Genomic DNA, 47,119 nt, shown 5'->3' with positions numbered 1-47,119 from the left:
TTTATGGATCTGCATTCAATCGTCGAGACAACCAAGAAGCACGGCAACTCGCCCTACAACGCAATCCTCGCCCTTTTCTAAACGGCGACTACATCGGCGCGTCCGCTGAATAGTTACTATTAATCCGGACGTAGCCGGTCAAAAAACAAAGCAAGCGTCGCGACATTGCCGCAATGTCGCGACGCTTGCTTTGTCATGTGCGTAATATTTTTAAAATAAATATGGTGTCTTTATATAAAAATAGGTGGTAAAAGTGGTGATTATGCACTGAATTTGTAGTAAAACGGGAGTTTTTTGCCCTTATAGGTGAAATATTTATTAAGAAAAGTGTTAAAAAATTTGGCCGTATATATATATATATATTTGCATCCAGATATAAAATTAAAATAATTTTAACAAACTAAATTAAAATCTAAAAGTTGCTTATGAGAAAAGTTTACTCAGCCCTTGCCGCAGCTATGTTAGCATTTATATCGATGGATGCCTCAGCGTTTACAGTTGCTCAGATAGCCGGAGAGTATGAAGCCAAGGACATGGATTTCTCTATGAATTATTCATGTTTCATGAGTTTCGGTGTGGCCGAAGATCTGGAAGCAGTTTCGTGGACAATGCAGATTTCAGTCATAGAGGGTAATAATGTGAAACTCACACAGTTTATGAAAGAAGGCATCAATTATGGCCTTCCTAACAATAAGTTTGATATGGAGGGTGTTTTTGATCCCGCAACCAACACCATAACCATTGCAGCGAAAGATTTCAACTATCCAAATCCGGGCTTTTCATTCCTGCCTGCGTTTGAAAGGACCATTGCCAAATATGACGGCGTGACGGACGTAGCCGAGAACAGTTCGATAGAGACGTTTGAAAGCTTTACCGCCACATTTGACAGCAATATGAATCTTACGGTTTCACCCTGGGCCATATACACCACAACCAGCAAGCAGGTAAACTGTATACCCGACTATAATAACGGAACGGCCAAGGGTACTTACTTCACACGCAATGGCTCGATTGATATCGAAGGACCGACCGGCATCGAATCGGTAGGATATGACAGCAATGCACCCGTTGAATACTTCAACCTCCAGGGTGTCAAGGTCGAGAATCCCGAGAGCGGTCTTTACATACGTCGTCAGGGCAATAAGGTCGAGAAGATCATTATTCGCTGAGTCGTATAATCATCGAAAAAAATCATACACGTTTAAGTACAGGAAAAGCCGAATGTCTACAAATATTCGGCCTTTTCTGCTTAAATAAGATTGATGCTGAGGCTGATACCATTTCGTTCCGCGATATGTCAAGTCGTGTAATTATGGAATAAAGAATTAATCTAAAACCAATCATATCGAAATGAAAAAGAATGAAATAAAAATCATTCTGACGTTAGGCGTGTCGTTGTTGACGGCATCTGCATTGCCGCAAACAACATTTGCGCAGCAGACCAAAGCCGCAGCCACGGCTAACGAGGGTGTGCGTGTGGCAGGTAGTGTGCACGATTCAGACGGGGAGCCGTTGCCGGGCGCGACGGTCAGGGTAAAGGGAACAAAACTTATGGCCATGACGGATGTCAACGGCCGGTTTTCATTGCTGATGAAGAGTGACAAACGGGTTACACTTGTGGTAAGTTTTATCGGTATGCTTACCGCAGAGAAGCAGTGGAACGGAAAAAACGTGAATATTGTCCTTGAATCGTCACCCACGACTCTTGCCGAAGTCGCTGTGGTCGGCTATCAGGAACTTGACCGACGAAAAACTACCGCAGCGGTGACTACCGTAAAGATGGACGACATCCTGATGCCTGACATGACTACGGTCGACCAGGCACTTGAAGGCCGTATTCCTGACCTTATGTTCTCGCAAAACTCCGGCTCGGTAGGAGCGACGGCGCGTCTGCGTGTGCGCGGTACCTCGACTCTTGTCGGCAACCGCGAGCCGTTGTGGGTGCTCGACGGCTTTATTATCGAGGATCCTGTCAATGTGAGCAACGAACAGCTCAATGACCCGGATTATGTCAATTATATAGGTAACGCTATCGCCGGCATCAATCCTCAGGACATCGACCGCATCGACGTGCTGAAGGATGCTGCCGCCACTGCGCTCTATGGCACCCGAGCCGCCAACGGCGTTATAGTCGTGACAACCAAAAAGGGTCAGGAGGGACCGCCGACCATCAGGTATTCGACCCAGCTCAAATATACGCAGCGTCCGCGATATTCCGACGAGAACATCAATCTGATGAACTCGCAGGAGCGTATGCAGTTTGGCAAGGACCTCTGTGACCTTCATTATGTGTTTCCACAATATATGCCGATGGTAGGATATGAGGGCGCGTATAACAGGTTTCAGACAGGGCAGACTTCCTATGACCAGTTTCTTGACGAGGTGAAGTGGTATGAGACCACCAACACCGATTGGTTTGACATCCTGTGTCGTGACGCATTCACCCAGTCGCATACAATCAGCATTTCGGGCGGTAATGAAAAGACCCGCTATTATTCGTCGCTTGGCTACACGGACGACAGCGGCACGGTGAAAAGCGAATATGTGAAACGCTACACTGCGGCAATGAACTTGTCGACAAGTTTTACCAGCAAGCTGAAATTCAATATGAGCCTGAATGCCAATGTTCAGAAAAAGAATCACTTGCCATCGGAAGTAAATCTGCTCAATTATGCGTATGAGACCACGCGCGCATTGCCGGCATATAATCCCGACGGGTCGCTTTTCTATTATAAGAAGAAGGGCTATGGTGTCGGCACCGGCAAATCGACAAATCAATATAATTACAACATATTTAATGAGATAGAGAATACTGCCAGCGATTATTCGGGCAACACCATTCAAGCAAGCATGCAGTTGAGCTATAAGATTTTGCCGAGCCTTGACCTCATAGCCGCCGCAAATTACAGCCGCAGCTCGACATTGCAGTCGACATGGTTTGGTGAACGCTCCAATTATGCCGCCATATTGAAAAACGGAGAGGCTGACGATATACCTCAGACCGGTCAGAACGGATTGTGTGAACTCCCGTATGGCGGAGTCTACAATACGACCAATACCATTACGGAGAATGCGACCGGCCGTGTGCAGCTTAACTTTCGCCACAATATGGGTGGCGGTAGTCTTATAACGGCATTGGCAGGTTTTGAGGCAAGCACTTACACATCGGACGGCATCAGTGACCAGACCCGCGGCTATTACAAAGACCGAGGCATGCAATATTCGTCACTCACCGGTACCGACCTTGACCTGTATCCGTTATACAAGGAGTGGATTGCTCAGAATCACAGGACGATGACTGCGGCAAAAACCAATAAACTGTCGGGCTATCTCACCCTGACTTATGACTACAAACGATATTTCACGCTGAGTCTCAACGGACGCTTTGACGCTTCCAATAAGTTTGGCAGCCGAAGCAATGAAAAGTTTCTTCCGGTCTATTCGGTGTCGGGACGCTTTGATGTCAAACAGACATTGCTCAAAGAGATCACACAGGTCGAGATGTGGAACATCCGTTCATCGTTTGGCGTGACAGGCAATATGCTTGACAACGAGACACCCAATCTCATCATACGTCAGGGCGTGATGGATTCCTATTATGGCGAGAATGTCTCGACCGTAGCCGCGTTTCCTAACCCTAATCTCAGATGGGAGCAGACACGTCAGTTTAACCTCGACTCCGATGCCACACTTTTCAGCGGACGTCTTATGCTTGAGGGCGGCATCTGGTATAAGCACACCACTGATGCGTTTTCTACGGTCAATGTGTCGACGGTCAACGGCCGCCGTTCATATAATATGAATAACGGCACCATTGACAACCGTGGTTATTCGATATATATAAAGGGTTATCCCATTTATACCCAAGACTGGAAGCTGTATCTGTCGGCCGGTTATTCTTATGCGAGCAATACCGTACAGTCGGGAGCCAATGAGAATTATACGATTAACGACTATCTCAACGGCACCGCCATTGTCGACGGAAAGGCTATCGGCACATTCTATTCCTACAGGTATCTCGGGCTTAATCCCAATACGGGTATACCGATGTTTGACGACTACAATGACCGCCGTCATCTGCTTGCCAACAAGACTCTCGCCGAGGTTGTGCCCCTCGTGATGATGGAGAGCGGCAACCGAGACCCTAAACTGACTGGCTCGATCTATGCCACTCTGACATGGAAGCAGTTGTCGATGAACATGAATTTCAACTATCGTATCGGCTCAAAGATGCGACTGTTCAACCTGTATACTCCCGTTATGTATGGCATCTCATCGGAGAAGAATGTCAGAAAAGAATTTCTTGACCGATGGATGCGTCCGGGCGATGAGAAACACACTGACATACCTGTAATCCTCAGTCCGAGCGACCCCAATTATGAGTCTACGATGAGCCATTGGACCAATACAGAGTCGGCCAAGGTAGTCGACAAAATACCGGCTTTTGGCGGCAACACCTGGAATATGTATGATTATTCCGATCTGCGTGTGGTGCCGGGCGATTATCTGCGACTCAGTAATCTGATGCTTTCCTATCAGTTCCGTCCCGCACAGCTTGTGCCTGTCCGTCTCAAGGATCTGCGCCTGAGTCTGTCGGTGACCAATGTGTTTACCCTGAAATCGGGCAAATTGCAGGGTCAGGATCCTCTGCAGGCCAACTCGACTGCCATCACGATGTCAGTGCGTCCGGCCTACACATTTTCAATGAATGTATCATTTTAACGAATCACACTAATGACAAGATATATCAAACTGATTGCCGTAATGATGTCGGTGGCATTGACTACAACATCGTGTGGCGATTTCCTTAATGAATATTCGCAGGATATGGTTGTGGCGAAGACGGTTTACCATCTTGATGAGGTGCTGCTCGGCAACGGCTATATCAAAAGTACCATAGTCGAAAGCGGCCCGACGATAGGCAATGTGGCAGGATTTTTCAATGTCCTGGACGATGATGTCAACACCGGCAGTGTCGGGTCGGAGACGAGCAAGACCTGGGGTAACTGTCTGTCGAACATCTTCGGATGTTATGCCTGGCAGCTTAGAGTCGGCAGCAACTATAATGCGTCAAATTTCAGCAGTGACAGCTATACGTGGGATAACTTGTATTCACGTATCAATGTGGCCAATATCATACTTGACGAGATAGTCGACATGCCTCATTCGACAGAGGCAGATGAGGCGACATACTACAGAGTGCTTGGAGAAACTCATTTTTTGCGCGGATATTTCTTTTTCACACTTGCCAATCTGTATGGCGATGCCTATTCTCCGGCTACTGCATCTGAAAAACTGTGTGTCCCGCTGAAGCTGACTCCGTATATCGAGCATGACAAGAATAAGGATACACAGTTTAAGCGTGCTACTGTCAAAGAGATATATGATCAGGTGGTGTCGGATCTTACAAAGGCTGAAGAGTATCTGACAAGAAGTCCACAGAATGTGTCGCATAAGCTGCATCGTGCTTCGTATGAATCGGTGGAGCTGTTGCTGAGCCGCGTGTATCTTTATATGCAGGAGTGGGCTCTTGCCGAGGAGAAAGCCGACAATGTAATCAAGTATCCTCGTGTGGCACTGGCAGGCCTGAGCTCGTTTTCCAACGGAGCTTTTCTGACGCGTGACAACGTAGAGATATTGTTTTCACAGGGTGCCAATTATCTTTCACGCGAGGACCTTTTCACCGCGCGCCCAGGAGATTTCTGCGTGAGTCGTGAACTGCGCGAGCTGTATGATGAAAAGGATTTGCGCGCCCGGTGTTTCTTTGGAGTGCATAGTCTGAGCGACAGTGTCACGCTGACCAATAAATACGAGCGAGGGGCCATAGTGTCGCATATCTCGGATGTGTTTACCTTGCGCACGGCAGAGGCTTATCTCAATAAAGCCGAGGCGTGTGCCATGCAGCCCGGCAAGGAGCAGGAGGCGTGTGTATATCTGAACCGTCTGCGGGCCAATCGAATAGAGAGCTATGAAGACTGCACCTATACAGGTGAGGAATTGGTCAAACAGATACGTGACGAACGCCGCAAGGAGCTTTGTTTCGAGGGGCATCGTTGGTTTGACCTGCGCCGCTATGCTGTCAATGAGCGGTATCCTTATTCAAAGCAGATAATCCATTCATATCATGCGTGCGGTGATGCCGGCATATCATATTCGCAGATGTTTATGCTTGAGGAGAATGATGCCGCCTATACGTTTGCTCTGCCTGAATCGGTGATACAGTTTGACAACGTGCCTATGCCTGACAATGTGCGTAAGGAAAGGCTTCCGATGGAGGTTGAGACTGTGGAACCGGAGGTGCCGACAGACCCGTTTCAGCCGCAGTCATAAGATGTGTCGATTGACCCGTGAATAAAATATTTTATAAGACAAGATATATGAAAGGATATATATACACGATGTTAGGGATGCTGCTTTTGCTGGCGGTCTCCTGTGACAATACGGAGGATGTGCTTGAAAACAAGATTGACTTTTCGTCGCCCTACGTCATAAATGATGATGCCGATGACCCGATACAGCATCACCGTTATCTTATATACGAGAAGTATGGGGTGCCTGTGTTTTTTAACGATACGGTGTCGGAGACATTCATAGGAATGGGCTATGACGGAAAGCCTATCTATCGTTATGAGACGCTCGACTTTAACTGGAGCTTTTCGTCACACAACAAGTCAAGTGTCACATATTTGTATGATTATATGACCGATGCCGAATTGCAGGAGAAAGCATTGCAGTTTGTCGACGAGTTTTTAAAAGAGGCATCCAGACCGATGCGCCCGTTCTCGATATTTCTACCGGAGTCGTTTACAATCAAAAACTCCAACGGAGTCACGACTGCTCCGCAGTTCTGGAACGGTTTCCGCACACTGGTGATACCGACAGTGCACAATGTCGAAGAGGCGCAGATACCGTCGTTTACCCACATGGTGCTTCAGTCGATGGTCAAAGACCGGGTTATGAACAGCGAAACCGTGTCGGCGGCTTTCGGAGAGGTATCGGGTACTAATAATTATGACAAGCTGTGGGTTGATGACCTGAAGTGTCAGTGGGGTGTAGAGCATAAGGGTATGCTTTGGGACCCGGCCGACTTGTTTGCCAGAGGTGTGGAACTCAGTTATATTACACAATCATGGGTGACTAATGTGAGCACAAGGGCCGAGTTTTATGCCGAGCGAGATCTGATATTCCGTGAAATCGGTAATCTGGGCTTCATCTGCGGCAATATAGCAGAGACCAAGGGACATCTTTACAGCCCGAAAAATGTCAGCGAGGATATGGAATTTTATCTGGACAATATGCTCGGACTGGGGCGTGAGGCTTTTGAGGCGCGATATTGCTCAAGTTCGCTTGTAATTGAAAAGTATACCATTCTGGCTGATTACATCAATGATGTGCTTGGTGTGCAATTTTAAAATGACAGACAGTTATGAAAAAAATTAACATATTTATGCTGATGCCGGCATTGTGTTTTGTGATGTCGGCCTGTGAGGATGACGGCGGCAGTCAGGCAGACATGTCGAGAATCATGCCGGCAGAAGATTTTGTGGATTCGCGCGATGGCAAAACGTATAAGTGCATACGGATCGGCGACCAGATATGGATGGCCGAAAACCTTGCTTACTTCAATGAGGGCGGGACGCTGGCCGGATGTTTCACATGGAATCAGACAATAGCCAAGCCGTCAGACTTCATTTTGCAGGAGCAGGTGTTTTGTGACTTGTGGAATGCCACGGCCGATGATCCTGCTCACAACTGGTCGGTTGAGTCGTTTTATTCAGCCGAGCAATACAAAGGCTGGCTCGACTTGTACACAGGCGGCACGTATACTCAGAAGGAGTTTGTCGCTTCGTTCAGCGGGATATATTACAGGGCCTTCATGGATGCGTTTAATGAGCGTAAGCTTGATTATGTGGAAAATAATCTTGCTGAGTTTCGCGACGTGTCAGTCGGGCTGCTAAATGGGTTTGAAGCCGATAATGGCCATTATTCAGAGACTTACGGGTATCTGTATTCTCTTGATGGAGCTCTTGAGGCAATTCCCGACGGATGGCGATTGCCCGACGACGAGGATTGGATGAAGCTTGAGAGTGTGCTTGGTCTCTCGGCCGATGAATGTCGTCAGTTGAACGCATGGCGTGGATCATCGGCAGGCGATTTGCTCAAAAGAGGAGGTGGCTCTGGTTTTGAGGCTCTCATGGGTGGTGCCGACCATTATCGCGGCGGAGGTGCGCATTTGTATATCAATCGTGACGAGTCGGCTTATTTCTGGGTCAATGAACGGTCAAAGGTTGATGTTTCGGATGGTGAAGACAGTTCGTCATCATCGCAGACCACCACGGTCAATGAGGGTCTGGTACGTCAGGTGTCGCTCTATTCGGCAGGAATATGGAGAGGCACAATCAGACTTGATGTAAACGGTCGCAGCATCACATGTAGTGTGCGCTGTGTTAGAGATGCAAAATAAAGTAGAGTTATGAAATATTATTTATTATTGATTTCGTTTTTATTGCTTGCCGGTCATATTAAGGCCGATAATGAGGCAAGTGCTGCCAAGTCAAAGATGATATATGTGAGTTCATTTGACGAGGCCAAGGGTGTGTCAAGAAGAACCGGGAAGCCGATTTTCATAAATTTCTATGCCAAATGGGCCGCTCCATGCCAGGGTATGGATGAGTTTGTGTTCAGCGACGAAGAGTTTGCAAAATACATGGATAAGAATTTCGTGAATTATTTTGTGGACGTGAAGACTCCCGAGGGTCAGGAGTTGGCAAAGGCTTATGATGTGAGAAGTTATGCCTATTATGCAGTTGTTGACTGCAACGGTCAGATGATACAGCCGATAGGCAGTGGGGCGGCATTGCCTCAGTTTAAGGAGTTTGTGTCAATATCTCTGAGCCCTAAGACATCGTATGTGGCCAACAAGAAAAAGTATGAGAGCGGCAAATATTCTAAAAAGGATCTTAGAAATTACATCCGGTCTATCAGAGTGGCCGGTATCGGCAAGGATTTTCATCGGCTGATAAATGAATATATGGGCATGTTGGCTCCTAAAGAGTATCTTGATAAGGAAAATTGGGAGCTTCTCTATTATGAGCGAGACAGGAACAATAGCTTCTTTCGTTATCTTGTGGAGAATAAGCCACAGTTTGTCAAGAAGTTTGGAGCAGAAAGCGTCAATAGTTTTATCGGACGAGCCTTTGCCTCCGACGTATTGGGCTATGCCACAGGTGATGCCGACATGGAGGCCTTGAATGCGATAGGTGAAGAGTTGGAGAAGGTCGGTTTGCCTGACACGGCCAAAGTGAATGTCGTATATAACATAGCAAGGTTGCGTGCCACCCGCAGTTATGTCGATCTGTTCAAATATATGGACGAATATGGCCGATATCTTGAAGGTGAGACTATGTTGCGCCCAACCATCGAACGGTCTTTTAATTTCAAATCGTTGACAGGCGATGACGAGAAGGCGTTGGTGGACTATCTGCAACGTGCGATAAAAAGAGAAACGCCAAATAATGCAAAGCATTTGCAGAATCTGCTGACTTATATACAGGAGCCGGCAAAAGGTATTGTCTTTGAAGAAGGACGCCTTGCTGATATATTGGCCAAGGCTAAGAGTGAAAACAAACTTGTATTTGTCGACTGCTACACATCCTGGTGCGGTCCGTGCAGAAGTCTTGCGACAAATGTATTCACACGCGATGATGTGGGCAAATGCTACAATGACAGATGCGTGAATATAAAGATAGATATGGAGAAAGGGGAGGGTCCTTCATTGGCCGAGAAGTATGGTGTGTCGGCGTTCCCGACCATGCTGTTTCTTGACCATGAAGGAAATGTTCTTGACCGTATCATCGGATACAAGGATGCCGACGCACTGATTGAAGCGGCTGAAAAGATTGCGGTAAAGTGACCGAAGCCGTATATTGGTAAAATAAAATGTGGACATAAAGTTTATTTTGAAAACTTTATGTCCACATTTTTTATATGCTCTTCCTTGATATTATATAAATGCCAGGATGATGAGCTGGGCGATGATGACGCGGCAAAACATCGAGAGGGGATAGACGGTGGCGTAGCTGACTGTCGCGTAGTCGCCGGGCACGATGTCGTTGGCATAGTTGAGGGCCATGGGATTGGCCATGCTGCCGCATAGCATGCCGCAGGTGAGTCCGAAGTCAATGCGGCATATCTTGAGTGCCACAAAGCCCATTATGATTACGGGCACTATGGTTATGAGAAATCCGAGCAATATCCACAGGAGTCCTTCGGGGCGCATTATTGTGTCGATGAAGTGGCTGCCGGCTTCAAGGCCGAGACATGCGAGATAGAGTGACAGGCCTATGCCACGCAACATAAGATTGGCACTCCGGGTGGTGTAGGTCACGAGGCGGAACTGTGGCCCGAACCGGCCGATGAGGATGCCTATGATGATGGGGCCTCCTGCCAGACCGAGTTTTATCGGTGTGGATATGCCGGGTACCATGATGGGTATCGAGCCGAGCACCAGGCCGAGCACGATGCCTAAGAATATGGCTCCGAGATTGGGGTCTTTGAGTTTTATTTCGATATTGCCGAGGGTCTGCTCCACTTTCTCGATGTCGGCCGCGCTTCCTACGACGGTGAGAATATCGCCGAGCTGCAGTACCAGTTCGGGTGTGGCGAGCAGATAGAGGCCTGAACGGCTGATGCGGCTGATGTTGATGTGATATTGCTTGCGCAGGTGGAGCGAGCCGAGTTTTTTGCCGTTGATTGACGGTCGGCTCACGATGATACGGCGCGATACGAGCTGATTGTCGATGGAGTTCCAGTCGATGTCTTTTTTATTCCAGTCGCGCTCCTCCTGATGGCCGAAAAGGACCTTGAGACGTTCGTTGTTTTCGGGAGTGGTGATTACAAGCAGGTGGTCGTCTTTCTTAATCACAGTGTCTGACTCGGGCAGGCTCACGGTGTCGTCGCGCCACAGACGTGAGATGACAAATTTAGTACCGGCCAGGGCCGAAATCTGACGTACGGTCATGTCATAGATGGCCGGATTGCATACTCGAAACTCGGCAATGAAAGTCGTATCGGAGTCATCGTGAGGTGATGACAGCGGGGTGCCCGGGCGAATGAACATCTTGCGCATGAGGATTATGGCAAGGATGACACCCACGACACCGAGCGGATAGGTGACCGCACAGCTCAGTGCGGCACCGTTGGCCGACAATCCCACCTGTTCGAGTGCCTGCTGGGCGGCTCCGAGAGCCGGGGTGTTGGTGGTGGCTCCGCACAGCAGACCGGTGGCGTCGCCGATGGGCACGCCAAGCAGGAGTGTGCAGAGTATGGCCATGACTGTGCCGATAATCATCACGCCGAGGCCGAGCATGTTGAGCTCGAGGCCACCTTTACGGAAAGAGCTGAAGAAGCCGGGGCCGACTTTGAGACCAAGCTCGTAGACAAACAGTACCAGGCCGAGATTTTCGGTGTAGTGGAGTATGGTCGGGTCGATTGACAGGCCTATGTGTCCGGCAAGGATGCCGGCGAAAAACACAAAAGTCACCCCCAACGAGATGCCCCACACTCTGATTTTGCCCAAGGCAAGACCGATGGCTATAATTATCGAGATGATGATGACCGCCTGTAGAGCCGTGTGGCTGAAAAATAAATCAGTTAACCATTGCATGGTGCAAAGGTACGAAAAAATATCGTTTGCGAGAGTTGAATTATTTTATTAATTTTGTCGGTAATATCATTAGATTACGCATCAATGAATTTTTCACGGTTTACAATTGCTGCAATTCTCATGGGGGCGGCCTCGGTGTTTGCCCTGCATGCCGCTGTCAAGGACCTGCCTGTAAAGACGGTCAACGGACGTTTGTATCACTATTACGAAGTCCCTGCCAAAGAGACAGTATATTCGCTTTGCTATAAGCTCGATATATCCAAGGACGAGATGATACGTCACAATCCGTCGGTGGCCGACGGGTTGCGGGCGGGTATGACATTGTTTTTCCCGGTAGAGGAGAGTGCTGAAACGGCTGTACAGCCTTCTGCCGCCCCGGGACGTGTCGTCAGTCATCATGTGCAGAAGGGTGAGACGATATTTGGCATAGCGCATAAATATGGTGTCAACACCGAGGCGGTTATTGAACAGAACCCGGTGCTTAAAAACGGTCTTAAAGCCGGGCAGACGATTCAGATAACCGTGCCCGGCACTGTTGTCGAGCCTAAGGTGGCCGAGTCCGCGCCGGCTCAGCCTGCTCCGGTTCAGCCTGCCGGTGTGAAGGGATATATAGTCAAAAAGAAGGAGACGTTCTATTCGATAGCTGTGGCCAACGGTCTGTCGGTGGCCGCGCTTGAGGCTGCCAACCCCGGAGTGACGTCGCTCAAGGAGGGACAGGTGCTCAATATACCGGTGCGCGAGGTGCCGGCCCAGACTGTTGCCGATGCGTCGGCCGCGCCCACCGGTGACAAGAGTGTGGCCGAGGCTACTGCCGACAGTGTGACGGTTGCTGCCGCCGATAAGTCGGTGTCGCTGGCCGTGATGCTCCCGTTTATGCTCAATGAGGAGTCTCCGAGCAAGAATGCGTGTCGTTACACCGAGTTCTATAAGGGACTCCTGCTTGCCGTTGACAGTCTGCGTAACAACGGAACTCCGATACATGTTACCGCTTATGACACCGAAGGGTCGGTGCTCAAGGTGCGCGAGGCCCTGACCGACTCGACATTCCGCAGGCATAATGCTATTATCGCTCCCGACAATTCCGCCCAGATGGCCATACTTGCCGAATATGGTAAAAATAATAATGTCAAGGTGGTCAATACGTTCATAGTCCGTGACGATTCCTATCTTACCAATCCTGACATGGTGCAGGCTAATCTGCCGAGCCAACTGATGTATCGCAAGGCAATTGATGCGCTGATGGAGCGGTTTGAGAATGCTACTCCTGTGTTTCTTAACATAAAGGGAACGACAGGCGACAAGACCGATTTTGTGGGCGAGTTGCGCAAGAGCCTTGACGCCAAGGGCAAGACCTACATGGAAGTCGAGGCAGACGGACGTCTTACCGTGGCTGATCTGAAACCGCTTCCGGCCGACGGCAACTATGTGTTTGTCCCTGCTACCGGCCGTCAGGCTGATCTCAATAAACTTATGCCCGGCATCATAGAGTGGCGTGATCAGGCTGTGACTCCTACGGTGCAACTGTTTGGCTATCCCGAGTGGACCACATTCCGCGGCGAGACTCTCGAGAATATGCACAACCTTAACACCACAGTCTATTCGCGCTTCTATACCGATGAAGAGTCGGCCCGCACCAAGGATATCGATGCCAGATACAAGCAGTGGTATGGGGCGCGGATGGAGAATGCCGTGCCTCGTCTGGGACTGCTCGGATTTGATACCGGCATGTTTGTGATACCATATATGCTTAATGGCGGAGACAAGTATGACGGCGTGCAGAACGGATATTATCTGGTAAGGTCAGGTGAAAACGGCGGAGCCTATAACGACGCCCTCTATTTCGTGACGTTCCGTCCCGGTAACGTAACCGATAAAACACGTATCTGAAGATGAGGATGCGAGTGTTGTCAGTGTTGCGTCTTGCGGCCTTGGTCGGAGTGATGTTGCTGTTGCCGTCTGTGGCCATGGCGCAGCGGGAGTATTCTCCTAATTTTTCGGTCGGAGTGCGTGGCGGAGCCACACTTTCCAGCATGGCGTTTACGCCCGAGGTGCATCAGAGCATGATTCAAGGCTTGACCATGGGTGTCACCGCCCGCTACACCGAGGAGAAGTATTTCGGTCTTATCGGCGAGGTCAATATCACCCAGCGTGGATGGAAAGAGGATTTTGTCCGCGATGAGGCTCCCCAGTTTGAGTATTCGCGCACGCTTACCTATGTGCAGATACCTTTGCTGACGCACATCTATTTTGGCTCGCGCAAGGTCAAGGGCTTCTTCAATCTTGGTCCGGAGGTCGGATTTCTTATAAACGACAAGATTACGGCCAATTTTGACTATAATAAGTATGATGCCATCGAAGGGTTTCCTCAGGGCTATCGCACAAACGAGCAGTTGAGGATGGAGGTGCAGAATACATTTGACTATGGCATCGCCGGAGGTGCCGGCATAGAGTTTTTTATCAACCGTCGCAATTCCATACAACTCGAAGGCCGATATTATTTCGGGCTTGGCAACATTTTCAAGGCTACCAAGCGGGATTATTTTGCATCATCGCGCAGCACTTCCATCGAAGTAACTCTGTCTTACCTTTTCAGGGTGCTCTGACCGGGAGATGGATTCGCGTGAAGGCTTTGTGTTCTATCGTCCGAGTGAACCGTTGCGCCGCTATGTACGCTATTACTGGGTGTTGCGGAGTAACACGGCTTTTGATGAACTGACATTCCCGATAGGATGCCCGCAGCTTATATTTCATAAGAAGACACCGTTTTATATTCCGGAGTTGCATGTGTGTCAACCTGCATTTGCAGTGAGCGGGCAGGTCAACTTTCCGTCTCGGCTGCAGTCGTCCGGCGGGCTGGAGATGATAGTTGCTGTGTTTTATCCGCACGCACTCGGTGTGATATTGGGGATGCCGGCTTCAGAGATATATAATATAGAGGTGTCGGGCTATGACCTTCCCGACAGAAGTCCGGCCGAGCTGGCCGATCGGGTGTATGACACGACCGATGACGCAGAGTGTGTTAAACTTATAGAATCGTGGTTGTTGTCGGTTATTTACGGCCGAGGTCAGACTCTTGACAGCCGGCGTGTTGAGGCGGCCTTAAGTATGCTGTTGTCAGACACCGGGACGAGTGTCGGGGCTATGGCTGAATGTGCATGCCTCGGCACGCGTCAGTTCGGCCGGGTGTTTCGCTCGATGGTAGGTATGGGACCTAAGGAATATGCGAGGATTGCGAGGTTTCAGAAATCATTGTGGATGATGCAAGCCGGCGGACGGGATTTCGCATCCATAGCCTATGCCTGCGGATATGCCGACCAGTCGCATTTCATACGGGAATGCCGCATTTATAGCGGGCATACGCCATTGTCATTGCTTGAGGCGACGGGCGGAGTATATTCCGATTTGTACTCATCGCCGATGTGAGACACCCCCTAAATGTCCGAAATCTTCTATAATAGTTGTGGGCAGATGTGTAATTTTGTGGCAAAAAAGCCATGATGCAACAAATTGACCCTATGGAGACTACCAGGGCCTATGCCTGGGAAATGTGGATGAACGCGCCGATGCCGATGGTGACGTTTTTCAAGACGCTTGATGTGACACGTGTGCTCAGAGTGAGCCGCCGACACGGATTGAAATTCAATATGCTGATGTGCTGGTGCATAGGACGTGCCGCTTCTCAGATAAGAGAGTTTTTTACATTGCCTGTTGACGGTCGCCTTATGAAGTATGACTCTTTGGCAGTCAATACAATTGTTGCCAATGGGATGGGGGAGGTGTCGTCGTGTGACGTGCCTTTCAGTGATAATATAGTTGACTTTTCGGCCGACTATGACCGTTTCACACGGCAGGTGGCCGAGAGCTGTGAAAACCATGATTTGACTGAAAGCATGGTCATAGGCACTTCGGCTCTCGTGGATTATGATATAGACGGAGCGGTCGGTATGTATAGCGGAGTGTTCAACAATCCGTTCATGATATGGGGACGGTATAAGAGGGGACTGTTTAAAACTCGACTGAGTGTATCATTTCAGTTTCATCACACGCAGATGGACGGAGCGCATGCCGCCCGTTTTCTCGACCTGTTGCAGAAAGAAATTTCCGGATTGAAGATAAATTTTTAAACTCCATGCAATCTCTCGGTGCCATTATACGTTGTGGATACATATATATAATGACATTATGAGAGATTTTGTAGCTATAGATTTCGAGACAGCCAATGGCAGCAGGTCAAGTGTGTGCAGTGTCGGTATCGTGATAGTGCGAGGCGGAGAGATTGTCGATAAGTTCTACAGCCTGATACGTCCCTATCCCAATTATTATACCCACTGGACCACGGCGGTGCACGGACTGACCAGGGGCGACACTGATGACGCGCCGCCGTTTCCCGAGGTGTGGGCTCAGATAGGTCCTAAGATTGAAGGTCTGCCACTCGTGGCGCATAACCGTCCATTTGACGAAGGTTGCCTCAAGGCTGCGTTTCAGGCTTATGGGATGATTTATCCGTATTATGAATTTCATTGTACGCTGAGTGCCTCGCGCAGATGTCTTCGTCTGCCCAATCATCAGCTTCACACCGTAGCGGCTGAGTGTGGGTATGATCTGCACGACCATCATCACGCGCTTGCCGACGCTGAGGCCTGTGCGGCCATCGCAATGTGTATACTATAATATAATTAAGGTGGTGGGGTAGTTGACGGAGTGATTGTCCAATGGGATTTATTGGCTTGATATAGAGTAGAATCAGTCTGGTGTTTGCATAGAATAAAATAAATTTGTGATTTTGCGTAATCAATTACGCAAATATTTACATATATGGTATTCTTTGAAAAATCCGGAATATTGGCAATGGGTAGCCGTCTTCGTTGGCTTGCCGATATTTTAACACGTGACGCTGCTGAAATTTACAGCATGTATGATATTGATATCAAATCGAAATGGTTTCCTGTATTGTATATGTTGTTTTATGATTCGGACCCTTCATTATGTGTCTGATTCTATGTCATGACATTTGCCAATGTCGTGACAAATAGGTAATTTTGCGGTGCAAAAATAATACCATGAACAGACACATAATTACAGCATTGTTTATAGCCGGCGTGTTGTCGGCGAGTGCCGATGACGCAGTGCCTGCATTTCCCGGTGCGGAAGGTCACGGACGGTATGTAACCGGTGGCCGCGGTGGCCAAGTGATACATGTGGCCAATCTTAACGACTCCGGAGCCGGCTCATTGCGCGAGGCTCTTGACAAGTCGGGCAAACGTATCATTGTCTTTGATGTGTCGGGTGACATCCATCTCAAATCCAATCTGGCCATCAAACGTGGCGATGTCACCGTGCTCGGTCAGACTGCACCCGGAGGCGGCATCACCATATGTGACCAGACGGTCGAGATCAAGGCCGACAATGTGATATTGCGGTTTCTGCGTGTGCGGCGAGGCGAGCTCGTCTCGACCGATGACGGCGCGGATGCAGCGTGGGGCAGAAACCGAAAGAATATAATGCTCGACCACTTGTCGCTCTCCTGGAGTACCGATGAGGTGGCATCGTGGTATGACAACCGTAACTTCACCATGCAGTGGTGTGTGCTTGCCGAAGGTCTTGCTTCGGGGCATACAAAAGGCACTCACAGTTATGGAAGCATATGGGGTGGCAAAAACGCCTCGTTTCATCACAATATGATAGCCCATGTCAACAATCGTGTGCCACGTATCAACGGAGCCCGATATGCGTGGACCGGCTATGACACCTCAAAGTATCCCAACGTCGTGGAGGCGGAGCGTGTTGACCTGCGTAATAATGTGTATTACAACTGGGGCAACGGCAACGGTTGTTACGGCGGACCGGGTGGCGGATACTGCAACATAGTCAATAACTACTACAAGGCCGGTCCGGCAACCAAAAACAAGACACGAGTGCTTCAGGCAAGCGTGTGTAGCTCAGGCAACGGAGATAAAAAGCATCCCGAGCTATATGACTATGCAAGCAGATATTACATCGACGGCAATTATGTGACAGCGGCTTCCGTGCCCGACAGCTATGACTGGAAGGGTGTGATATATGACTCGGGCCACGTTACATTTAACGGCGAGAGATATGTAAAGGATGCCAACAATTATTATGTGGCCGATGAGGAGGATGTGTATAATTCTTCAGGCGTGCGTTATGTCAAGATGAAACTTAGCGGTCCTATAGATGCAGGGGAGGTGACAACTCACTCAGCCAAGGCAGCTTTTGAGAAGATGCTCACTTATGGCGGGGCTTCGCTCATGCGTGACGGTCATGACGTGCGCTATATGGAGGAGGCGCGCACCGGCACTGCGACATTCAAAGGATCGCTCAATGGATGGCAGGGTATTATCGACAAATGTATCGATGTGATTCCCGGATACGTAGGGACGCCTTATCCCTGGTCGACTCCCGAGTCGACATCCGCTCCTGTCGACTCTGACGGTGACGGTATGCCCGACGAGTGGGAGATACTCAACGGCCTTGATCCCAACAAGAATGATGCGTCGCTCTACACAGTCGATCCAAAAGGCTGGTATACTAATATAGAGGTGTATGCCAACTCTCTCGTAGAACATATAATGAAGGGCGGCAACAGTGATGCCGAGAGTGCGGTTGAGGAGTATTATCCTGAGCTTGTCCAATCAGGCATTGATGATATTGACTGTGGAACACGCAGTGAGGTTGTAAGAATTGAATATTACAATCTCAACGGGGTGCGTCTTGCCGAGCCGACGCAGGGCGTGAACATACGTCGTCTCTATTATGCCGACGGGCATGTGGAGACTGACAAGGTGGTAAAGTAAGTATGAAGTAAGTATAGAGTATAGAGGCGAAAATTATGAGAACATCGTTTTTCCTATCGTTGATAGTGGCCGGAATGTTGTTTGTTCCGAGCCGGATTGCGGCTAAAGCTCCCGAAGTGCCGCGTGACACATCGTTTACCGTGTGGTCTACCAATAAGAAGGTGATAAAAAAGCATCCCGAAGTAACAGTCATGCCGCCGGTTTTGCCCGAAGGAGTGAAGGCATATGAAAATGTGGTGTATACACATTTCAACAAGACACCTTTCGGCCCCAGAGATCTGCATGTCGACATATTCCGTCCTGACAATGACAGCATATATCCCGCCCTGTTGATGATACACGGGGGCGGATGGAACTCAGGCGACCGTTCGCTGCAGGTGCCGATGGCCCAGCAGATAGCCAAAGCGGGCTATGTGACCATACCGGTGGAATATCGTCTCATACCCGAGGCTCTTTATCCAGCCGGCCTTCATGACATCAAGACAGCAGTGAGATGGGTGCGCAAGAATTGCAAGAAATATGGCATAGACCCTGACAGGATAGCAGTGTCGGGATGCTCGGCCGGAGCTCAGCTCGCGACACTTGTAGGTGTCACCAATGGCTCGGCCCGTCACGAGGGCAAAGGCCAGTGGGGCAAGGTGTCAAGCCGTGTGCAGGCGATTGTGAGCATGGACGGCATCGCGACATTTGTATCGCCTGAGAATATAGCCGATTCGGAGGATTATTTCAACAAGCGCGGCAAACTGCATGTCAACGCCACATGGCTCGGGGGATTGTATAAAGATTCGCCCGACAACTGGAATGAGGCATCGGCCGTCAAGTGGGTTACTTCTGAATCAGCCCCGGTGTGCTTTATCAACAGCGGATTGCCGCGCTATCATGACGGACGCGACGAGTTGCGTGCGCTCTATGACGGTTATGGTATATATTCCGAATGTAACGAGATAGATGTAGATGTGCATCCGTTCTGGTTTTTCCATCCGTGGGTTGACGAGACGCTTAGCTATACGATAAAATTTCTTGACAAAACTTTGAAAGAGCAATAATCGGGTTATTAGCGGATTACGCATGGAGGCTTTGGCTGAGCCCAAAATCTTGTTTGCGTAACGACGGAATTATTGCTAACTTTGCAACATGATTGACCTTACGCCTCACATAGAATATCTGTTGATGAATCACGACTGTGTCGTGGTGCCCGGACTTGGTGCATTTCTTGTGCATGAGACCCCTTCGTTCTATGACTCAGAGGCCTGTCGGTTTATGCCGCCGTCGCGTTCTCTCGGATTCAATCAGGCTCTTACCATCAATGACGGTCTGCTTGTCGAGAGCGTGGCCCGCAAGCGCGGATTGACTCTTGACTCGGCGCGTGTCGAGGTGGAGAGTGTAGTGGCATCTTTCCGCCATCAGCTTATGGCTGTCGGTTCGCTCTCTCTTGGCAGTCTTGGTGTTATGACATGCAAGGATGACACTCTCATATTCGAGCCGTCGTCATCATCGGCCGTGACCATGCGTTATGCCGGTCTGATGCCACTGGCTGTAAGTCCTCTTGTCGAGGAGAGCAATGAGGCTGACGATAGGATTACTGTTGTTGGAAGACGTGAGGTGTCGGTGCCCGTTCCGCTCAAGATTGCAGCCTCCGTTATCATCATACTTGTGGCTTGCGGAGTGTTTTTTACAGCCGACAGTCTTATAGGAAACCGTCAGACAAATTATGCATCGCTTGATTCGGGCCTTAGGGCTCAGGTGGACTATCCTGTAATGTCGGCTGATGAGAGTGGACTTGCCGTTTCACGTGAGATAGAGCTTAACATTGCCGCTCCGCGTCAGGAATCCATAGCCGAGACTGCTCCTTCAGCTTCTGCACCTGTGATTGAAGCTCAAAAGCCCTCGGCTCCGGGACGTTATCTGCTTGTGGTAGGTTCGTTTCCCGCGATGAAACAGGCTCTTAAGCACATAGGCGGTGACAGCCGTCTGGCCGTCATGGAGATGGATGGCAAGTATCGCGTATATGCGGCTTCTGCCGCTACCAATGCCGAGGCTCATGCCAAGGCTGATGCTTTGCGTGAAGAGTTTCCTTCCGTCTGGATTTGCCGCAGGTGATTTGTCTTTCAGACAAAGGTTATAAGGTTATAAGGTTATAAGGTTATAAGGCGCGGCCGTTTTGGCCGATTTTTTACCTGAGTTTGTGCGATATTAATACAATATACCGATTATGGATTTTCATGAACTGATTATCAACCGTCGTTCGATACGTAAATATACCGACGAGCCGATTTCGCCCGAGGATGTGAAACTCATACTTGAGTCGGCCCTTTTGGCTCCCACCTCCAAAAGCGCGCGTGCATGGCAGCTTGTGGCAGTCGAGGATAAAGCCACACTCGAAGTGCTTGGTGGGTGCAAGCCTGCAGGTGCTGTCTCGGTGGCGCGATGCCCGTTGGCCATTGTCGTGGCAGTCGATTCGACTAAGTCGGAGGCCTGGATGGAGGACGCTTCGGTCGCTGCGTCATATATGCAGCTTCAGGCCGCATCGCTCGGACTCGGCTCTTGCTGGGTGCAGGTGTATGGCCGCTTTACGGCTGACGGCACTCCCGCCGACCAGTTCGTGCAGGAGACACTTGGCATACCGGAGACTTGTTCGGTGCTCTGCATAGTTACTTTCGGTCATGCTGATGAGATAAGAAAACCGCAGGATACCGAGAAACTGAAATGGGAGAACGTTCACATAGGACGCTGGTGAGAATCGTATTCATCGGGGCCGGAAATGTAGCCTCGCATCTTGCTCCGGCCATGGAGGCATGTGGAGTGGGCAGAGTGTGTCAGGTATATTCGCGCTCTGAAAGTTCGGCCGTTGCACTGTGCGACAGGTTGGCCAAGGCAACTGCGATTACCGATGCCTCACGCATAATCACCGATGCCGATATATATGTGGTGAGTCTCGTCGACCATGCTGTTGGCGAAGTGCTCGCGGCGGTCAAGGATGCGATGGAGCGATGTGGCATCAGGAATGATGCCTTGTGGCTTCACACGTCAGGCTCGTTGCCGATGGAAACTCTGGCAGGGATGTCGGAGCGGTATGGTGTGTTTTATCCTTTACAGACTTTTTCCAGACGTATTGCGGTCGACATGGCTCAGGTGCCGATATTTATCGAGGGGAGTTCTCCCGAGACGACCGCGAGCATAAAGGCTATGGCCGAGGCAATGTCGCGCTCGGTGCATTATGCCGACGGAGACTTGCGCAGACGCATGCATATCGCGGCTGTATTTGCATGTAATTTCACTAATTATATGTTTACGGTGGCAGACGATTTGCTCAAGGCCGACGGACTGTCGCTTGATGTGCTCTATCCGCTCATCCGCGAGACCATGCGCAAGGCGATGGAAGGCTCGCCGGCGGCAGGGCAGACCGGTCCCGCCGTGCGTGGCGACCGTCAGGTGGTGGAGCGTCATGCCTCAATGCTTCCCGACGGGCTGGCCGATATATACAGGCAGCTTTCGGAGGCAATATATAAAAGGAGTTTACAAGTTTAGAATTGGAGTTCAGGCATGAGCAGGATTGACTATGACCTTGCGTCGATAGACGGTGTGGTGTTTGATATGGACGGAGTGTTGTCAGCGTCGACAGTGGCCGTGCGAGAGGACGGCACATTGCAGCGTCACTCCAATGTCAAGGATGGCTATGCCATACAATATGCCATCAGATGTGGCATCAGGATTGCTGTCATATCGGGAGCACGTGACCTGTCGATGCTTCCGGCTTATCGTTCATTGGGCATCGAGGATGTCCATTTTCACGTCGTGCATAAAAAGACTATGCTCGAAGAGTGGATGGCGGCGCGAGGACTGACACCTGACAAAGTGGCTTATGTGGGCGATGATATACCCGACATTCTGGCAATGCGTATGGTCGGATTACCTTGCGCTCCGCGTGACGCGTCGGTCGAAGCCAAGGCCGAGGCACGTTATATATCGCCATGCTGCGGCGGTCAGGGAGTGGCGCGTGACATCCTGTCGCAGATACTTTCGGCCCGAGGGGAATGGATGGGAGAGAAGGCCTTTGAATGGTAATCTCCCGCTGTAGACGTCAAGGCTGAAGATAGAGGGGCAGGCAGCGTGTCATATATTCCTTGGCTTTTTCCCAGGGTGTGTAAAGGTCGCTGCGGCCCGGAATGAGCGGAACAGGCACTTCGTTGAGATCCACGCGTACATAGTATCGGCCGCTCTTTGATTTAAAGAGAAACATCTGGAGGTTTGAAGCCATCGGCACCACATGGAAGTCACGCCAGTGAAGTCCGACAGTGTCGAAATAGTTTGTCATATAGTAGCATCCCGGCAGGCGCATTAGCGCGAGCAGCGGCATCATGGTCTCGGCATGTCCGAAGCGCAGCATCACGGCATATTCGTTAGACCCTTTGACTGCCTGGTCCATAGTCTCCATCATGTCGGAGAGGAGAGCCGAGGCCATGTCCATCGGGGCCTGAGAGAGAGTCGAGGCTGAGTGGGTGAGGTAGTGATGCAGATTCTCGATGCTCCAGAGGGCGTTATATTCCTCGATAGTCATATATTTTGAGGCATCGGCCGGAATCGCCATCGCCGCACATCCGGCCACCACTTTATATACGACGAGCGAAACGTCCTGAGCCTCGCCCGGAGCGAAGGGGTATTTGTCGCCGAGAATTTTTTTTGCGACTGAAACAGGTGTGGTGGCATCTACAAAGCTGTCATATACTTCATGCCACTGCTTACTGTCGATATACTCCTTGTAATCCTTGTCGTGAGTCCAAGGGCGGACGAGCGGCGAGTTCTGACGGCCGGAGGCCGAGTAGATTTCCACACGGTTGTTGAGTCGCGTGAGCTGATGGGTAAATTCATCCATCGATGCTACACATCTCGGAACGTATGACGATATGGCATTGACTTTGGTGTCGATAAACAGTGACGGCACCAATATGTGCAGGCGCGAAGCTATGCCTCTCTGTTCGGCCATGCCGAGCGAATCGAGCGCGCCCCATCGGCCGGCAGTGTTGCGCACTATGGTGTTACAGAGCTTTTGCAGTTCGCGGCCGGCAGGAGTGATGGTGTGGAGGCTGTCGGCCCGGCCAAGATAGCGAGAGAGAGTTGACGTGTATTTGCTTGACGACAAAAACCTCGCTCCATGACGGCTCATGTGATTGACAAAGACCGGAGTCAGTGAGTCGGGAATGGCGCGCGGAGCCTGGTCGGGGACAGGGTAGGGCATGGCCGAGCCCTGACACTCGGTGTAGCTGTAATGGGTAGCTGTCGGGTCGGCGGCTGTGGCAGCGAGACCCAAAGCAATTGAGCAGAGTATAAATATTACCTTACGCATTGTATATTACGAGGTTTTTGTTTAGTTTTGTATTAAATATCAGCAAATATGCATAATCTTCAAGATATAGAGCGGCTTGTCTCTTCAGGCCGTCTGGATGAGGCTGTCGGCAGGCTTTCGCTTATGATGGCCGATGTTGACGCTACGTCTGATAGCAGGCTGCTTTCCGACCTTTACTTCCGCCGGGGCAAGCTCTACTGGCGTCTTGGCCGTCGTGCCGATGCGACATCCGACTATACAAAGGCTTCGGCTCTTGACCCTGGCGGCCCTGCTGTCATCGCGTTGGAACAAGCGCGTGACGTCGAGGCGTTTTTCAATCCGGATCTTTACAATCCCTGATGTCGGCAGTCGGGCTGTGAGACTGACGCTGTTATATCATTTATAACCTCTTATGCGCCTGTTTCGTTCATCAGACTTGTGATTTGCCGGCTGTCGCGATAAACAGACATTCGGTATTGAAGTATTTTTCGGCCATCTCGGCAAGACTCTCGGGAGAGAGGCTTCGGGCGGCCTGTTCCTGCATGGCAAAATATCCGGCGGGTGCGTTGGCGGTAATCCGGGTCTGAAGGAAATCCATTCGCGAGAACGGGGTGTCAAGCACTCCGGCCAGTTCGGATAGCACAAAACGGCTCAAACGTGTTACCTCGTCGGGTGTGTATGACGCCGGATTTTTCATGCGTTCGATTTCCTTGACAGTCTCCTCGATAAGCATGTCGACTGTCGACGGGTCGGTCTGGGAAGAAACGGATATGAAGCCGCTGTGTTTGTAGCCAAGCAATGAGGCTGTTATGCCGTAGGTAAGACCTTTTTCCTCACGAATGTTGAGCATGAGGCGGCTGCCGAAGTATCCGCCGAGTGCGATGACCGCCATGCGCAACGGCACATAGTCGGGATGGATGCGTCCGATGGCCGGGATGATGAGTCGCACGCCGCTTTGCAGCGAGTCGGGCATCTCGACATGCACACGGCCGCCCTCGGTGTGTGTGGGAAATTGCAGACGCGGGAGCGTAAACTCCTCACGTGCCGGAATGGTCGAGAACATTCGTTCGGTATCGCTGATCATGCTGTCGGATAGCCGTCCGCTAAGATATATATGTATACCTTTTGGATCGAGACGTTTTTCGTGAGCCTCTCGCAGCGCGGAAGGCGTGATGTCGAGCAACTGTTCGGGGCGCGGCACTGCCGAGAGCGGATGATTGTGGCCGTAGACAAGAGTGCGTATGGCGCAAGCGGCACGATAGGCCACTTTATGGTTTTCTACATCGAGACGAGCGGCCTCGGCACGGAGAGCGTTGGCCACCGGCTCGTCTTCAAAAGCAGGAGATGTCACCATCTCTCTGACGAGGGGGAGTAGTGTGTGATATGTGTCGTTAGTACAGTAGAGACTTAGCGACGAGTGGTGGGTGGAAGTGTCTACGCCGCTCCATGCGCCGTTATATTCGAGTATGTCGGCCAGTTCATCGGACGGGTGGGTGTGTGTGCCCTCGAGCAGCAGAGAGTTGGCCATCTGATAGAGTTGTGGAACGGGCGACTCGGCTATGCCTCCGGGCAGGAGTATCTTGATACGGCTCACCTCGGCGTCACCTCCGCTTAGCAGGTGAAGGCTGATGCCGTTTTGAAGGGTGACAATTTTGTCATCGGGAAGGGAGAGAGGTCCCATGTCATGGACAATAGGAGCCGTGGTGCGGTCGATGGTTTCGCTGATTATGTCGGGATTCATGTAATTCAGGGGTGTGAATATTGTAAGAAGTGATTCTGACGCAAAGTATGGTGTGTCGTCAGAGGTCTTTTTCTTTAATGGCTTTGAGCACGGCGGCACGGGCCTCTTCGGGTGTAGGCTCAGGCTGCGGGTCGGCTGACACTGTCGCGACCTTGACCGGTGTGGCGGTGGCAGTCGTCGATGTGGTTGTTGAGGATGTTGCCGTAGTGGTTGTTGAGGATGTTGCCGTAGTGGTTGTAGATGCTGCGGTAGTTGTAGTAGTTGTCGCGGTAGTCGTGGCCGGGACGCTTGTTTGTTGCGAGATAGTGTCGGCTTTGGCCGGAAGTTGCTCAACCGGCGTCAGTGTGTAGCCACTCCCGGCGAGCGATTCGGACTGAGAAATGTGTATCACAGGGCCCTCCTGCGACTGATGCGGTCTGTCTGGTTTCTGTGGTTTTATTCCTTTCCGCGGATTGCGTGATGGAGTGCCGAGCATGGCGTGATATTGGTCGACGATACCCGAGCCGGCATAGGTGCGGGAGTAGTATTGCGAATTGATGTCGCTGAGTATTACCCCCTTGGATGAGGATGCATGTATCATGAGGTTGTCGCCGATAAATATGCCCACGTGTGACACGCGTTTTTTGTCTTTGCCTGTGGCGAAGAATATAAGGTCGCCGGGTGTGAGGCTTCCCTTCGCGATGGCTGTGCAGTAGTCGTGCTGTTCACGCGAGTTGCGGGGTAGCTTGATGCCGAGTGCGTCTTTGTAGACCTGCAATACCAGTCCAGAGCAGTCGATACCCTTGCGGTCGTTGCCGCCATATCTATAGGGCACGCCGAGCCATTCGTGAGCCGCCGACAGCAGGGCCTGTGACTGCGGAGCCATGGCGGCGGTCTCTGATTGGGACGGCCAAGACAGCTCGGCCGGCTTGTAGCTGCCTGTCGAGCCTGTCGACCTTGATGAGCCGCATGCTGTCAAAATGACCGCTGCGACTGACACTATAAACAGATGTGTGACGGACTTCTTTAACATAATAATGCAAAGTTAAACATTTGTTTCGGGAATGAGATAATCTCGATTACACACTTCTCGTAAATATTCCTTAAAATGGGATATATCCTATTAAAATTGTTTAAACTCGCTGTCCGGCGTGTAACTTTGCACGCCTTTTGCCGTCATAAGAGTGTAAGGAGTCACAAAGTTCACCACATCTCCTCACCAAAATAACAAACGAGAAAAAATACGAATTTTACCAACCACTATCATTAATAGGACACCATTATGAAATTTCCAAGCAAGATTATCCTCCTCGCAGCAGGAACAGCAGTGCTCAGCTCGGCTGTCACAGCCGGCGTAATGAAGGAGGCCCTTACATCTCGTGGCGACGATTTCTCATCTGCGGCCACCGAAGCCGACTATAACGGCGGTGCGGGTGGAAGGCTATATACAGTGGGCATGTCGCCTGCGGCTGCGGCAACCGATTTCACACAGGCGGCCGAAAGCTCAATCAACGGTGTGGTCTCCATCAAGAGCTATGCCACCCCGCGCAACAGTTCCGGCGGCTATTCGGGCGGAGGAGGATTTTTCAACGACCCGTTCTTTGAATACTTCTTCGGCTCGCCCGGCGGCAACAACCGTCAGCAGCCCCGCCGTCAGCAGCAGGAAGAGCAGCAGATGGGACTCGGCTCGGGTGTCATACTCAGCTCGGACGGCTATATCGTGACCAACAACCACGTCATCGACGAGGCCGAGCGTCTGGAAGTGACTCTCAACGACAACCGCACGTTTGACGCGACTGTCATAGGCAAAGACCCTGTGACCGACCTCGCGCTCATCAAGATTGACGCCACCGACCTGCCCATAATACCGATGGGCGACAGCGAGCGGCTAAAAGTGGGCGAGTGGGTGCTCGCCGTGGGCAACCCGTTTGGCTTCACATCCACAGTGACCACCGGCATCGTGTCGGCCAAAGGACGCAGCATCCACAGTGGCGGCCCACAGCCCAAGATGGGCATCGAGTCATACATACAGACCGACGCGGCTGTCAATCCCGGCAACTCGGGCGGCGCGCTCGTGACTCTCAACGGCGAACTTATAGGCATCAACACCGCCATATACAGCCAGACAGGCAATTATGCCGGCTATTCGTTTGCTATCCCCACCTCGATAGTCAAGAAAATTGTCAGCGACCTGCGTCAGTATGGCACAGTGCAGCGAGCAGTGCTCGGCGTAGCCATCGGTGACCTTACGTCAGAGTTGGCCAAAGAGAAAGGCATTACAGCAGTGACCAAGGGTGTATATGTAAGCACAGTCAACGACCGCTCTTCGGCCAAGGAAGCGGGTATACTCGAAGGCGACGTGATAACCGCCATCAACGGCGTGAGCACCGGCAAAGTGGCAGAGCTTCAGGAACAGTTGGCCAAATATCGCCCCGGCGATGTGATAAAGGTGACATTTGTGCGCGACAACAAGACTCAGAATGTCGACCTTAAACTTCTCAACAATCAGGGCACGACCACGATGACAAAAGCGGCGGAATTTGCCGACCTCGGATGCGCGTTCAAAAAAGTGCCCGCAGCCACCCTCAAGCAGCTCGGACTCTCGGGCGGCGCGCAGGTGGTAGACCTCAAGGACGGATTCATGCGTGATGCCGGTGTAAGATCGGGATTCATCATCCGCTCCATCAACAACTACAGCATTGACGGTCCCGAGGATGTCGAGAAGGTATATGAATCACTGATGAAGAGACGCGAAGGCGATCGTGAGATGATAGTCCGCGGAGTATATCCCACAGGCAAGCGCGGCATCTATGCCATCGACCTCGCAGGCGAGTGACGCCTCACCACACTCACATCATTCTCCTCTCTCCCGTGGCTCATTCTCCTCTCTCCGCTCTCCTCGACAGAGTAATGACCACATGAGTACTTTAATGATTGATAATGTGATAAATTAAAGTAAAGGTTAAATAATAGATTACACAAACAAGAGCCGGGCCGGTCGTGATGACCTCCCCGGCTCTGACTATTGTTACAAGTGGCATTGTGAGTGCGCGAAAAAAGTTGTCATGCAAGGCTGTTATAATCAGCCATATAAGAAATAAGTGTTGCAAAATCCGCACAATTTGTCTAACTTTGTGTGCGTTTAAACGTTAATTCCATTGAGCGTGCAAACTCACGCAAACCTTTCGTTTCAATGAACCGGGAGATTTATAATAGAGGGAATATAGGTCTCATAGAAAAGCCAACTTTTGTGATGGGCCTGCGTAACTGCTTGACAAAGCGAATGATAGACGGTCGGGCAGGAGTCAGAAGTATATCCTGTCCGATAGATTGATGGAGCAGAATCAAGACAATGCATCCAAGCCGCGATGGTACGTGTTACGCGACATGCGTCGTGCCAACGCCCGTCAGACAGCTTACGAGCAGCTCCTCGAAGCCGGCTATGAGGTGTTCACTCCCATGCGCTGGGAAGTTGTCCATCATAATGACGGCTCCCGCACTCGACGTCGCATCCCCGTATTGTCCGATCTCCTGTTTATCAACACCACACGTGAGATTTTCGACCCTCATCTGAGACGCATCCCCTCGCTGCAATATCGCTACGTGCGCGGCTTGCAGGCCACCCCGATGGTGGTGAGGGAAGCCGACATGCGTATGTTTATCTCGGCCGTATCCTCCTCGGCCGATCCCCGATATTATATGCCCGAAGAGGTCTCGGCCGAAATGTGCGGACGCCGCATTCGCATCGTCGGAGGTCCGCTTGACGGCTATGAGGGCAACCTGCTCAAAGTGCGCGGCTCAAAGACCAAACGTCTGCTCGTCAATCTCACAGGCCTCATCACGGCCGCCGTAGAGATAGAGCCTGAGTACATCCAGCTCGTCTGACAATGAGCCGTAGCTCCAACCTTCCATTTCGTCCTCTCTCCCACACTTTCCAATATCTCTTGTTTTAAAAATCCCCACATCACTTTATGGAAAAATATAGTATAGCCGTAGCCGGCACCGGTTACGTAGGCTTGAGTATAGCCACACTTCTGGCTCAGCACAATCATGTGACAGCCGTCGACGTAATCCCCGAAAAGGTTGAGATGATTAACCGCCGTCAGTCGCCCATTCAGGACGAGTATATCGAAAAATATCTCGCCGAAAAACCGCTCGACCTCACAGCCACCCTCGACGGAGCGTCGGCCTATCGCGACGCCGACTTTGTAATCATAGCCGCCCCGACCAACTACGACCCCGTGCGCAACTATTTCGACACCTCGCATGTCGAGGAAGTCATCGACCTCGTGTTGCAGGTCAACCCCCACGCCGTCATGGTCATCAAGTCGACCATCCCCGTAGGCTATTGCCGCTCGCTCTACATGAAATACGCCTCACAGGGCGTCAAGGAATTCAAACTCCTCTTCTCGCCCGAATTTCTTCGCGAGAGCAAAGCCCTGTATGACAACCTCTACCCCTCGCGCATCATCGTAGGCTCGCCCAAACCCCTCGAAGGCCCCGAGTTTGCAGCCGAAAACCAGGTCATCGAGAGCATAGCCGACCTGCCCCGCCTGCGTCGTGCCGCCGAGACCTTCGCCTCGCTGCTCCGGCAGGGAGCCATCAAGCAAGACATCCCCACACTCTTCATGGGCATGAAAGAAGCCGAGGCCGTCAAACTCTTTGCCAACACCTATCTCGCCCTGCGCGTGAGCTACTTCAACGAGCTTGACACCTATGCCGAAGTCAAAGGCCTCGACTCAAAGGCCATAATCGAAGGCATCGGCCTCGACCCACGCATCGGCACACACTACAACAATCCCTCCTTTGGCTACGGCGGCTACTGTCTGCCTAAAGACACCAAGCAGCTCCTCGCCAACTATGCCCACGTGCCCCAGTGCATGATGTCGGCCATCGTAGAGAGCAACCGCACACGCAAGGACTTCATCGCCGACCGCGTGCTGCGTATGGCGGGATATTACGACTACACCTCGCAAAACGCCTACGGCTCAGCCCCCGAGCAGGAATGTACCATCGGAGTATATCGTCTCACGATGAAAAGCAACTCCGACAACTTCCGCCAGTCATCCATCCAGGGCGTCATGAAACGCATCAAAGCCAAAGGCGCGACAGTCATCATCTACGAACCGACTCTCGAAAACGGCACCACATTTTTCGGCTCACGCGTAGTCAACGACCTCGCCGAGTTCAAACGTCTCTCCCGCGCCATCCTCGCCAACCGCACCTCCCCCGACCTCGAAGATGTAAAAGACAAAGTCTACACCCGCGACCTATTTAGCAGGGATTGAAATTTGAATAGGATTTGATTCATAATATTCCGAAGATTCGCTATAATGATTAATTTCAGGATTGTAACAGAATGAAAGGATTCACTTTGAATAACGAGACGAAGCAACGTATCCATTCCGTTACCGGTATGGATGCTCACTGCATCTCGACAAGTGATGTTGGGGAAGTGGATTCGTTCATTGAAAGGCATAAAAAGAAATTATTCATTACGTCAATAAATATTGGAGACTTATTTATGCGAGGCTCGGTATATCTTGCTTTCAGGCGTTTCATTAATATAAAAGATATAGACAGTCAGATAGACCGAATAAAGTCTTGATTGAGTTGTAAAAAGCACTCTGAAATCATCAATGCGAATGGATATTCGTAAATTATTTAAAGGAAGCGAGCGAACTGCAAAAGTTAAGAAAAATGCAATCGGTTCAATCTTGATAAAAGGTTGGAGCATACTGATTTCGCTGATTCTTGTTCCGATGACGATGGATTATCTATCTCCGGAAATATATGGTATTTGGCTGACTGTATCATCTGTTATTGTATGGTTGAATTTTTTTGATGTCGGATTTACCCTTGGTTTAAAGAATAAATTGGCAGAAGCCCTTGCCGAAGGAGATTATGTAAGAGGTAAAAAGCTGGTTTCAACCACTTATGGCATGATGTTTGCAATATTTGTGCCTCTCACAATTATTTTGGAATTGTTGGTTCCGGTGGTTGACTGGAGCGGTTTTTTGAATGTTTCGTCCGAGTTTAATGGACAGTTGATTGCTGTAATGCGTATTCTTGTCTTTTGCTTTGCTTTGCAAATGATATTTAATACGATTACAGCCATTTTGGCAGCTTATCAGAGAACAGCGATATCAAGTCTTTTCCCCGTACTTGGAAATACCTTATCGGTAATTGTAATTTTTATTCTTACAAGGACTGTTCCGCCTTCGCTTATAAATCTTGCAGAAGCGATTTCATACATTCCTGCTATCGTATTGATAATATCCTCCTTGATATTGTTTCGCACTGACTTGAAGCAGGTGTCACCTGCCCCGGGTTATTTTGATAAAAGTTGTATCGGCCATCTTTTTAACTTGGGCGCAAAGTTTTTCATAATACAGATTCAGGTTGTGGTTGTATATCAGGCGACAAATATATTGATTTCCAATGTGTCATCTGCTGAACAAGTGACAGCATATAATATCGCATACAAGTATTTGAGTGTCGGGACTATGCTGTTGAGTATTCTTCTCGGACCGTTATGGCCCGCTTACACTGATGCATATGCAAAAGGAGATTACGATTGGATGAAGAGGACATATCGTAAAATGAGTAAAATGGTTTTATTGATGATGGCCGGTGTCGCATTAATGGTGGCCTTTTCTCCTGTTGCCTATAAAATCTGGATTAAGAACACATCTCTTGTTCCATGGTCAATGACTATTTCGGTTGGGATATATCTTATAATACATGCTTGGGACAGTCTTCAAGTTATTCTTATAAATGGAATTGGCACGGTAAAGGTCCAGACATATGTAACGCTATTGGGCATGATACTTCATATCCCGTTGTCACTGTTTATTGGACGATATATTGGAGGCATAGGTGTTGTATGGTCTATAATTCTTATAAATATTGGTTATGCCATAGTGTTTACTACACAGATAAGAATGTTGCTAAATGGTGTGAGAAATACTGTTTGGAACAAATAAATATCATTTAATCATGAGTCTAAAACGGTTTTTACGAAATCATTGTCCGTCGGTTTTAGCATGGATTTTGTTTTATAAAGATATAAAGCGAAAATATATAAATCCGTACGTGAAAATCAGGGCTAATAAAGATAGATGTCATGAGTCGGTCATATTTGAACTGCCTATTGATATTTCAGATTATTCATTAATAGATATTGGCCCGTATACAAAAATTCGTAAGAATTTTACTTTTTTGGGTGTTAAAGGTAAGTTTCATTTGAAGAAATATTCGACTATAGCGATGAATTGCACAGTCGTTACAGATGGGCATATACCGACTGTTGGATTACCGCAAATAATATCCGGAACAAATCATGTAAATGATAAATGTCGTGATATAACAGTCCACGAAGCGGTGTGGATAGGTGTTAATTGTACTTTGTTGCCTGGTGCTGAAATAGGACGTGGCGCGATAATCGGAGCCGGAAGCATTGTGAATAAAAAAATACCGCCATATGCGATAGCGGTGGGTTGTCCGGCTAAAGTTATAGCTTCTGCTTTTACCATTGAACAGATAATAGAGCATGAAAAAGCTCTTTATCCTGAACAGGAACGAATGTCTCGTGAACAGCTTGAGGAACTTTTTACTCAATACTACAGCGGGAAAAGAAGTATCGGTATAGCAGGCATGCCCGACAGCCACGCAACTGAATATAAAGATATGTTGGTCCGTATGCGTAAAGTTGCGGATTGCTGCTCAATAAAAGAATAATAGATGCGTGTACTCATTTTCGAGCCGTCCTTGTCGGGACATCATCTGGAATATCTGCAACACCTGTATAATGGTGCGGTGGGTAGGCTTGACTGCGAATTTGTCTTTGCTGTGCCTCATGAGGAATGGTCGAGGATGAAAGGCAAATGTTCATGGCCTGAAGCAGAGAATGTTAAATTTGTAATGCTTGATGATTCTGCATGTAAGGCAATCGAGACTGGGTCGATGTTGGCTCAATCATGGAAATTGTCTAAGATGATTCGGAGAATCGCTCTTGAATATAAGGTTAATGAAATATTTTTGATTACTTTAGCCGGTGCAATTCCATTCCTGCCGCTTATTTTATCGTCAAAAATTAAGATTTCCGGTATTATATATAATATATATCTTCGTGCGCCTAAGAATGGACTTCGAGGTCTGATTGATAAATTCAGATATTGGGTTATGTCCCATAATAGATCAATGTCTAAGGTGTTCATTCTAAACGATCCGAATAGCATGAATGCATTAAACGAGATATATCATACAAATAAATTTATTAATTTGCCTGATCCTGTATCACAAATAGACTTAGCCGATATTACTGATTTACGTTCAGATATGGGCATTAGTCCAGATAAAAAAGTATTTCTTCATTTTGGCGCAATGGAAAAACGAAAGGGTACGCTTGAAATACTAAAGGCATTATGCTTGATGACAAAAGGGGAACTTGCCGATAAGAAATTTATTTTTGCGGGTCGCGTTGGTCAAGAAATATATGATGATTTTTACCGACTTATAGATATAGCTCGTACGAATGGTGCTGATATATTTATTAGAGATGAGTTTTGTTCATTTGAGTATATTCATTCATTATGTCGTACGGCAGACTGCTTATTGATACCTTATACACATACAAGTCAATCAAGTGGCGTTTTGGGATATGCTGCTGTACACCGTAAGCCTGTTATTGGGCCTGGAGATGGGCTTATCGGAGAGCTAATAAAGGATAATAAGCTTGGGATTACAATAAGTAAAGTAAATCCTGAAAATATAGCAAAGGCAATAACAGAATTTAATAAATGTCTGATATCCTGCGACTATGCAAAAGAGAATAGCGTAGAACATTTCATTGATGTTATATTTGCTGATTAAAATATATAATTGGCATATTAAATGTTTTATTAGTATGATGTCAGATTTATTTAAGATTATTTATGAATGATATTATGAAATCCTGGATATATGGTTTATATCATCTTGTATTTTCAATAGTGATGTGGATGCCATTTGAGTGTATAAGATGGACTTTGTTAAAGATAGCATTAAAACATTTTGGCCGAGGAGCGTTTGTCATGCGAAACGTAGAGTTTATGTCTCCTCATAGAATTTCAATTGGTGAAAATAGTGTTATCAATAAAGGTACTCTTTTGGATGGACGTGGCGGTATATTTATATCTGATAATGTGGATATAGCCAGAGATGTTATAATATGGAGTTGTACACATGATATATCAGATGAGTCTCATTCAACATTCTGTAAGCCTGTAAATATAGAAAATCATGTATGGATTGGAGCAAGGGCAACTATCATGCCTGGAATTACAATAGGGCAGGGGGCTGTTATAGGTACGGGGGCTGTTGTTACAAAAAATGTTCCTCCTTATAGTGTCGTAGCTGGTTGTCCGGCTAAAGTAATTGGTACGCGAAATAATCAATTGAAATATAATTTGAATTTTCATCCGTGGTTTACATAGAATAAATCAATTATGATTCCCTATATAATATTCATAATTCTCATATTGGCATTTTATTATAAGAAGAGTCCAATTGGGATGCTAATAGTTATAATTGCGTTCTCTGTTCTGCGTTATGATACAGGATGGGACTATATGATGTATGTAGATACGGTCAACAATCCTAAATTTTGGAATAATCCGGAACATAGCAGATATTCATTCATTTGGCGAGAATTATTTCGATATGCCCATGCTTTGAACTTTCCTCATATTGCAATCGCTCTGCCTAATCTTATAACATACCTTGTGTTATATTTTAGTCTGGACGTATTAGGCCTGGATAAAACTCGCAAGGTACAGGTATTATTTGTATATGTTACTTGGCAAGGTTTTTATCTAGACTCATTTTCAATTATAAGACAGGCTATTGCAATGTCTTTTGGCATCTTGACATTTGCTTTGATTCAAAGACATAGATTATTTGCTTCAATAGTCACATTCCTAATTGCGGTACATTTACACTCTTCTGCGGTTGTGCTTATATTCTTGTATCTCGGCTATTTCTATCGAAAAAAACTGGATTTTAAACATATATGTATTGCTGCAGGTGTGGCTATAGTATGTATGATTTCTGCAGGAGCGGTTCTTGAGCAGTTATCGTTTTTTGATATGTCAAAATATGATGTATATTTAAAAATGAATGATTCATTTGGTGGTAAGATCATATTTGTCTATTTAATCCTTGCGATGTATCTATTGTTTGTATATCGGTCATACAAAAGATGGAATGATATTGAACGTCAGTGCTTCTTTTATTCGGTAGTTTCAATGGTTGGTTGCGTAGGAGTATTTTCAGTTGGAGTGTCAAGTGTTTTCACTCGAATTTTTTCTTACTATATTATATTTATGATATTTATTTTATTGCCGTCATTGAGAATATTCAGAGAACGAAAATTTTTAATCAATTTGGCGGTGTTAATATTAGTATCATACTTTTTTGTGTATCTAAGTATTTCGGAGGCTGGGACGAAGTTGTCGTCAAGCGGCTTGGTTCCTTACAAGTGTGTTTTGATTCAATAAAATTGATATTATGAGACTATTTCAAGATATTAGGTCAACCTGGACTTTGATAAAAAGTGATTGGAATGTTTGCCCATATAAGAAATTCGATAGTAATATAGGCTTGATTTTTAGTGCTCTGACAGGATTGACGCAATCATTTACATATTTGTTTTGGTTCAGATTGGCCTCAAATCCCAATATCTTTCGTATTGTTGCAAAAATCATGCATTATAGACTATCGAGGGCGTATGGTGTTTACATACCTACGACAACATCGATTGGCTAGGGGTTTATAATATGGCATCCTTGTAGGATTGTAATAAACCCTGATGCGAAAATTGGGAATTATTGTCAGATACATCAATTTTTATCAATTGGGAATACGCCTGACGGGACTGCTGAGATAGGCGATAATGTGTGGATTGGTCCGCACGTAAGTATAGTTGGCCCTGTAAAAATTGGTGATAATGCAAAAATAGGAGCGGGGACTGTTGTTATAAAAGATGTACCTAAAGATGCCACATCGGTAGGAAACCCAAATAGAGTAATAATTAAATAATATGAAGGCGTTGTTTGTGTCTCGGGATTATGAGGCAATGAGTAATGATGGTGGAGGCATTGTCACAAAAAGGAATGTCGAGTTTTTAAGACAAATATGTACATCCGTCGATGAGCTTATCAAGCCCAAAGCCGCATTAGTGACATTAGCCAAAAATATGATTTTAAGGCAAAGTTATGGAGCGACAAATAATCTGATAAGACGGTTCAAAACTCTGATCTCTGAGAACAAGTATGATTTTATTTGGTTTGATGGGTCTTGTGATTGCAGCTTTATCAAATTGGCAAACGAAAAAAATATTCCAAGTATATGTTTTTATCATAATGTGGAATTGTCGTTTTATAAAGCAAAAGCATTGGCTTCTGGTTCATTGTTAGATAAATTTTTTGTTCCATATATACATTACGCGGAGAAATATGTAACTCGGAATGCTACACATCGGGTCTTGTTGAATGAACGAGATTCAAATGAATTAGGAAAATTATATGGGACTGATGGCGATTTGATAATGCCTACATCTTTTAATAGTATAAATGCGGATTATTTGGAAAAACTTGCCAATGATAAAATTGAACCCTATTTAATGTTTGTTGGCTCAAATTTTTGGGCAAATAAAGAGGGCCTTGAATGGTTTTTTAAAAATGTGGCACCATACATACAAAATAAAATTAAAATTATAGGCGGTATTTGTAACGCGTTTAAAGATGTATACTTGCCTAAAAATGTAGAGCTCTTAGGCTATGTTGATAATTTAGACCCATATTATGCAAATGCATCTGCTATCATATCTCCGATATTATCAGGCTCTGGAACAAAAACCAAGACGATAGAGGCTCTTCGTTATGGTAAAACGATTATTGGTTCAAAAGAGGCATTAATGGGTGTTCCTCCAGAATACTATTCTAAGATTGGTTATTTATGTGATACACCCGATTGTTACATAGATGCAATTGGCCAATTGGATGACACAAAAATTAATTGTCATTCTTTGGCTGTTTTTGATAAGTTGTTTTCCTCAGAAACGGTTATACAAAACCTACAAAAATTTATTCAGAGTAAATTTAATGATTGATTTCAGCTAATTTTATTCCCGACTTCCAATAATTCAGCTATAGACGTTATACAGAATATAGTGTGTGGTATAGTGTGATATAGCTTTTTCTACAAATCTGACACTGTTATTTCTCACGACTAAAACATCAATTTATGAAAATATCTATCGTCACTGCTACTTACAATAGCGGTGAGTCTCTAAGGGATACTCTGGAGAGTGTCTTGTCTCAGACATATGATGATTATGAGCATATTATTGTTGACGGCGGTTCGACTGACAATACTTTGGACATACTTCGTGAGTATGAGCCTCGATATAACGGGCGGTTGAAGTGGCACTCCGAGCCCGACCGCGGCATATATGACGCGATGAACAAGGGCATCGCCCGCGCCACCGGCGAGCTGGTGGGGCTGCTCAATTCTGACGATTTCTACACCTCTGACGATGTATTGGCCTCTATCGCAGAAAATTATCAATCGGGAGGGGTGGATGCCGTGTATGGCGACGTGTGTTATGTCCATCCCCACGACCTCAAAAAGATGGTGCGCCGTTACAGTTCCGCATCGTTCAGCCGCTGGAAGATGCGCCTCGGCTTCATGCCTGCCCATCCGTCATTCTACTGTCGCAGAAGTGTGTATATGCGTCTCGGGATGTTTGACCTGCGCTTTAAGATTGCTGCCGATTTCGAGCAGTTGCTGAGGCTGATATTTGTCAATAATATCAAGACCAGGTATATTCCCAAGACTTTCGTCACAATGCGCACGGGCGGAGCGTCGACCTCGGGGCTGAGCAGCCACAAGCAGATATATCACGACCATATGATGGCCTATAAGGTCAATGGGGTGTATTCCAACTGTATGCTCGAGTCGATGCGATATATGTGTAAAATCTGCGAGCGCATCAGAGACAAAATCGCGCTCTGACCGATACATAAGGGAGGAGATACATAAGGACAAAAGTCTCACAAGGGACAAAAATTTTTTAAGTTATAGGGGTAAATAAATGATTGCCCTGACAGCTTAAAAAACTTTTGTTTCTTGTGAGACTTTTGTCCTTATGTATCTCCACTCAGGGGGTTAAATCTTCCCGAGGGCGCGGGTCTCGCGGTCGCAATCTTGCTGGAGCAGGGGGCGGAGCAGGGCGGCACGCTCGGGCGAAATCATGTTGAGGTCGATGTAACGGTCCTCCGCGTCGGTGTATTGTCGGGTGTCACTTACAGGCTCGGAGGTCTTGAACGAGGGAGAGGTCGTGGCCGGTGTCGAGCCGTTGGAGCCGCTGTTGTCAGGGCCGGGAATGGGGCGGTCGATGGTGAGCGGTTCCTCCCCGCGGGCATAGGCCTCAGGGTTGAAGCGATAGAGCGGCCAATAGCCGGCCTCGACGGCACGACGCTCCTCGATGATGGAGTGGCCGAGTCCCGGACGTATGCCGTGGTTGATACACGGACAGTAGGCTATGACTATGGCCGGGCCGGGATAGCGTTCGGCCTCGACGAGCGCGTCGATGGTCTGCTGATAGTTGGCTCCGAGAGCTACCGAAGCCACATAGACGTTGCCATAGGTCATCATCATGCGGCCGAGATTCTTTTTGGGGGTCGATTTGCCGTCGGCCGAATATTTGGCGACACATGAGCGCGGTGTGGCTTTGGAGGTCTGGCCGCCGGTGTTGGAGTAACACTCGGTGTCCATGACGAGAATCTTGATCGGTTCGCCCGAGGCAAGCACATGGTCCAGTCCGCCGAAGTCGATGTCGTAGGCCCAGCCGTCGCCGCCTATGGCCCATACCGATTTTACGGCGAGCATGTCGGCACACTCGAGCAGCTCGGCATATTGCGGGGCGGCGTCGCGCACCGGACTGAGCATCGCCACGAGCTGAGAGGCTGTCGAGGCCGAAAGCTCGGGGTCGTCCTTGGCGTCATACCATGCCTGAAGCGGTGCCTTGAGATAGGGCATGGTCTTGTCGGAGTCAATCATGTCGCGCACCATCATCTCGACGCGTGCGCGCCGTTGCTTCATTGATACAAGCATGCCGAAACCATACTCGGCGTTGTCCTCGAAGAGCGAATTGCCCCACGCCGGCCCGCGGCCCGTGCGGTCGGTGCAGTAGGCGTTGGAGGGATAGTTGGCACCCCATATGGAACTGCATCCTGTGGCGTTGGCTATGAGCAACCGTGGCCCGAAGAGCTGGGTGAGCAGCTTGACGTAAGGGGTTTCGCCACATCCGGCACATGCGCCCGAGAACTCCAGACACGGTGTGCGCAACTGCGAGCCGTTGACTGTGGCCGCCGGCAGCAGCGTGTCCTTGGGCGTGACATTGGCGCGAAGCCATTCGAGATGCTGACGCTCCGAGTCGGCCACCCGGCTGACGGGGGTCATGGTCAGGGCATGGCCCGGACAGATGAGCGAGCATGACGAGCAGCCGAGGCAGTCGTCGGTATAATTCTGTATCCTGAACTTGTAGCCCGACAGTGCGGGCGAGCCGTGAGCATCCTTGCATATGAGTCCGTCGGGTGCGGCTTCGGCTTCTGACTTGTCAAGCAGGAAGGGGCGTATGGCTGCGTGAGGACACACAAGACTGCATTCGGTGCACTCCACACATTTGTCGGCGTCCCATACGGGCACCCGCGTGGCTATGCGCCGGTGTTCATAGGCGGTGGTGCCCATCGGCATGGTACCGTCGGGCGAGAAGGCCGAGACGGGAATGCTGTCGCCGTGTCCGTGGATGCACGGTGTGTGGATGTTGAGTATGAAATCCTTAAGCCGTGGGTCGGAGATGTGTGGGGTGGGGGATGGCTGCGAGTCGACGGTCGTGGTCCACCCCTCGATGGTTGTGTAATCGATCTTCTGGAGTGCGTCGACAGCCATCTCTATGGCTTGCAGGTTGCGCTCCACCACTTCGCCACCCTCGTGTATGTAGGTCGTCTTGATTTTTTCCTGAAGTTGAGGATAGGTGATGTCAAACGGGATTATTTCACTCAGATATAACAGCACGGTCTCCATCGGCATGTTGATTCTCGGCAGCATGCCCACCTTTGCGGCTATGGCGTCGGCGTCGATGTTGTAGAACCTCACATGTCTCTCAGCCATCTGCCGGCGCATGGCGAGAGGCAGACGGGTGGTCATCTGCTCGGGAGTCCATGGCGAGTTGAGCACAAACACTCCACCGTCACGTATATTGTCGAGCATGGAGAAACGGTGTACGTATGACGCCTTGTGACACCCCACATAGTCGGCGTCCTTGATGCTGTAGGCCGAGGTGACCGGTGAGTGACCGATGCGCAGTTGAGATATGGTGTAGCCGCCCGACTTCTTGGCCGAGTAGCTGAAATAGGCCTGGGCATATACGCCGGGAGTATTTCCGAGTATGGATGCTACCTGCTTGGTGCCACCCACGGTGCCGTCGTTGCCTATACCGTAGAGTATTGCCTGATAAGTGCCGGCAGTTGTCGATGTGTCGATGCTTTCGGACACGTCAAGCGACAGATGGGTCACATCGTCATTGATGCCTACGGTGAATGTCTCTTTGGGCGTCGGCCGGGCCATTTCGTCAAATATGACTTTTACCATCGAGGGGTCAAACTCTTTGCTCGACAGGCCGTAGCGTCCGCCGATGACTTTTGGCTGCACTCCCTGCGGGGCATATCCGTAGAGGGCCGACTTCACGTCCTCGCATAATGGCTCGTGCTGCGCGCCCGGCTCTTTGGTGCGGTCCATGACGGCGACTGTCCTGACTGTCGGAGGTAGTGCTGCACGCAAGGCCTCGGTGGGGAAAGGCCTGTAGAGTCTCACCTTTATAACGCCTGTCTTGTAGCCCCGTTCCTTGTTGAGATAATCGACGGTTTCGCTTACCACATCGGCTCCCGACCCCATGATTACAACCACTCTGTCGGCGTCGGGCGCGCCGTGATAGTCCACGAGATGATAATGACGGCCTGTGGCATTGCCTACACGGTCCATCGCAGCCTGGACGATGGCCGGAAAAGCGTCATAAAGCCTGTTGGCCGCCTCGCGGTTCTGAAAATACACGTCGGGATTCTGGGCCGAGCCGCGCAGGTCGGGATGCTCCGGATTCATGCCTCGGCGGCGGAAACTCTTGACTTTATCCCAGTTGACCAGCGGGCGCATGGTGTCATAGTCAATCACCGAGATAGTATTCATCTCGGACGATGTGCGCCATCCGTCAAAAAAGTGCAGCACCGGGAGCGAACCGTCGATGGCGGCGAGGTGTGCCACGAGCGCAAGGTCCATGGTCTCCTGCACCGAGGCTGAGGCAAGCATGGCAAATCCGGTGGCGCGGCATGCCATCACATCCTGATGGTCTCCGAAAATCGACAGCGCGTGGGTGGCAAGCGAGCGACACCCCACATGAAACACTGCGGGCAGCAGTTCTCCGGCTATCTTATACATGTTAGGCACCATCAGCATCAGTCCTTGCGAGGCGGTAAAGGTCGTGGCCAGAGCACCGGCCGCCAGTGCGCCGTGGACTGCACCGGCCGCTCCGAGTTCACTCTCCATCTCCCTTACTTCCAGAGCCTGCCCCATGAGGTTGCGACGTCCGGCCATGCCCCACTTCTGGGCTGTCTCGCCCATCGAGGCGACCGGAGTGATGGGATAAATTGTCGCAACGTCGCTCAGCGCGTAGGCCACGTGTGCCGCCGCGGTGCATCCGTCAAGTATCTCTTTTTTCATAATGTCGAATGTGTAATTTTGTTGAAGATGAAAATGTGGAATGTCGAAATGGACACGGCTGCTATCCAACGGCCAATCCATTCAACATTCCACAATCTATGAAATCTATGTCGGTAATCAGAATCCGCCGCCCACACACAGGTCGGTTATCCACAACCACAACGGGCAGAATCCGATAAACAATATTACTGAAAGCGTCAGTGAAGAGGTGCCGGTAGCGACATAGGTGTCGTACTCGTCGGCGATGATAATACCCGAGAATGCGGGAGGAAGCGCACCGGCTACAACGAGCATCTTGAGGTTGGTCGGATCCATGTGGAATACGAGACCGAGTATGAGAAGTACGGCCGGCATCATGACCATCTTGAGTATAGAACCGAGTACTGCCTGCCAGTTGATCTGAACCTTGATAGACGACAGTGTTATACCCGCCGAGAATACGGCCATTGAGGCGTTGGCTCCTTTTATAAGGTCAAATGACGGACTTGCCCAGGCCGGCCAGGGTATGCCGACGAGCACCCATATCACAGCGAGAATAGGAGCCCAGGCTACCGGCTGTTCGAGAGCGTGGAGCACAGGTATCCACGCGCTCTGCTTCTTGGTCGAGCCGGGCTGCTGCTTTTCGAGCGATGCGTTCATGAGCGACAGACCTACAGGGATGCCGACGGCATTGACCACGATGCTGACAATCGCAACCACGAGAGCCACCGAAGGTGTGGTGCCGAAGATAGGTTCCAGAACGGCAAATCCGAGGAAGCCGATGGTAGGCGAGCCGCTGATAAGGGCCGAAATGGCTGCATCGGCACCCGTGTTTTTCTTAAACATTTTGAATACATAGTACACGACCATAAAGCAGGCCATGATACCGAACAGTGAGATGAGCGACAGTTTGATGTCGCGTGCCAGCATCTCGCGTGTCGACTGCACGATGGAGACGAACAGTGCGGCAGGAAGTGCATAGTCAAGCACTACCTTGTTGAATTTTTTCGAGTCATCGCCCGTAAAAATTCCCTTCTTTCCCGAGATGTAGCCTGCAAGCATGACTACGATGATAGGAACGATTGCATATAGAATAATGTGTTCCATAATGTAGGGGGTGATAAAAAATGAATAGATGGAGAGAATAGGAGAGGGGGCGAGAGTGACTGACGTCTGCGATTATTGAGAAGATGGCGTCGGTCAAAGAGTGTTCTCGCCCCCTTGTAGTAAGGGCCTATACTGTGATGTCCTGGAGCGGAGCCGGGTTGAGATATCCGATGTGGCCGGATTCCTTGCCCGAATCGGCTGCAAGTTGCACATCAATCAGACTCGGCTTCTTGCTTGCGATACTCTCGTTGAGGGCCTGGGTGAGCTGTTCGGGGGTGGTGACATAATAGGTCTTGGCTCCGAAAGCCTCACCGAGTTTGTCATAGCGGGCATGTATGTCAAGAGTTGTCGGTGCCGGGTCGGATGTCTTGTCGAGAGGCACACCGATACCGTTATATATACCGCCGTTGTTGAGTATGACCACTGTTACCGGCAGATTGAAGCGACATATTGTCGAGAAGTCCATTCCCGAGAATCCGAAAGCCGAGTCACCCTCGACGGCTACCACCTGCTTGCCGGTTGCGACTGCAGCTCCGATGGCCGAACCGATGCCCATACCCATGATGGCCCATGTGGCACAGTCTACTCGGTGACGCGGCAGCGACATGTCTACAGCATCGCGGGTGTCGTCAAGCGTGTTTGCACCCTCGTTGACAAGAATAATGTCGGGATTGCTTTCAAGTATAGGCTTGATGGCTCCGATGGCGGTCCAGTGATCCATTGGCGAGGCATCCTTGTTGGCTTGGAGCCGCGCGCTGAACTTGGCGTTTTTCTCTTTGGTTTCGGCCTGTAGCGAAGTGAGCCATGCAGGATCGGTGCTCATGGTCTTGCCCTCGAGTTTGGCAAGGATTGCATCGAGCGCGAGCCCCATGTCGCCGACCACAGGTGCGGCGATAGGCACGTTCACATCGATTTCCTGGGGTTCAACATCAAGCTGTATGAACTTTATGGCCGGATTCCATTTGCCCTTGCCGAACGATAGCATCCAGTTGAGGCGTGCTCCGATTACCATCACCACATCTGCCTCTTTCATGATAGTCGAGCGGCATGACAGCGCGCTCAGCGGTCCGGCGTCAGGCATAAGACCCTTGGCCATGGACATTGGCAGATAGGGAATGTTATACTTCTCGACAAGAGTCTTGATTTTGTCATCTACCTGAGCATATGCCGCACCCTTGCCGAGCAGAATGGCCGGACGCTTGGCTGAAGACAGTATCTCGACGGCACGGTCGACCGACTGTTGGTTGGGAGCTACTGGCGAATAGACGTCGACAGGCTGATAAAGCAGCTTCTCGGCATCCTCACGGTTCATTATCTGGCCGAGAGCGGGGGTGGTCATGTCGATATATACGCCACCGGGGCGGCCCGATACTGCCGCTCTGTATGCACGGGCTACGGCTGAGGGGATATCCTCGGCCTTGCTGCAGCGAAATACGGCTTTGACTACCGGCTTGGCTGTATTGAACTGGTCAAGCTGTTCGTAGGTGCCCATGTTCATGTCGACCATCGTCGGATCTGACGCGCCTGAAATCTGAATCATAGGGTAACAGTTGACCGTGGCGTTGGCTGTTGCTGTAAGTCCGTTCATGAATCCGAGCGATGACACTGTCATGAGCACACCGGGTTTCTTTGTGAGAAATCCTTCGGTAGCTGCGGCCATGCCGGCCTGTTGTTCGTGACGAAATCCGACAAAACGTATGCCCTGGCCCTGTATGAGATAGGCGGCCTCGGTGATAGGAATACCCACGAGTCCATACACATTTTCTATGCCTACATTCTTGAGTGCGCGTGCCAGCACATACATACCGGTCACTTGATCAGGATAGTGGGGAGCCTGAGCGGCAGGAGCCGGGGTGGTATTGGGTGTTGCCATTGTAATCTGATTTTGGATGAATATGATGTTTAATGATAAAAAGAGAGGACAACCGTCAATCCCGGTCTCGGACAGCGAGACAATTGACTGATTGTCCCCTCTATAAAGTCAGGTGGTTTTGAAGCCTAAACTTTGTTACGTTGATATAAGCGGTTTGACCTATTTGGCTACAGGGGCGGTGGTGCCGTTCTTGGCAAATTCGGCTATTTGTTCGTCAGTATATCCGTAAGCCTTGAGCACTTCGGTAGTGTTGCCGCCAAGCTCGGGGCACGGACCGTAGACCGGCTGGTAGTTGCTCATTGTGAAAGGCACTCCGACAGTGACAAATTCGCCGATTTTGCCACCCTGGTTGATTTTTACCAACGTGTTGCCGTCATAGAGCGACTCGTCCGACATCAGCTCCTTGGTAGAGAGCACCGGACCGACAGGCACACCATACTTGCCGAGAAGTTCGGTGACCTCAAATTTGGTCTTGTCAGCCGTCCATGCGCCTATACGCTGATATATCTCATCCTTGTGCTTGTCGCGGGCATCGGCCGTGTTGAAATCAGGATTGGTGAGCCAGTCCTCAAATCCGAATGCCTGACATGCCAGCTCAAAGTCCTTGGCCCCGCGCTGGAGGATGATGTAGACATAATTGTTTGCATCAATGGCCGAGTCCAGATCGCCGGCCGGCTTGCACTTGTAGGTCCAACCGAGCACGCCGCCGCCCTCGATGTTGCCCGAACGGGGCACACAATCACCGAATTTGCCGTTGGGATACTGCGGGAACTGGGTGAGATATCCGATTTTATCAAGAGTAAGCTGGTCACGTGTCTTGATACGACACAGGTTGAGACAAGCGTTGTGCATGGACTGATATACATAACAACCCTCGCCGGTCTTTTCACGCTGCACAAGTGCGGCGAGTATGCCTATGGTAAGATGCATGCCGGTGTTGGAGTCGCCGAGCGCGGCACCGCTCTGGGTCGGCACATTGTATTCACCGTCATACCAGCCTGTGGTCGATGCTGCCGCTGCAGTCACCTGGGCTATAGGCTCATAGGCCTTGAGGTCTTTGTATTTGGATGACTGCGGGAAACCCTTGATGGTGCCGTATATACACTTAGGGTTAAGTTTGTGTACAGTCTCCCAGTCAAAGCCGAGTTTATCCATGGCTCCGGGGTGCAGGTTTTCGATAAAAATGTCGGCCGACTGGATAAGTTTGGTCAGAATAGCCTTGCCGTCGGGAGTTTTTGCATCAAGTGCAAGAGACTTTTTGTCGGAATTGAGCTGCAGGAAGTAATAGCTCGGGCAATCAGGGTCAAATTGCAGCTCCTTACGTGTGGCATCACCCACGCCCGGGCGTTCAATCTTTATCACATCGGCACCGAGCCATGCGAGTAATTGTGTACAAGAAGGTCCAGACTGGACTTCGGTGAAATCAATCACCTTGATTCCTTGGAGAGGTGCATTGTTCATAATAGTAACAAGTTTTTTAAGTTTCCTGCATGCGGGAGAGCAGGAGAGATATGTTTTTGAATTGATGATACAATCTTATCGTCTGTCGAAACGGGCAGTCTCGTCCGATTTCTAATGATAGAACAATATGCATGCGAAAAAGTTGACAAATAGGTATTAATGAACTGATATAGTATGTGTAACCGATAAAACTCGAATGGAATATTAAGGTAACTACTCAGGTAGGTATGCCGTACTCATATTATGACGAAACAATAGCAGCTTAACGTTCAATTATCACTTCGCATTTGACGCTCATAAAAGCTATTGAATATCAAGAAAATAAACATTATTTTACTTGCATATTTGTTTTTTTTTT

General features: G+C 49.3%; 36 protein-coding genes and 1 pseudogene. 29 read left to right on the top strand and 8 right to left on the bottom strand.

Annotation, left to right across the window (positions count from 1 at the left end; translation table 11 throughout):
• Positions 1–458 precede the first annotated feature (458 nt).
• The 6 genes from QGT73_RS07470 to QGT73_RS07445 all read left to right on the top strand — a co-directional run bounded on the left by QGT73_RS07470 (position 459) and on the right by QGT73_RS07445 (position 9,913).
• Complete coding sequence (locus tag QGT73_RS07470; RefSeq protein WP_280122021.1) at positions 459–1,169, top strand: hypothetical protein; 711 nt, start codon at positions 459–461, stop codon at positions 1,167–1,169.
• A 181-nt stretch (positions 1,170–1,350) separates the two neighbouring features.
• Positions 1,351–4,722: a SusC/RagA family TonB-linked outer membrane protein gene (locus QGT73_RS07465; protein WP_280122020.1), complete on the top strand. Its 3,372-nt coding sequence runs from the start codon at positions 1,351–1,353 to the stop codon at positions 4,720–4,722.
• Positions 4,723–4,734: 12 nt separating this feature from the next.
• The gene (locus tag QGT73_RS07460; RefSeq protein ID WP_280122019.1) at positions 4,735–6,330 is read left to right on the top strand and encodes a RagB/SusD family nutrient uptake outer membrane protein; all 1,596 of its coding nucleotides are present in this window, start codon (positions 4,735–4,737) and stop codon (positions 6,328–6,330) included.
• Positions 6,331–6,377: 47 nt separating this feature from the next.
• A complete protein-coding gene (locus QGT73_RS07455) occupies positions 6,378–7,412 on the top strand; it encodes a hypothetical protein (RefSeq protein WP_280122018.1) in 1,035 nt (344 codons plus the stop codon).
• 14 nt (positions 7,413–7,426) lie between these two features.
• Positions 7,427–8,464 (top strand): FISUMP domain-containing protein, encoded by a 1,038-nt coding sequence (locus QGT73_RS07450; protein ID WP_280122017.1) that lies wholly within the window; start codon positions 7,427–7,429, stop codon positions 8,462–8,464.
• Positions 8,465–8,473: 9 nt separating this feature from the next.
• Complete coding sequence (locus QGT73_RS07445; RefSeq protein ID WP_280122016.1) at positions 8,474–9,913, top strand: thioredoxin family protein; 1,440 nt, start codon at positions 8,474–8,476, stop codon at positions 9,911–9,913.
• A gap of 90 nt (positions 9,914–10,003) precedes the next feature.
• On the opposite strand, the gene QGT73_RS07440 is transcribed toward QGT73_RS07445, so the two are convergent.
• Positions 10,004–11,665: a putative transporter gene (locus tag QGT73_RS07440; protein ID WP_280122015.1), complete on the bottom strand. Its 1,662-nt coding sequence runs from the start codon at positions 11,663–11,665 to the stop codon at positions 10,004–10,006.
• An 84-nt stretch (positions 11,666–11,749) separates the two neighbouring features.
• Here QGT73_RS07440 and QGT73_RS07435 point away from each other — a divergent pair, with 84 nt between their 5' ends.
• From QGT73_RS07435 to QGT73_RS07385, 11 genes are all read left to right on the top strand, one after another.
• Complete coding sequence (locus QGT73_RS07435; protein WP_280122014.1) at positions 11,750–13,552, top strand: LysM peptidoglycan-binding domain-containing protein; 1,803 nt, start codon at positions 11,750–11,752, stop codon at positions 13,550–13,552.
• 8 nt (positions 13,553–13,560) lie between these two features.
• The gene (locus QGT73_RS07430) at positions 13,561–14,268 is read left to right on the top strand and encodes a porin family protein (RefSeq protein ID WP_280122013.1); all 708 of its coding nucleotides are present in this window, start codon (positions 13,561–13,563) and stop codon (positions 14,266–14,268) included.
• 7 nt (positions 14,269–14,275) lie between these two features.
• Entirely contained in the window at positions 14,276–15,088 is an 813-nt protein-coding gene (locus QGT73_RS07425; RefSeq protein WP_280122012.1) for a helix-turn-helix domain-containing protein, read from the top strand.
• A 74-nt stretch (positions 15,089–15,162) separates the two neighbouring features.
• On the top strand, positions 15,163–15,789 hold the full coding sequence (locus tag QGT73_RS07420; RefSeq protein WP_280122022.1) for a CatA-like O-acetyltransferase, family 2: 627 nt from the start codon (positions 15,163–15,165) through the stop codon (positions 15,787–15,789).
• Positions 15,790–15,847: 58 nt separating this feature from the next.
• Positions 15,848–16,336 carry a 3'-5' exonuclease gene (locus QGT73_RS07415; protein WP_280122011.1) on the top strand — a complete coding sequence of 163 codons (489 nt, stop codon included), beginning with the start codon at positions 15,848–15,850 and terminating at the stop codon, positions 16,334–16,336.
• Between the two features lie 389 nt (positions 16,337–16,725).
• Positions 16,726–18,480 (top strand): pectate lyase, encoded by a 1,755-nt coding sequence (locus tag QGT73_RS07410; RefSeq protein ID WP_280122010.1) that lies wholly within the window; start codon positions 16,726–16,728, stop codon positions 18,478–18,480.
• A gap of 35 nt (positions 18,481–18,515) precedes the next feature.
• Positions 18,516–19,526, top strand: a complete 1,011-nt coding sequence (locus QGT73_RS07405; RefSeq protein ID WP_280122009.1) for an alpha/beta hydrolase fold domain-containing protein — start codon at positions 18,516–18,518, stop codon at positions 19,524–19,526.
• 88 nt (positions 19,527–19,614) lie between these two features.
• Positions 19,615–20,580, top strand: a complete 966-nt coding sequence (locus tag QGT73_RS07400) for an HU domain-containing protein (RefSeq protein WP_280122008.1) — start codon at positions 19,615–19,617, stop codon at positions 20,578–20,580.
• 112 nt (positions 20,581–20,692) lie between these two features.
• Entirely contained in the window at positions 20,693–21,217 is a 525-nt protein-coding gene (locus QGT73_RS07395) for a nitroreductase family protein (protein WP_280122007.1), read from the top strand.
• A complete protein-coding gene (locus tag QGT73_RS07390; protein ID WP_280122006.1) occupies positions 21,187–22,008 on the top strand; it encodes a Rossmann-like and DUF2520 domain-containing protein in 822 nt (273 codons plus the stop codon). Before QGT73_RS07395 ends, QGT73_RS07390 begins: the two co-directional genes overlap by 31 nt.
• Positions 22,009–22,023: 15 nt before the next feature.
• Complete coding sequence (locus tag QGT73_RS07385) at positions 22,024–22,545, top strand: KdsC family phosphatase (protein ID WP_280122005.1); 522 nt, start codon at positions 22,024–22,026, stop codon at positions 22,543–22,545.
• A gap of 16 nt (positions 22,546–22,561) precedes the next feature.
• On the opposite strand, the gene QGT73_RS07380 is transcribed toward QGT73_RS07385, so the two are convergent.
• Positions 22,562–23,824: a histidine-type phosphatase gene (locus tag QGT73_RS07380; protein WP_280122004.1), complete on the bottom strand. Its 1,263-nt coding sequence runs from the start codon at positions 23,822–23,824 to the stop codon at positions 22,562–22,564.
• A gap of 48 nt (positions 23,825–23,872) precedes the next feature.
• Between QGT73_RS07380 and QGT73_RS07375 the strand changes: the two genes are divergently transcribed.
• Entirely contained in the window at positions 23,873–24,163 is a 291-nt protein-coding gene (locus tag QGT73_RS07375; RefSeq protein WP_280122003.1) for a tetratricopeptide repeat protein, read from the top strand.
• Positions 24,164–24,233: 70 nt separating this feature from the next.
• Here QGT73_RS07375 and QGT73_RS07370 read toward each other — a convergent pair whose 3' ends face one another.
• Entirely contained in the window at positions 24,234–25,544 is a 1,311-nt protein-coding gene (locus QGT73_RS07370; protein WP_280122002.1) for a M16 family metallopeptidase, read from the bottom strand.
• 58 nt (positions 25,545–25,602) lie between these two features.
• Positions 25,603–26,556, bottom strand: a complete 954-nt coding sequence (locus tag QGT73_RS07365) for a C40 family peptidase (protein WP_280122001.1) — start codon at positions 26,554–26,556, stop codon at positions 25,603–25,605.
• Positions 26,557–26,805: 249 nt separating this feature from the next.
• On the opposite strand from QGT73_RS07365, the gene QGT73_RS07360 reads away from it, so the two are divergent.
• From QGT73_RS07360 to QGT73_RS07315, 11 genes and pseudogenes are all read left to right on the top strand, one after another.
• Complete coding sequence (locus QGT73_RS07360; protein ID WP_280122000.1) at positions 26,806–28,359, top strand: Do family serine endopeptidase; 1,554 nt, start codon at positions 26,806–26,808, stop codon at positions 28,357–28,359.
• 497 nt (positions 28,360–28,856) lie between these two features.
• On the top strand, positions 28,857–29,408 hold the full coding sequence (locus tag QGT73_RS07355; protein WP_280121999.1) for a UpxY family transcription antiterminator: 552 nt from the start codon (positions 28,857–28,859) through the stop codon (positions 29,406–29,408).
• 86 nt (positions 29,409–29,494) lie between these two features.
• On the top strand, positions 29,495–30,811 hold the full coding sequence (locus QGT73_RS07350) for a UDP binding domain-containing protein (RefSeq protein WP_280121998.1): 1,317 nt from the start codon (positions 29,495–29,497) through the stop codon (positions 30,809–30,811).
• 357 nt (positions 30,812–31,168) lie between these two features.
• Entirely contained in the window at positions 31,169–32,509 is a 1,341-nt protein-coding gene (locus QGT73_RS07345; RefSeq protein WP_280121997.1) for a lipopolysaccharide biosynthesis protein, read from the top strand.
• 13 nt (positions 32,510–32,522) lie between these two features.
• Positions 32,523–33,263 carry an acyltransferase gene (locus QGT73_RS07340; RefSeq protein ID WP_280121996.1) on the top strand — a complete coding sequence of 247 codons (741 nt, stop codon included), beginning with the start codon at positions 32,523–32,525 and terminating at the stop codon, positions 33,261–33,263.
• A gap of 3 nt (positions 33,264–33,266) precedes the next feature.
• Positions 33,267–34,397, top strand: coding sequence for a glycosyltransferase (locus tag QGT73_RS07335; protein WP_280121995.1), 1,131 nt, complete (start codon positions 33,267–33,269; stop codon positions 34,395–34,397).
• A 398-nt stretch (positions 34,398–34,795) separates the two neighbouring features.
• Positions 34,796–34,951, top strand: a pseudogene (locus tag QGT73_RS17500) (DapH/DapD/GlmU-related protein); the annotation flags it as partial.
• 60 nt (positions 34,952–35,011) lie between these two features.
• Positions 35,012–36,061, top strand: coding sequence for an EpsG family protein (locus QGT73_RS07325; RefSeq protein ID WP_280121993.1), 1,050 nt, complete (start codon positions 35,012–35,014; stop codon positions 36,059–36,061).
• A gap of 274 nt (positions 36,062–36,335) precedes the next feature.
• The gene (locus tag QGT73_RS17495; RefSeq protein WP_425278390.1) at positions 36,336–36,602 is read left to right on the top strand and encodes a serine O-acetyltransferase; all 267 of its coding nucleotides are present in this window, start codon (positions 36,336–36,338) and stop codon (positions 36,600–36,602) included.
• Position 36,603: 1 nt separating this feature from the next.
• On the top strand, positions 36,604–37,674 hold the full coding sequence (locus tag QGT73_RS07320; RefSeq protein WP_280121992.1) for a glycosyltransferase: 1,071 nt from the start codon (positions 36,604–36,606) through the stop codon (positions 37,672–37,674).
• 134 nt (positions 37,675–37,808) lie between these two features.
• Positions 37,809–38,579 (top strand): glycosyltransferase family 2 protein, encoded by a 771-nt coding sequence (locus QGT73_RS07315; protein WP_280121991.1) that lies wholly within the window; start codon positions 37,809–37,811, stop codon positions 38,577–38,579.
• Positions 38,580–38,732: 153 nt separating this feature from the next.
• Here QGT73_RS07315 and nifJ read toward each other — a convergent pair whose 3' ends face one another.
• From nifJ to frc, 4 genes are all read right to left on the bottom strand, one after another.
• The gene (gene nifJ / locus QGT73_RS07310) at positions 38,733–42,341 is read right to left on the bottom strand and encodes a pyruvate:ferredoxin (flavodoxin) oxidoreductase (RefSeq protein ID WP_280121990.1); all 3,609 of its coding nucleotides are present in this window, start codon (positions 42,339–42,341) and stop codon (positions 38,733–38,735) included.
• Between the two features lie 117 nt (positions 42,342–42,458).
• Positions 42,459–43,427, bottom strand: a complete 969-nt coding sequence (locus tag QGT73_RS07305; protein ID WP_280121989.1) for an AEC family transporter — start codon at positions 43,425–43,427, stop codon at positions 42,459–42,461.
• Between the two features lie 127 nt (positions 43,428–43,554).
• Positions 43,555–45,300: an oxalyl-CoA decarboxylase gene (gene oxc / locus QGT73_RS07300; RefSeq protein WP_280121988.1), complete on the bottom strand. Its 1,746-nt coding sequence runs from the start codon at positions 45,298–45,300 to the stop codon at positions 43,555–43,557.
• A 159-nt stretch (positions 45,301–45,459) separates the two neighbouring features.
• Positions 45,460–46,761, bottom strand: a complete 1,302-nt coding sequence (gene frc / locus QGT73_RS07295) for a formyl-CoA transferase (RefSeq protein ID WP_280121987.1) — start codon at positions 46,759–46,761, stop codon at positions 45,460–45,462.
• Between the last annotated feature and the right edge of the window lie 358 nt (positions 46,762–47,119).

Origin of the sequence: Duncaniella muricolitica, assembly GCF_910574735.1 — a bacterium.
Lineage (GTDB): Bacteria > Bacteroidota > Bacteroidia > Bacteroidales > Muribaculaceae > Duncaniella > Duncaniella muricolitica.
The sequence above is the reverse complement of the archived record's forward strand: the minus strand, read 5'-3'. Positions and strand labels throughout refer to the sequence as shown.

Coding starts and splice junctions, on each gene's coding strand:
- QGT73_RS07430 (WP_280122013.1), top strand. CDS start 13,561: ATGCGAGTGTTGTCAGTGTTGCGTCTTGCGGCCTTGGTCGGAGTGATG.
- frc (WP_280121987.1), bottom strand. CDS start 46,761: ATGAACAATGCACCTCTCCAAGGAATCAAGGTGATTGATTTCACCGAA.
- QGT73_RS07425 (WP_280122012.1), top strand. CDS start 14,276: ATGGATTCGCGTGAAGGCTTTGTGTTCTATCGTCCGAGTGAACCGTTG.
- QGT73_RS07460 (WP_280122019.1), top strand. CDS start 4,735: ATGACAAGATATATCAAACTGATTGCCGTAATGATGTCGGTGGCATTG.
- QGT73_RS07355 (WP_280121999.1), top strand. CDS start 28,857: ATGGAGCAGAATCAAGACAATGCATCCAAGCCGCGATGGTACGTGTTA.
- QGT73_RS07440 (WP_280122015.1), bottom strand. CDS start 11,665: ATGCAATGGTTAACTGATTTATTTTTCAGCCACACGGCTCTACAGGCG.
- QGT73_RS07385 (WP_280122005.1), top strand. CDS start 22,024: ATGAGCAGGATTGACTATGACCTTGCGTCGATAGACGGTGTGGTGTTT.
- QGT73_RS07455 (WP_280122018.1), top strand. CDS start 6,378: ATGAAAGGATATATATACACGATGTTAGGGATGCTGCTTTTGCTGGCG.
- QGT73_RS07335 (WP_280121995.1), top strand. CDS start 33,267: ATGCGTGTACTCATTTTCGAGCCGTCCTTGTCGGGACATCATCTGGAA.
- QGT73_RS07395 (WP_280122007.1), top strand. CDS start 20,693: ATGGATTTTCATGAACTGATTATCAACCGTCGTTCGATACGTAAATAT.
- QGT73_RS07380 (WP_280122004.1), bottom strand. CDS start 23,824: ATGCGTAAGGTAATATTTATACTCTGCTCAATTGCTTTGGGTCTCGCT.
- QGT73_RS07350 (WP_280121998.1), top strand. CDS start 29,495: ATGGAAAAATATAGTATAGCCGTAGCCGGCACCGGTTACGTAGGCTTG.
- QGT73_RS07405 (WP_280122009.1), top strand. CDS start 18,516: ATGAGAACATCGTTTTTCCTATCGTTGATAGTGGCCGGAATGTTGTTT.
- QGT73_RS07305 (WP_280121989.1), bottom strand. CDS start 43,427: ATGGAACACATTATTCTATATGCAATCGTTCCTATCATCGTAGTCATG.
- QGT73_RS07325 (WP_280121993.1), top strand. CDS start 35,012: ATGATTCCCTATATAATATTCATAATTCTCATATTGGCATTTTATTAT.
- QGT73_RS07360 (WP_280122000.1), top strand. CDS start 26,806: ATGAAATTTCCAAGCAAGATTATCCTCCTCGCAGCAGGAACAGCAGTG.
- QGT73_RS07450 (WP_280122017.1), top strand. CDS start 7,427: ATGAAAAAAATTAACATATTTATGCTGATGCCGGCATTGTGTTTTGTG.
- QGT73_RS07315 (WP_280121991.1), top strand. CDS start 37,809: ATGAAAATATCTATCGTCACTGCTACTTACAATAGCGGTGAGTCTCTA.
- QGT73_RS07365 (WP_280122001.1), bottom strand. CDS start 26,556: ATGTTAAAGAAGTCCGTCACACATCTGTTTATAGTGTCAGTCGCAGCG.
- QGT73_RS07420 (WP_280122022.1), top strand. CDS start 15,163: ATGCAACAAATTGACCCTATGGAGACTACCAGGGCCTATGCCTGGGAA.
- QGT73_RS07470 (WP_280122021.1), top strand. CDS start 459: ATGTTAGCATTTATATCGATGGATGCCTCAGCGTTTACAGTTGCTCAG.
- QGT73_RS07400 (WP_280122008.1), top strand. CDS start 19,615: ATGATTGACCTTACGCCTCACATAGAATATCTGTTGATGAATCACGAC.
- nifJ (WP_280121990.1), bottom strand. CDS start 42,341: ATGAAAAAAGAGATACTTGACGGATGCACCGCGGCGGCACACGTGGCC.
- QGT73_RS07370 (WP_280122002.1), bottom strand. CDS start 25,544: ATGAATCCCGACATAATCAGCGAAACCATCGACCGCACCACGGCTCCT.
- QGT73_RS07415 (WP_280122011.1), top strand. CDS start 15,848: ATGAGAGATTTTGTAGCTATAGATTTCGAGACAGCCAATGGCAGCAGG.
- QGT73_RS07340 (WP_280121996.1), top strand. CDS start 32,523: ATGAGTCTAAAACGGTTTTTACGAAATCATTGTCCGTCGGTTTTAGCA.
- QGT73_RS07375 (WP_280122003.1), top strand. CDS start 23,873: ATGCATAATCTTCAAGATATAGAGCGGCTTGTCTCTTCAGGCCGTCTG.
- oxc (WP_280121988.1), bottom strand. CDS start 45,300: ATGGCAACACCCAATACCACCCCGGCTCCTGCCGCTCAGGCTCCCCAC.
- QGT73_RS07345 (WP_280121997.1), top strand. CDS start 31,169: ATGGATATTCGTAAATTATTTAAAGGAAGCGAGCGAACTGCAAAAGTT.
- QGT73_RS07410 (WP_280122010.1), top strand. CDS start 16,726: ATGAACAGACACATAATTACAGCATTGTTTATAGCCGGCGTGTTGTCG.
- QGT73_RS07320 (WP_280121992.1), top strand. CDS start 36,604: ATGAAGGCGTTGTTTGTGTCTCGGGATTATGAGGCAATGAGTAATGAT.
- QGT73_RS07465 (WP_280122020.1), top strand. CDS start 1,351: ATGAAAAAGAATGAAATAAAAATCATTCTGACGTTAGGCGTGTCGTTG.
- QGT73_RS07390 (WP_280122006.1), top strand. CDS start 21,187: ATGGGAGAACGTTCACATAGGACGCTGGTGAGAATCGTATTCATCGGG.
- QGT73_RS07445 (WP_280122016.1), top strand. CDS start 8,474: ATGAAATATTATTTATTATTGATTTCGTTTTTATTGCTTGCCGGTCAT.
- QGT73_RS07435 (WP_280122014.1), top strand. CDS start 11,750: ATGAATTTTTCACGGTTTACAATTGCTGCAATTCTCATGGGGGCGGCC.